This is a genomic window from Haematobacter massiliensis, from assembly GCF_000740795.1.
Taxonomy (GTDB): domain Bacteria; phylum Pseudomonadota; class Alphaproteobacteria; order Rhodobacterales; family Rhodobacteraceae; genus Haematobacter; species Haematobacter massiliensis.
In genome coordinates this window covers 395,826-452,864 of record NZ_JGYG01000001.1, presented here as the reverse complement: position 1 = coordinate 452,864, position 57,039 = coordinate 395,826, and the positions used below count along the sequence as shown (strand labels likewise).

51 protein-coding genes and 1 tRNA gene (1 of these 52 cut by a window edge) are annotated in these 57,039 nt (G+C 63.9%); 33 read left to right on the top strand and 19 right to left on the bottom strand.

Annotation, left to right across the window (positions count from 1 at the left end; genetic code table 11):
- Positions 1-569, bottom strand: partial view of an HpcH/HpaI aldolase family protein gene (locus tag CN97_RS02180; protein WP_035706339.1) — the 5' portion only. Its footprint begins 214 nt before the window's first position; the window shows 569 of its 783 coding nt (coding positions 1-569); the start codon lies at positions 567-569; the stop codon falls past the left edge of the window.
- Positions 570-623: 54 nt separating this feature from the next.
- On the bottom strand, positions 624-1,547 hold the full coding sequence (locus tag CN97_RS02175; RefSeq protein WP_051910902.1) for a LysR family transcriptional regulator: 924 nt from the start codon (positions 1,545-1,547) through the stop codon (positions 624-626).
- A gap of 200 nt (positions 1,548-1,747) precedes the next feature.
- On the opposite strand from CN97_RS02175, the gene CN97_RS02170 reads away from it, so the two are divergent.
- From CN97_RS02170 to CN97_RS02105, 14 genes are all read left to right on the top strand, one after another.
- Entirely contained in the window at positions 1,748-2,557 is an 810-nt protein-coding gene (locus CN97_RS02170; RefSeq protein WP_051910901.1) for an ABC transporter ATP-binding protein, read from the top strand.
- A complete protein-coding gene (locus tag CN97_RS02165) occupies positions 2,547-4,517 on the top strand; it encodes an AMP-dependent synthetase/ligase (RefSeq protein WP_051910900.1) in 1,971 nt (656 codons plus the stop codon). Before CN97_RS02170 ends, CN97_RS02165 begins: the two co-directional genes overlap by 11 nt.
- Entirely contained in the window at positions 4,517-5,395 is an 879-nt protein-coding gene (locus CN97_RS02160; protein WP_035706336.1) for a branched-chain amino acid ABC transporter permease, read from the top strand. Before CN97_RS02165 ends, CN97_RS02160 begins: the two co-directional genes overlap by 1 nt.
- 1 nt (position 5,396) lies before the next feature.
- Positions 5,397-6,470 carry a branched-chain amino acid ABC transporter permease gene (locus CN97_RS02155; RefSeq protein ID WP_035706333.1) on the top strand — a complete coding sequence of 358 codons (1,074 nt, stop codon included), beginning with the start codon at positions 5,397-5,399 and terminating at the stop codon, positions 6,468-6,470.
- A gap of 29 nt (positions 6,471-6,499) precedes the next feature.
- A complete protein-coding gene (locus CN97_RS02150; RefSeq protein ID WP_211253653.1) occupies positions 6,500-7,756 on the top strand; it encodes an ABC transporter substrate-binding protein in 1,257 nt (418 codons plus the stop codon).
- A gap of 3 nt (positions 7,757-7,759) precedes the next feature.
- Positions 7,760-8,548, top strand: coding sequence for an ABC transporter ATP-binding protein (locus CN97_RS02145; RefSeq protein ID WP_035706330.1), 789 nt, complete (start codon positions 7,760-7,762; stop codon positions 8,546-8,548).
- An 11-nt stretch (positions 8,549-8,559) separates the two neighbouring features.
- The gene (locus CN97_RS02140; protein ID WP_035706327.1) at positions 8,560-9,774 is read left to right on the top strand and encodes a phenylacetate--CoA ligase family protein; all 1,215 of its coding nucleotides are present in this window, start codon (positions 8,560-8,562) and stop codon (positions 9,772-9,774) included.
- 78 nt (positions 9,775-9,852) lie between these two features.
- Positions 9,853-9,927, top strand: a tRNA-Gly gene (locus CN97_RS02135).
- Between the two features lie 508 nt (positions 9,928-10,435).
- Positions 10,436-11,020, top strand: a complete 585-nt coding sequence (gene gfa, locus CN97_RS02130) for an S-(hydroxymethyl)glutathione synthase (protein WP_035706325.1) — start codon at positions 10,436-10,438, stop codon at positions 11,018-11,020.
- A gap of 87 nt (positions 11,021-11,107) precedes the next feature.
- Positions 11,108-12,235: a zinc-binding dehydrogenase gene (locus CN97_RS02125; protein ID WP_035706322.1), complete on the top strand. Its 1,128-nt coding sequence runs from the start codon at positions 11,108-11,110 to the stop codon at positions 12,233-12,235.
- A 170-nt stretch (positions 12,236-12,405) separates the two neighbouring features.
- Positions 12,406-12,807 (top strand): c-type cytochrome, encoded by a 402-nt coding sequence (locus CN97_RS02120; protein WP_035706320.1) that lies wholly within the window; start codon positions 12,406-12,408, stop codon positions 12,805-12,807.
- Positions 12,808-12,907: 100 nt separating this feature from the next.
- Positions 12,908-13,711: a M55 family metallopeptidase gene (locus CN97_RS02115; RefSeq protein ID WP_035706319.1), complete on the top strand. Its 804-nt coding sequence runs from the start codon at positions 12,908-12,910 to the stop codon at positions 13,709-13,711.
- A gap of 112 nt (positions 13,712-13,823) precedes the next feature.
- Positions 13,824-15,506: a Na/Pi cotransporter family protein gene (locus CN97_RS02110; protein ID WP_035706317.1), complete on the top strand. Its 1,683-nt coding sequence runs from the start codon at positions 13,824-13,826 to the stop codon at positions 15,504-15,506.
- A 67-nt stretch (positions 15,507-15,573) separates the two neighbouring features.
- The gene (locus CN97_RS02105; RefSeq protein WP_084683967.1) at positions 15,574-16,545 is read left to right on the top strand and encodes a collagen-binding domain-containing protein; all 972 of its coding nucleotides are present in this window, start codon (positions 15,574-15,576) and stop codon (positions 16,543-16,545) included.
- Between the two features lie 497 nt (positions 16,546-17,042).
- Here CN97_RS02105 and CN97_RS02100 read toward each other — a convergent pair whose 3' ends face one another.
- From CN97_RS02100 to ccmI, 3 genes are read right to left on the bottom strand one after another with little or no spacing between them, the layout of a single operon-like run.
- The gene (locus tag CN97_RS02100) at positions 17,043-17,246 is read right to left on the bottom strand and encodes a DUF1289 domain-containing protein (RefSeq protein WP_035706312.1); all 204 of its coding nucleotides are present in this window, start codon (positions 17,244-17,246) and stop codon (positions 17,043-17,045) included.
- A complete protein-coding gene (gene ruvX, locus CN97_RS02095; protein ID WP_035706309.1) occupies positions 17,236-17,724 on the bottom strand; it encodes a Holliday junction resolvase RuvX in 489 nt (162 codons plus the stop codon). Before ruvX ends, CN97_RS02100 begins: the two co-directional genes overlap by 11 nt.
- A gap of 6 nt (positions 17,725-17,730) precedes the next feature.
- Positions 17,731-18,942, bottom strand: a complete 1,212-nt coding sequence (ccmI, locus tag CN97_RS02090) for a c-type cytochrome biogenesis protein CcmI (RefSeq protein ID WP_035706306.1) — start codon at positions 18,940-18,942, stop codon at positions 17,731-17,733.
- 208 nt (positions 18,943-19,150) lie between these two features.
- On the opposite strand from ccmI, the gene CN97_RS02085 reads away from it, so the two are divergent.
- The 5 genes from CN97_RS02085 (at position 19,151) to CN97_RS02065 (ending at position 25,316) form a co-directional block, all read left to right on the top strand.
- Entirely contained in the window at positions 19,151-20,398 is a 1,248-nt protein-coding gene (locus CN97_RS02085) for a sarcosine oxidase subunit beta family protein (protein ID WP_035706302.1), read from the top strand.
- Positions 20,399-20,408: 10 nt separating this feature from the next.
- Positions 20,409-20,747 (top strand): sarcosine oxidase subunit delta, encoded by a 339-nt coding sequence (locus CN97_RS02080; RefSeq protein ID WP_035706299.1) that lies wholly within the window; start codon positions 20,409-20,411, stop codon positions 20,745-20,747.
- Positions 20,744-23,761, top strand: a complete 3,018-nt coding sequence (locus CN97_RS02075) for a sarcosine oxidase subunit alpha family protein (RefSeq protein WP_035706296.1) — start codon at positions 20,744-20,746, stop codon at positions 23,759-23,761. Before CN97_RS02080 ends, CN97_RS02075 begins: the two co-directional genes overlap by 4 nt.
- A complete protein-coding gene (locus CN97_RS02070) occupies positions 23,754-24,290 on the top strand; it encodes a sarcosine oxidase subunit gamma (protein WP_051910899.1) in 537 nt (178 codons plus the stop codon). The genes CN97_RS02075 and CN97_RS02070 overlap by 8 nt, the downstream gene beginning before the upstream one ends.
- 84 nt (positions 24,291-24,374) lie before the next feature.
- A complete protein-coding gene (locus CN97_RS02065) occupies positions 24,375-25,316 on the top strand; it encodes a nucleoside hydrolase (protein WP_035706290.1) in 942 nt (313 codons plus the stop codon).
- Positions 25,317-25,320: 4 nt separating this feature from the next.
- On the opposite strand, the gene CN97_RS02060 is transcribed toward CN97_RS02065, so the two are convergent.
- On the bottom strand, positions 25,321-26,619 hold the full coding sequence (locus CN97_RS02060) for a D-amino acid dehydrogenase (RefSeq protein ID WP_035706973.1): 1,299 nt from the start codon (positions 26,617-26,619) through the stop codon (positions 25,321-25,323).
- Between the two features lie 235 nt (positions 26,620-26,854).
- Here CN97_RS02060 and prfA point away from each other — a divergent pair, with 235 nt between their 5' ends.
- From prfA to CN97_RS02045, 3 genes are all read left to right on the top strand, one after another.
- Positions 26,855-27,910 carry a peptide chain release factor 1 gene (gene prfA / locus CN97_RS02055; protein ID WP_035706287.1) on the top strand — a complete coding sequence of 352 codons (1,056 nt, stop codon included), beginning with the start codon at positions 26,855-26,857 and terminating at the stop codon, positions 27,908-27,910.
- Positions 27,907-28,725, top strand: coding sequence for a peptide chain release factor N(5)-glutamine methyltransferase (gene prmC, locus CN97_RS02050; RefSeq protein ID WP_035706284.1), 819 nt, complete (start codon positions 27,907-27,909; stop codon positions 28,723-28,725). The genes prfA and prmC overlap by 4 nt, the downstream gene beginning before the upstream one ends.
- Positions 28,726-28,959: 234 nt before the next feature.
- Positions 28,960-29,757, top strand: coding sequence for a DUF4167 domain-containing protein (locus tag CN97_RS02045; protein ID WP_035706281.1), 798 nt, complete (start codon positions 28,960-28,962; stop codon positions 29,755-29,757).
- Between the two features lie 56 nt (positions 29,758-29,813).
- On the opposite strand, the gene rsmA is transcribed toward CN97_RS02045, so the two are convergent.
- The 6 genes from rsmA to lptF are packed head-to-tail and all read right to left on the bottom strand — an operon-like array spanning position 29,814 to position 37,268.
- The gene (rsmA, locus tag CN97_RS02040; RefSeq protein ID WP_035706278.1) at positions 29,814-30,650 is read right to left on the bottom strand and encodes a 16S rRNA (adenine(1518)-N(6)/adenine(1519)-N(6))-dimethyltransferase RsmA; all 837 of its coding nucleotides are present in this window, start codon (positions 30,648-30,650) and stop codon (positions 29,814-29,816) included.
- On the bottom strand, positions 30,647-31,630 hold the full coding sequence (pdxA, locus tag CN97_RS02035; RefSeq protein ID WP_035706275.1) for a 4-hydroxythreonine-4-phosphate dehydrogenase PdxA: 984 nt from the start codon (positions 31,628-31,630) through the stop codon (positions 30,647-30,649). Before pdxA ends, rsmA begins: the two co-directional genes overlap by 4 nt.
- Entirely contained in the window at positions 31,627-32,838 is a 1,212-nt protein-coding gene (locus CN97_RS02030; RefSeq protein WP_035706272.1) for a peptidylprolyl isomerase, read from the bottom strand. The genes pdxA and CN97_RS02030 overlap by 4 nt, the downstream gene beginning before the upstream one ends.
- Before the next feature lie 55 nt (positions 32,839-32,893).
- On the bottom strand, positions 32,894-35,059 hold the full coding sequence (locus tag CN97_RS02025) for an LPS-assembly protein LptD (protein WP_051910898.1): 2,166 nt from the start codon (positions 35,057-35,059) through the stop codon (positions 32,894-32,896).
- Complete coding sequence (gene lptG, locus CN97_RS02020) at positions 35,056-36,135, bottom strand: LPS export ABC transporter permease LptG (protein WP_035706269.1); 1,080 nt, start codon at positions 36,133-36,135, stop codon at positions 35,056-35,058. The genes CN97_RS02025 and lptG overlap by 4 nt, the downstream gene beginning before the upstream one ends.
- Complete coding sequence (lptF, locus tag CN97_RS02015) at positions 36,132-37,268, bottom strand: LPS export ABC transporter permease LptF (protein ID WP_035706265.1); 1,137 nt, start codon at positions 37,266-37,268, stop codon at positions 36,132-36,134. The genes lptG and lptF overlap by 4 nt, the downstream gene beginning before the upstream one ends.
- A 187-nt stretch (positions 37,269-37,455) precedes the next feature.
- Between lptF and CN97_RS02010 the strand changes: the two genes are divergently transcribed.
- Together CN97_RS02010 and CN97_RS02005 are read left to right on the top strand one after the other, a co-directional pair.
- Positions 37,456-38,925, top strand: coding sequence for a leucyl aminopeptidase (locus CN97_RS02010; protein ID WP_035706261.1), 1,470 nt, complete (start codon positions 37,456-37,458; stop codon positions 38,923-38,925).
- A 5-nt stretch (positions 38,926-38,930) separates the two neighbouring features.
- Entirely contained in the window at positions 38,931-39,383 is a 453-nt protein-coding gene (locus tag CN97_RS02005; protein WP_035706258.1) for a DNA polymerase III subunit chi, read from the top strand.
- A 149-nt stretch (positions 39,384-39,532) separates the two neighbouring features.
- Here the strand turns inward: CN97_RS02005 and CN97_RS02000 are convergent, their stop codons facing one another.
- Positions 39,533-40,906, bottom strand: a complete 1,374-nt coding sequence (locus tag CN97_RS02000; RefSeq protein ID WP_035706255.1) for a class II 3-deoxy-7-phosphoheptulonate synthase — start codon at positions 40,904-40,906, stop codon at positions 39,533-39,535.
- Positions 40,907-41,060: 154 nt separating this feature from the next.
- On the opposite strand from CN97_RS02000, the gene CN97_RS01995 reads away from it, so the two are divergent.
- Positions 41,061-42,143 carry a GlxA family transcriptional regulator gene (locus tag CN97_RS01995; RefSeq protein WP_084683943.1) on the top strand — a complete coding sequence of 361 codons (1,083 nt, stop codon included), beginning with the start codon at positions 41,061-41,063 and terminating at the stop codon, positions 42,141-42,143.
- 15 nt (positions 42,144-42,158) lie between these two features.
- Here CN97_RS01995 and CN97_RS01990 read toward each other — a convergent pair whose 3' ends face one another.
- Positions 42,159-43,970, bottom strand: coding sequence for an ABCB family ABC transporter ATP-binding protein/permease (locus tag CN97_RS01990; protein ID WP_035706248.1), 1,812 nt, complete (start codon positions 43,968-43,970; stop codon positions 42,159-42,161).
- A gap of 277 nt (positions 43,971-44,247) precedes the next feature.
- Here CN97_RS01990 and CN97_RS01985 point away from each other — a divergent pair, with 277 nt between their 5' ends.
- Positions 44,248-44,805 (top strand): LOG family protein, encoded by a 558-nt coding sequence (locus CN97_RS01985; RefSeq protein WP_035706246.1) that lies wholly within the window; start codon positions 44,248-44,250, stop codon positions 44,803-44,805.
- Here CN97_RS01985 and rarD read toward each other — a convergent pair.
- From rarD to CN97_RS01970, 3 genes are all read right to left on the bottom strand, one after another.
- Positions 44,745-45,665 (bottom strand): EamA family transporter RarD, encoded by a 921-nt coding sequence (gene rarD / locus CN97_RS01980; protein ID WP_035706244.1) that lies wholly within the window; start codon positions 45,663-45,665, stop codon positions 44,745-44,747. The two genes, CN97_RS01985 and rarD, sit on opposite strands and share 61 nt — an antisense overlap.
- Positions 45,666-45,777: 112 nt before the next feature.
- Positions 45,778-46,380, bottom strand: a complete 603-nt coding sequence (locus CN97_RS01975) for a superoxide dismutase (protein ID WP_035706241.1) — start codon at positions 46,378-46,380, stop codon at positions 45,778-45,780.
- A gap of 105 nt (positions 46,381-46,485) precedes the next feature.
- A complete protein-coding gene (locus CN97_RS01970) occupies positions 46,486-47,085 on the bottom strand; it encodes a PAS domain-containing protein (protein ID WP_084683942.1) in 600 nt (199 codons plus the stop codon).
- A gap of 187 nt (positions 47,086-47,272) precedes the next feature.
- Here CN97_RS01970 and gmk point away from each other — a divergent pair, with 187 nt between their 5' ends.
- Together gmk and CN97_RS01960 are read left to right on the top strand one after the other, a co-directional pair.
- Positions 47,273-47,917 carry a guanylate kinase gene (gmk, locus tag CN97_RS01965; protein ID WP_035706959.1) on the top strand — a complete coding sequence of 215 codons (645 nt, stop codon included), beginning with the start codon at positions 47,273-47,275 and terminating at the stop codon, positions 47,915-47,917.
- A 14-nt stretch (positions 47,918-47,931) separates the two neighbouring features.
- Complete coding sequence (locus CN97_RS01960) at positions 47,932-48,456, top strand: gamma carbonic anhydrase family protein (RefSeq protein WP_035706235.1); 525 nt, start codon at positions 47,932-47,934, stop codon at positions 48,454-48,456.
- Positions 48,457-48,599: 143 nt separating this feature from the next.
- On the opposite strand, the gene CN97_RS01955 is transcribed toward CN97_RS01960, so the two are convergent.
- Complete coding sequence (locus tag CN97_RS01955; protein WP_035706232.1) at positions 48,600-49,415, bottom strand: MurR/RpiR family transcriptional regulator; 816 nt, start codon at positions 49,413-49,415, stop codon at positions 48,600-48,602.
- 522 nt (positions 49,416-49,937) lie between these two features.
- Between CN97_RS01955 and ugpB the strand changes: the two genes are divergently transcribed.
- Genes ugpB through CN97_RS01930 form a run of 4 tightly spaced genes read left to right on the top strand, consistent with a single transcriptional unit; the run spans position 49,938 to position 54,099 of the window.
- The gene (ugpB, locus tag CN97_RS01945; protein ID WP_035706226.1) at positions 49,938-51,236 is read left to right on the top strand and encodes a sn-glycerol-3-phosphate ABC transporter substrate-binding protein UgpB; all 1,299 of its coding nucleotides are present in this window, start codon (positions 49,938-49,940) and stop codon (positions 51,234-51,236) included.
- Between the two features lie 55 nt (positions 51,237-51,291).
- Complete coding sequence (gene ugpA, locus CN97_RS01940) at positions 51,292-52,173, top strand: sn-glycerol-3-phosphate ABC transporter permease UgpA (RefSeq protein ID WP_035706223.1); 882 nt, start codon at positions 51,292-51,294, stop codon at positions 52,171-52,173.
- On the top strand, positions 52,166-53,026 hold the full coding sequence (gene ugpE, locus CN97_RS01935; protein WP_035706220.1) for a sn-glycerol-3-phosphate ABC transporter permease UgpE: 861 nt from the start codon (positions 52,166-52,168) through the stop codon (positions 53,024-53,026). Before ugpA ends, ugpE begins: the two co-directional genes overlap by 8 nt.
- Positions 53,026-54,099 carry a sn-glycerol-3-phosphate import ATP-binding protein UgpC gene (locus CN97_RS01930; protein ID WP_035706218.1) on the top strand — a complete coding sequence of 358 codons (1,074 nt, stop codon included), beginning with the start codon at positions 53,026-53,028 and terminating at the stop codon, positions 54,097-54,099. Before ugpE ends, CN97_RS01930 begins: the two co-directional genes overlap by 1 nt.
- A 17-nt stretch (positions 54,100-54,116) precedes the next feature.
- On the opposite strand, the gene CN97_RS01925 is transcribed toward CN97_RS01930, so the two are convergent.
- Positions 54,117-55,220 carry a lysine-2,3-aminomutase-like protein gene (locus CN97_RS01925; protein ID WP_051910895.1) on the bottom strand — a complete coding sequence of 368 codons (1,104 nt, stop codon included), beginning with the start codon at positions 55,218-55,220 and terminating at the stop codon, positions 54,117-54,119.
- Positions 55,221-55,406: 186 nt separating this feature from the next.
- On the opposite strand from CN97_RS01925, the gene CN97_RS01920 reads away from it, so the two are divergent.
- Positions 55,407-57,017, top strand: coding sequence for an acetolactate synthase large subunit (locus CN97_RS01920; protein WP_242685169.1), 1,611 nt, complete (start codon positions 55,407-55,409; stop codon positions 57,015-57,017).
- Positions 57,018-57,039: the final 22 nt, after the last annotated feature.

Below are 57,039 nucleotides of genomic sequence, written 5' to 3'. Positions count from 1 at the left end.
GGCTCGATAGTCCCGTTGGACAGCGCAATCGAAAGGTCGGCCGGGCCGACAAGGATGCCGTCAACACCGGGGACGGACAGGATATCGTCTAGTGCTGCCAAGGCTTCGCGCGTCTCGCACATGGCAATGGCGGCGGTCGAAGCGTTGGCCCCGGCGAAGTAATCGCCGGGGGTCATGCGATGGGCCTGAAGCGCCCGCCCTGGTCCCCAGCTTCTGCGGCCGAGTGGAGGATACTTGATTTCTGCAGCAAAGGCTGCGGCATCCCCGGCCGAGTTGATCATGGGAGCCACAATCCCGGCGGCGCCCAGATCGAGCGCCCGCGCCGCCATTGCCCAGTCTCGCACCGGAACCCTTACCAGGGCGGGCGTCTGTGCAAGCGTCGCCTCGGTGATGCTGTCGCGCATGCTGGCGATATCATGCTGGCCGTGTTGAAGGTCGATCAGTACCGCGTCATAACCCGAACGCGCCATCAGACCCACCACAGCAGGAGCCGCAATCTCCGACCAGCCCAGAAGGACAGCCCCCCGTTCTTCGGCAAGGAGGGGGAGGGAAGGGAGGGTCTGTGTCATTGCTTGCGCCTTCGTTGCTTCGGCTAAAGGCGTAGCGCGGGCATTGTCGTGGGTTCAAGCGGAAGTTCTGCCCGCTGATGCTCCCTCCTGTTCGGCCATCACCTCCGACATGGTGTCGATCAGCGCGCGCCCGAGGGGCCCGGGACGGTGCTCGACCGGCCAGGCTGCGACGATGGTGCGGGCCGGATGGAACTGTGCATCCGCACAGGTCAGCCGTCGGATGCGGCCCGAGCGGACCTCGTCTTCGAAGGTGCCGGAGGCCGCGAAACACCAGCCGAGGCCCAAAAGCACGATCTGCCGGATCTGTTCGACATCGTTCACTGTCCACACATCGGTGGAAAAGACCCGACCCACCCGTTCCATGTCGATTTCCGGCGCGCCGACATAATAGATCTGGCGCTCCCGGTCGAAGGCGCGGGCGGCGAGCGGCAAGGGAAGCGCCGCGAGCGGATGTGTCATCGCGCAGACGGGCGACAACGTCTCTATGGCGAAAGAGCGCGCTTCCATGTCGAGCGGAATGGCCGCGGCAAGGGAGAAGGCCATGTCGAACCGCCCCCCGCGAAGGTCGTCCCACAACGTGGCCAGCGATGAGTTGAAGAACTGAAAGGTCGCGCGGGGATGCAGATCGGCGAACCGGCCCAGCGCTTGTGTCAGCCGCGCACGGGGGAAAAGCACATCGACCGCCACCCTGATGCGCGTCTCCAGACCCTGTTCCAGAGAGGCGGCGTGCGAGGTAAACCGCCGTGCCCGCTCCACCACCGATTTCGCCTCCGCAAAAAGCGCGCGGCCCTGTTCAGTCAGCGTTGCGGGACGCCTGGCGCGCTCGATCAAGGGAAAGCCGCATTGCGTCTCCAGCTGAACGATCGAGTAGTTGATGGAGGACACAGGCCGTCGCAAGGCGCGGCCCGCCGCCGACTGGCTGCCTGTTTCTATCACGGCGATGAAAGCGGTCAGATGGTCCACCAGATTGGGATGCACTTTCGGATATCCTGAAAGATATTTACGATTATTTCCTTATTACCAGAAATCAGAATCATGCTAACCTCCTAATCGCCGGAAATTGCCTCAAGGCATGCCGGACCTGTTTTGGGAGGAACGGGAATGCGGGAGGATCGTCGGGCCGCGCTCTATGCGCAGCCGTCGTTGAATCATTTCACATTGCTGAACGGACCGTTCGCGTGACGGGAACGGCTTCATCCGCCGTTCTGACTGGAGAAGCGGTTCTGGTCTGCGACAACGTGAGCCGCCGCTTTGGCGGGGTGAAGGCGCTGACGGATGTCTCCGTCGCCGTTCGGCAGGGGGAAATCTTCGGGCTGGTCGGACCGAACGGCTCGGGCAAGACGACCCTCGTCAATGCCATCACCGGGTTCTATCCGCCGCAGGAGGGCAGGATCGCCCTTGAAGGCAGGCAGATAAACGGCCTGAAACCCTATCGTATTGCGGCTATGGGCGTAGCGCGGACCTTTCAGAATGTCGCCCTGTTCCATGGAATGAGCGTGCTCGACAACATCCTGATGGGCCGCCACATCTACATGAGGCCCAATCCGCTGGCCTCGTTCTTCTATCCGTGGTGGGCGCGCAAGGAAGAGGTCGCGCATCGCCGCAAGGTGGAGGAGGTCATCGACCTGCTGCAACTCGAAAGCGCGCGGGACGAGCATGTGGATGTCATCCCGCTTGGCCTTCAGAAGCGGGTAGAACTGGCGCGCGCGCTCTGCGCGGAGCCGCGGCTTCTGGTCTTGGACGAGCCCATGGCGGGCATGAACCAGGAGGAGAAGGAATACATGGTCCGGTTCATCCTTGACGCGCAGGAAGCGCTGGGCCTGACGGTTCTCATCATCGAGCACCATATGGACGTGATTACCGCGATCTGCGACCGGGTGCTGGTGCTGTCCAACGGCACCGAGATCGCCCAGGGACCGGCGCGGGAAGCGATCGCCGACCCGAAGGTGGTTGAGGCTTATATCGGAAAGGGACGCCATGCAGCTTGAGCCTGTCCGCGCCGCGTCCCCCTCCACCCCCGAAGCGCTGCATCCCGACTGGGTCGCCGACGACCACCTGATGAGCCTGCTGGCGCGGAATGCGCGCGATCATGGATCTGATGTGGCTTTGCGCGAGCGGGACCACGGCATCTGGCAGGAATACAGCTGGAAGGATTACCACGATGCCGTGCTTGCCTTCGCCGCCGGGCTGGAGGCGGAGGGTGTCGGGCAGGGCGACATCGTTCTGGTGATCGGGGACAATCGGCCGAACCTGTATTTCGGCATGCTGGGGGCTGTGGCGCTCCGTGCGATCCCATCGCCCGCCTATGCGGATGCTCCGGCGGAAGAACTGGCGCAGCAGATGAAACGCGAGGGCGTCCATGTCGCCATCGCGGAGGATCAGGAGCAGGTGGACAAGCTGCTCACCGCCCGCGAGACCCATCCCGGTCTCCGGCTCATCATCTATGACGATCCGCGGGGGCTGAAAGGCAAGGAGGCGCCGGGTGTCGTCGCCTTCAGCGAGATTTCCGAGCGGGGCCGGGCACGGCTCGCGGCGGAGCCGGGGCTGGCGGAGGATCTTCTCTCGCGGCCCTCCGTGCATGATGTGGCGATCCTTTTGCACTCCTCCGGCACCACAGGCGCGCCGAAAGGTATCCCCCTGAAGCATGGGCATGTGCTGGCCGGTGTGCGGAACGCTGCGGCAGCGGGTTATTTTCAGCAGGGAGAGGTCCATATGGCCTATCTCCCGATGGCCTGGGTGGGGGACTTCATATTTTCCGTGGGCGCGGCCATGGCGCTCCGCTTCACCGTGCACGTGCCGGAGGGGCAGGAAACCGCGCTGCACGACCTGAGGGAGATCGCGCCCACGCTCTACTTTGCAGCGCCGCGCGCCTGGTCGGCCATGCTGACGCGCATTCAGGTGGGCGTGGCGGAGACCACGGGTGTCAAGCGGCGGCTCCATGATGCCTTCATGCCCTTTGCGGTGGAGCTGGAGCGCAAGCGACTTTCCGGCCATGTGCCCACCACGACGGAGCGGCTGCGCCGTGCGATGGGGGAGGTGCTGATCTACGGCCCGATCCGCGATCATCTCGGCCTGAGCCGGGTGAAGCGGGCCTACACGGCGGGGGAGGCGATCGGGGAGGACGTGTTCCTCTACTTCCGCGCGCTCGGCCTGAACCTGCGGCAGTTTTATGGCCAGACGGAGAACTGCGCGCTCGCGGTCGCCCAGAAGCCGGAGGATATATCGCTCACCACCGTAGGGCGGCCTTTCCCCGGCGTGGAGATGCGGATCGCGCAGGACGGGGAGATCCTGCTCCGGGGCGACAACATCTTCGACGGCTATTTTCAGAATGACAAATCCACCGCCGAGACGCTCCGCGACGGCTGGTTGCACACGGGCGATGCCGGGCAGGTGGAGGAGGACGGCCAGTTGATCGTGCTGGGCCGGGTGTCGGAGGTCATGCACACTGCCGGCGGCACACGCTACATCCCGACCTATATCGAAAACCGGCTGAAATTCTCGCCGTTCATCAAGGATGCCTGCGTGATCGGCGCGGGGCGGGACTTTCTCTCGGCAATCATCTGCATCGATTTCGCGGCCGTGGGTCAATGGGCGCAGGAAAACCGTGTGGCCTATACGTCCTACGCCGAATTGTCGCAGAGACCGGAAATCTATGGATTGATCGGCGACGTCGTGGCCCAGGTGAATTCCGCAATGCCGGCGAACCTGAACGTCAGCCGTTTCGTCAATCTCCACAAGGAATTCGACCCCGACGACGGGGAGGTGACCCGCACCCGCAAGCTCCGCCGCAACCTGATCGACGAGCGCTATGCCGCGATCATCGACGCGATCTATGCCGGGCAGGACAGCGTCGATTACCGTGCGCAGATCACTTACGAGAACGGGCAGACCGGGATCATCGAGCGCCGCCTGTCTATCCGCGACGTCAAGGGCGGGGAGGGACGCTGATGGCCTATTTCTTGGAACTGGTGATCAACGGCGCGCTGACCGGCTTGATGTACAGCCTTGTCGCACTGGGCTTCGTGCTGATCTACAAATCCGCAGGCGTGCCGAACCTCGCGCAGGGCGCTTTGGTGATGACGGCGGGTTATGCGGTCTGGCTCCTGCTGTCCTTCGGTCTGCCGATGTGGGTGGCGGTGATCGGTGCCGCGCTGGCCATGTTCGCGCTGGGCTTGGTGGTGGAGCGGTTGCTGCTACGCCGCATGGTGGGTCAGCCGATCATTATGATCGTGATGCTCACGTTAGGGCTGGACATTCTGCTTCGCGGACTGGTTCCCGGTATCCTGGGCGCCACGCCGAAGCCGATCGACCTCGGCATCGGGTTTGCGCCGGTGATCGTGGGGGATGTGTTCATCAACCGCACCTACCTCATCGGCGGAGCGATCGGGGTGATCATGGTGGGGGCAGCGTTGCTGTTCTTTCGCACACGGCTCGGCACGAAGCTCCGCGCGGTGTCGGACGACCACATCTCTTCCTGGGCGGTTGGCATCTCCGTCGAACGCGCCATCGGTATCTCCTGGGGGCTGGCGGGGGTGACCGCAGTTGTCGCGGGGACGCTCTGGGGCTCCGCGCAGGGCGTGGACTGGACGCTTTCCACCCTGCTGTTCCCCGCGGTCGCGGTGGTGATCCTGGGCGGCCTCGACTCCATCGTCGGCGTGCTGGTGGGCGGCATCCTCGTCGGTGTGCTGGGGGCGGTGATCCCCGGCTATCTCGACAGTATCGTCGGCGGGGGCACGCGGGATGTCGTGACGTCGCTCATCATTCTCCTGACCATCATGATCCGCCCCTACGGTATCTTCGGGCGCGAGGACATCGAGAGGATCTGACATGTATTACCGTCTCTCCGGCGTCCATCACAGCCGCTACGAAAGTGCCCGCGCGCTCTGGCCCGTGCCTGCGGACAGGACCATCGTCATCCTTCTGCTGCTATTGGCGCTGGCGGCACCACTGTATCTGTCGGACCTGTACCTTGGCTCCTATATGCTGCCCTGGGTGATCTGGAGCGCGGCGGCACTCTCGCTCACGCTGTTGATGGGGCTGGCAGGGCAACTGCACTTCGGCTTTGCGGCGGTCATGGCGATCGGGGCCTATGCGGCGATCCACATCGTTCGGGCCGGAGTTCCGTTCGAGATCGCGCTGCTGGCCGCAGGGATTGTCGCCGCCGTGATCGGCACGGTGTTCGGGGCGGCAGCGCTGCGGGTGAAGGGGCTTTACCTCGTCATGGCGACGCTCGCGATGCAGTATCTGGTGGACTGGGTGATCGTGAACGTGCCCGCCATTTCCGGCGGCGCTCATGCCACGCTCCGCACGCCGGAGGTCCGCTTCCTGTTCATGCCCATCGAAAGCCTCGCCTCCCGCTACTGGCTTGCGCTCGGCTGGGTGGTCCTGATGACCCTGTTCTTCCTCAACGTGAAACGGACGAGCTTCGGGCGTGCATTGGTGGCGATCCGCGACAAGGATTTCGCGGCGGCCGTCATCGGAGTCGATCCCTTCCGCTACAAGCTGATGGCGTTCTTCACCTCCTCCTTCATGGGCGGGGTGACCGGGGCCATTCTGGCCTTCTGCTATTATCGCGCCGTGACCCCGGAACAGTTCGGCTTCAACGTTTCCATCCAGCTCGTCGCGATGGTGCTGGTCGGAGGTCTCGGCTCTGTCATCGGGTCGTATCTGGGGGCGGGTTTCGTGCTGCTTGCGCCCATCGTGCTGACGAATGCCATCGCCGCTCTGGCAGGGGCGGGGTGGGTTCCGGTCAGCCAGAACTTCATCTCGCATCTGCCGCTCATGATCTATGGCGCGATGATTATCGGATTTCTGCTGTTCGAGCCGCTGGGGCTGGCAAAGATCTACGACAACATCCGCAAGTATTTCCTGGTCTGGCCATTCCGCCACGCCAGGAGCTGACGAGTTGACCGGAAGGAGGAGCCGGGAAAATGGGAGGAAACATGGGACTGAAATGGATGCGCAGCGGCGCTATGACCGCCGTGGTTCTCGCGGGTCTGGCCATTGGCGGGCCGGCGCGGGCGGATGACGTGAAGATCGGCCTGCTTCAGGATTTCACCGCCGTCTACACCTTTGTCACCGGCCAGTACAATCAGGGGCAGCGCGATTACCTGACGCTGGTGAACGAGGAAGGCGGTCTCGACGGCACCAGGTTCGAGGCCATCATTCGCGATACCGGCAACCAGCCGCAAAGGGGCATCGAAGCCTACAACCGTGCGCGGGACGAAGGCGCGATCCTCTTCGATTTCCTGTCCACCCCGGTTTCCGCCGCGATGATCGACAGCGTGAACAAGGACAAGGTAGTGCTGATCACTCCGGTCCACGGCCGGGGCGATGCATCGGAAGGAACGGTCTTTCCCTACGTGTTCCCGATGATGGCAACCTACTGGTCCCAGGCGGCGAACCTTGTCGAGTACATGAAGTCGAACGGCGGGCTTGAGGGCAAGAAGATCGCTATCGTGCATATCGACAGCCCCTTCGGACGAGAGCCGTTGCCGATCCTGAACGATCTGGCCGAGAAGGAGAAGTTCGAGTTCAAGGCCTTCCCCTATGCCAGCCCGGGCAACGAACAGTCCGCCGCATGGTCTGAGGTGCGGCGCTACCGCCCGGATTACGTGATGATCTGGGGCGCCGGCGGGGGGCAGGCGGTCTCCGTCCGTACGGCGATCCAGAACGGCATCGATCCCAACAGCATCTATTCCGTCATCTGGCTGGCGGAGACGGATGCCGCCAATGTGGGCGCGGCTCAGATGAAGGGCGTCAAGCGGTTCGAGGCGACGGCTTCCGGCATGGACAACCCCATCCTGGAGCGCATTCAGGCCAAGGTGATCGATGCGGGCCACGGCGCGGGCGAGAAAGCCAACGTCGGCACCAGCTATTACAACCTCGGTGTCGCCACGATGGCTGTGGCGGTGGAGGCGGCGCGGCTGGCACTTGCCGATGGTGGTGGCCCGCTGACGGGTGAGAAGCTGAAAGCCGGGTTCGAGAAGATCGCCGATTTCGATGCCGAGGGGCTGATGCCGCCGATCACCATTACGGCGACCGATCATCAGGGCGGCGGTGCAGGCCGGGTTTCCGAATGGGACGGTTCCGCCTGGGTGCCGGTGTCCGACTGGCACGCCGCCTATCAGGATGTCGTGCGGGCGGAGATCGAGAGTTCGGCTGCCAAATACAAGGCGGGGAACTGATCCATGCCGGGGCTCGTCCTCGAGAATGTCGAGGTGATCTATGACAAGGTGTTCCTCGCCATCAAGGGCGTGTCCCTGGAAGTCGGGGAGGGCGAGGTGGTCGCCCTTCTCGGCTCCAACGGCGCGGGGAAGTCGACCACGCTGAAGGCAATCTCCGGCCTGCTCGGGCCGGAGCGCGGACTTGTCACACGCGGTACGATCCGCTTCGGGGAGCGGGATCTGCTGAAGATGGGGCCGCCAGAACGGGTGGCCGACGGCCTGGTGCATGTGCTGGAAGGGCGGCGAATCTTCGGCCATCTCACGCCGGACGAAAACCTGATCGCCGCCTATCGCGGCGGCAATTCCGCCCGTTACAACGAACTCCGCGAACAGGTCTACGAATATTTCCCCCGCCTGAAGGAGCGTATTCGGTCGAAGGCCGGATATCTTTCGGGCGGGGAGCAGCAGATGCTCGCCATTGGGCGCGCGCTCATGACGGAGCCGAAGCTCGTCATGCTGGATGAGCCTTCGCTCGGCCTCTCGCCGCTTCTGGTACAGGAGATCTTCGCCATCATCCGCAAGATCAATGAAGAGCAAGGGCTCTCCGTGCTGCTGGTGGAACAGAACGCGGCCGCGACGCTGGATGTGGTAGGTCGGGCCTATCTCATAGAGAACGGTCAGGTGGTGATGTCGGGTGCAGCGGAAGTGCTGAAAAGCAACCCGGACGTGCAGGACTTCTACCTCGGCGGGGCGGGCAAGGTCGATTATCGCAACGTGAAGCACTATCGCCGGCGCAAACGCTGGTTGGCTTGAAGGAGAGCGCCATGGGCGAACCCTACGACCAGGCGGAAACCCTGGACCCTTTCGCACGCGACAAGGTTCTGTTCACACGGCTGAATGCGGCGCTGGCCCGCGCGCGGGCGGAGCAGCCCTATTGGGCGGATCGCCTGAAGGACAGCCCCGAGCGGGTGGATGACTGGGCCGGTTTGTCAGCCCTCCCGGTTCTTCGGAAGTCCGACCTTTCTGCGATGCAGAAGGCCGCTCCCCCGTTTGGCGGTCTCACCGCAACCGAGCGGGGGCAGCTTCGGCGGCTTTTCATCTCTCCCGGTCCGATCTTCGACCCTGAGGGCAAGGGGCCGGACTGGTGGGGTGCCGCGCGGGCACTTCACGCGGCGGGGCTGCGGCAGGGCGACGTGGTGCTCAACACCTTCTCCTATCACCTGACACCCGCCGCCTTCATGTTCGAAAGCGGCGCCGAGGCGATCGGCTGCGCGGTGATCCCGACCGGCCCCGGCAACACCGCGGATCAACTCATCGCCATCGAGCAATTCCAGCCGAGCGGCTATGTGGGAACCCCGGATTTCCTCAAGATCATTCTCGACAAGGGAGCAGAGCAGGGGACCGATACGAGTTCGCTTCGCCTGGCGCTCGTCTCCGGCGCGGCGCTGCCCGAATCCCTTCGGCTGGAGCTTGCGGGGCGGGGCGTACAGGTGCGCCAATGTTACGGAACCGCCGACTTGGGGATCGTCGCCTATGAGGGCGATGGGCCGGGCATGGTGGTGAACGAAGGGGTGCTGCTGGAGATCGTGCGCCCCGGCACGGGAGAGCCTGTGCCGGACGGAGAGGTGGGCGAAGTGGTGGTGACCAGACTTTCCCCCGACTATCCGCTCTTCCGCTTTGCCACCGGTGATTTGTCTGCGATCCTGAGCGGTCCATCGGATGATGGCAGGACCAACCGGCGGATCCGTGGCTGGCTCGGTCGCGCGGATCAGGCGACAAAGGTGAAGGGCATGTTCGTCCGGCCGGAGCAGGTGGCTGCCGTCGCCCGCTCCGTGGCAGGAACAGGCAAGGTGCGGCTCGTGGTCAAACGGGAAGGCGAGCAGGACAGGATGGAATTGTGGGCAGAACATGCCGCCGCCGCCGCCGCTGATCCCTTGGGAGCGAAGCTCGCCGAAGTGACCAAGCTGAAGGGCGTGGTGCGCATCGTCCCCCCAGGAACGCTGCCGAATGACGGCAAGGTCATCGCTGATGAGAGGTGACGCGAACACCGCTTCCGGGGCCTAGGCCAGCCATCGCCCCTTGCGCAGCAAGGGGAGAGAATGTTACACGATCCGCGCGCGGGTGTAGTTCAGAGGTAGAACGTCAGCTTCCCAAGCTGAATGTCGTGGGTTCGATTCCCATCGCCCGCTCCAATTCATTGGAAATGCTTGGTATATCAAGACGCGGCGGCGCATTGCTCCTGCCGAGGGCCGCGCCGGTCTCACCCCTCAAGTGTGTTACAGGTTCTGGCCTCCTTAATTGCCAGCGGGTGCGGCAAATCACTGGTGGCGCCGAGGCGGTGCGAGCGAGATGATCCTGCTTTCCGATGTCCGTGCGGCGATATCGCCGTTTCCAGTGTCGCAAGGCGTCCACCGGGGTGAATGACAGCCGAGGGATCAGGCGGCATCATCTTCGCCATCCGCAAGCCACGGCCTGTGGTGGCGCGATGTTCCGGCAAGCGATGGGTCTCACAAGGCAATCTGCAACCGCCACCTCAATGCCCGGTGCTGAAAGAGGAAGTTTCCCTTCTGCCGGTTGCCCAGAGAAGGGTGTAACCGCTTCTCCACCCTTTTGCTGAATTGTTTCGCATGCGCCCTCTGCGCAGAGTCCCTGCGTGCTCGGTTGAGGCTTGCTGGCCGCCGAAGCAAGGGAGGGTATTCCATGGCTTACGAGAATGTAGAGATTCATCCGGCGGTGGATCGAGGCGTTCACCCTGGGAAAGCGGATTTTGCAGGCGGAACGCTGAAATGCCACTGCGCCACCAACCCTGTCGAGGTGAAGGTTTCGCATCAGACGGCGCATAACCATGTCTGCGGCTGCACAAAATGCTGGAAGCCGGACGGCGCGACCTTCGCTCAGATTGCGGTGGTCCCGCGGGAGCATGTGCAAGTAACGAAGAACGCGGACAAGCTGAAAATCGTCAATGAGCAGGCGCCCATCCAGCGTCATGCTTGCAAGGATTGCGGCGTGCATATGTACGGGCGGATCGAGTCGACCGATCATCCCTTCCACGGCCTGGACTTTGTTCATACCGAACTGTCCGCAGAGGAGGGCTGGGCCGCACCCGAATTCGCCGCCTTCGTCTCTTCGGTGATCGAATCCGGCGTCTCTCCCACCCGGATGGACGGTATCCGGGGCCGCCTGCGCGAACTGAAACTGGAGCCCTATGACTGCCTCTCGCCGCCGCTTATGGACGCGATCGCGACCGTTGTGGCCAAGAAAAGCGGGGTTCTTGCTGCCGCCTGATGACGGGTTTCAGGGCGTCGGCGCGGACATGTGCGCCGACGCCCCGCTGCGGGGCCTGCATTCCGGGCAGGCGAGATGGAGATTTCGATGCGCACGCGTGCTGCCGTCGCCCTGGAAGCCGGTAAGCCGCTTGAGGTGATGGACGTGAACCTCGAAGGCCCGACGACAGGTGAGGTTCTGGTGGAGATCAAGGCTAGCGGCGTCTCCCATAGCGACGAGTTCACCATATCAGCGGCTGATTCCGAGGGTCTCTTTCCGGTCATTCTCGGGCACGAGGGTGCCGGTGTCGTGCTGGAGGTCGGGCAAGGGGTGACGACGCTGAAACCGGGCGATCACGTCATTCCGCTCTATACGCCCGAATGCCGGCGATGTTCCTGTAGTCTCAGCCGGAAGGCGAACATCCAGAGGGCGATCCGCGTCACGCAAGAGCAAAAGGTGATGCCGGATAGGACGACCCGGTTCACCATGCGCAATGGGACGCCAATCCTGCACTGCATGGGCTGCTCGACCTTCGCCAACCATACTGTCCTGCCGGAGATGGCGCTGGCCAAGGTTCGTCAGGACGCGCCGTTTGAAAAAATCTGCCAGATCGGCTGCGTCACCACGGGAGTGGGTGCGGTGATCAATACGGCGAAAGTGGAGATCGGCTCCAAGGCGGTGGTGTTCGGGTTGGGAGGGATCGGCCTGAACGTCATTCAGGGGCTGAAGCTTGCGGGGGCCGAGATGATCATAGGCGTTGACCCCGACGACGACAGGCAACGCTGGGGAGAGCGCTTCGGTATGACGCATTTCGTCAATCCGCTGAACATCGAAGGCTCCCTGGTCCAGCATATCGTCAAGATGACCAAGACCCAGTTCGATCAGATTGGCGGGGCGGACTACTCCTTCGACTGTACCGGCGATGCCAAGGTGATGCGGGACGCACTCGAATGTACCCATCGGGGCTGGGGGGTGTGCGTCGTGACCGGCGTGGCTCCCGCCGGGGCGGAGACGCAGGCCCGTTCGTTTCAGCTGGTCGCCGGCAGAATGTGGAAAGGCTCCACCTTTGGAAGCACGCGGGGCCGCACAGATGTGCCGCGGATCGTCGAGTTGTACATGGAAGGCAGGATTCAGCTTGACCCGATGATCACCCATTACCTGACCCTTGACGAGATCAATGCCGGGTTCGATCTGATGAGGGCAGGTAAGTCTATACGTCCGGTCGTCCTCTATTGAGGTGTCTGGTGGGAGGCTCGGTCGAGAATGCAAAGATCGCTCCGGCGGTGGATTGGACCACTCCCGTTCCGCAGGCGGGTCGGCTATGGAGAAGCGGATGTGCTCTGGCAGGATTACCCGTCAGAACGCAGGCGCGAACTCGCCAAACTCTGGCTAATGGAGGAGAAGCCATGTTTCGTCTGACCAAATCCGTTCCCGCGTCGCTCGCCGCTGTTGTGCTCGCGGTGGGCACACTGCCCGCGCTTGCCGAGGGTGACCCCGCGAAGGGCGAAAAATCCTTTCGCAAATGCGCGATCTGCCACGCGGTAGAGGCGGGCGCGCCGAACAAGGCCGGCCCGAACCTTCATGACATTGTCGGGCGGAAGACCGCCTCGCTTGAGGGATTTACCTATTCCGATGCGATGAAGAAGCTGGGTGAAGAGGGCCACGTCTGGACGCCGGAGGAGATCGACCATTTCATCGCCGACCCAAAGGCAATGGTGGCGGGCACCAAGATGGCCTTCGCGGGCGTCAAGAAGCCCGAAGAGCGTGCGGATATCGTCGCCTATCTGCAGAGCCTCAGCGCCAACTGAGAGGGCCCACCGACCAGACCTCTTGACGCGCCTCATTCGGCATGGCTTCCCCTTGCGGCGGGGCCTCCGGATGACGGCGGCGCGGAACGGGAGAGGACGCATGAAGGTTTTCATCAGCGCGGACATGGAAGGCACCGCGGGGATCACCGCGTGGGACGAACTGGAACGCGCTCATCCCGACTATCGCCAGTTCCAGCACTACATGACAGCGGAGGTCGCTGCTGCCTGCGAAGGCGCGCGCGCCGCAGGAGCGACCGAGATCGTGGTGAAGGATGCGCATGAAAGCGCGCGCAACCTGATCCTCGACCAGCTGCCCGAGGGTATCCGCGTCATCAGGGGATGGAGCGGTCACCCCGACTCGATGATGTTCGGCATCGACAGCAGTTTCGATGCCGCGATCTACACCGGCTATCATGCGAAAGCGGGGAGCGACACGAACCCGCTGGCGCATACGATGAACGCACGCATCGGGCGTCTGCTCATCAACGGTGAGGTTGCGTCCGAATTCACGATGAACAGTCTTTGCGCCGCGCGTTATGGCGTTCCATCGGCCTTTCTGTCGGGAGATGCCGGCATCTGCTCCGATGCAGCGGGTCTGGTGCCCGGCATTGCGACGCTGACGACCGGGCAGGGCTACGGCAACGCGACGGTTTCACTCACCCCTGCGGAAGCGGTACGTCGTATCCGGGCGGGCGTGGAAAAGGTTCTTCGCGGTGATTTTCGTGCCGCCCTGCCTGCTCTCGCCGCGGATTATGAGATGGTCATCGAATTCTCCACCGCCGGCGATGCCTATCGCGGCAGCTGGTACCCCGGGGTTGAGCAGACGGGACCGCGCAGTATCCGTTTCATCGCGAAGGATTTTTTCGAAATACAGCGTGCGTTCCGCTTCGTCGGTAGTGCGTGATAGGGCTGAAGTGTCGTAAAACTGTTACAATCCTTGCAAGCTCCATGGAATGCTGCAACTCTGAGGGTCTGACACGGACCGTTGCAGGCCCGCTGACCGGGAGGCTTGCGCCATGGTGCCAACGTCTGATCCAACTGTTCAGCTCATCGACCTGATCGGCGCGGCGGCACTTCTGCTGCTTGGACTGCGCCTCATCAAGGTTGGTGTGCTTCGTGCCTTCGGAGCAACCTTGCGGCAGTGGATCGCGCGCGGCACACGCAACCGCGTGGCGGCCGCGTTCTGGGGGTTCCTTGCCACGCTGGGCCTGCAGTCCAGCACGGCGACGGCGGCCATGACGGGTTCCTTCGTCGCACGTGACATTCTGGACCCGCGGATGGCACAGGCGGTGATGCTGGGAGCAAATCTGGGCACTGCTGTCGTCGCGCTGATCCTCTCCCGCGATATTCACTGGCTGGGCAGTGCGCTGATCGCCGTGGGCGTAGTGCTTTCCACCCCTTCGCGCATCAGCAGGGTGCAGGCCATGGGCAGGAGCTTGCTCGGCCTTGGACTGATGCTGCTCGCACTCCGGCTGCTGGGAGAGGTGACGGAACCACTTCGCCATTCCGCGACCCTCACGGTCGTCATGGCATCGCTCGACGATGCTCCGGTCTTCGCGGTGCTGCTGGCTGCCGGGCTTGCCGTTCTGGGGTCGTCCAGCCTCGCGGTGGTATTTCTCGTCATGGCGCTGGCGGAGGCCGGAGCGATTTCACCATCGCTGGTTGTCTGTCTCGTGGCTGGTGCCAATCTCGGTGGTGCAATTCCCGCCTATCTGGCCGTCGCAGGCGACGGCGTAGCAGCGCGGCGCCTGGCATTGTCCAACCTGCTGGTTCGCGCCGCCGGAGCGGCAGCCGCCACGCTTTTTGCGGATGACATTGCCGCCTTGCTGGAGCCGCACCTGTCACAGGGAATGCTGGCGGTCGGTCTGCATGTGCTTTTCAATCTTACGTTGCTGCTCGTGTTTCTGCCGCTCATTGCTCCGATGGGGCGGTTGGCGGAACGGCTTCTCCCTGAGGGTGCAGGGACGGAGGGAGCGCCCAGCTATCTCGATGACAGTCTGCTCGCCACCCCGGGTCTGGCGCTTGCCGTCGCAGCCCGCGAAGCGCTGAGCCTCGGCGATCTGGTCGGTCAGATGCTCGACCGCTCCGAACAATCCCTCCGCACGGGCGACGAGATGGCGGTACAGGAGGTCGCGCGCCTCGAGCGGGAGGTGGACCGCCTGCATGAAGCGATCAAGCTCTATGTCTCCCGACTGGGTCAGCAGGAGATGGATGCAGCGGACAGCCATCGGGCGAGCGAGATCATTTCCTATGCCATCAATCTCGAACATGTGGGCGATATTGTCGAAAGCGGGTTGGCGGAGATCGCGGCCAAGCGCATCCGAAAGCGGCTGACACTCTCACCCGAAGGGCTCGACGAGCTTTCGCGCTTCTTTGCCCATACGCGAGAGAACTTGCGGCTCGCACAGGCGATCTTCCTGTCGCGAGACGCGGACCTTGCGCGCCAACTCATCAATGGCAAGGTGATGGCGCGCAAGATCGAGGCAGGCTCGGCTGAGCGCCATCTTGCGCGGCTTCGTGCGGGGCGTGTCGAAACGATCGAAACGAGCACGATCCACCTTGACCTGCTGCGTGATCTGAAGCGCGTGAATGCGCATCTTGCCTCTGTCGCTTATCCTATCCTGGAGGAAATCGGCGCCCTTGGGGAAAGCCGTTTGACACCGGTGAGCACGGCGACCGCATCGGTTAACCAATTGTAAACTTTTATAATTATATAAAACTGGTGATCCGCTATACCGGCGCATAGAGTCGGTAAAGGGTTTCATCATGTCAAGGATTTGCAGATTAACGGCGCTGGCGGTGCTGGTCTCCAGCCCGGTCGCCGCCGCGCCGTTGAACTTTCAGGACATCCTGCAGCAGTTCAATCTCGTCGTGCTTGGCGACGCGACCAACAGCAGTGAGGTCGAGGGGCGGACCTACGTTGGCGGCAATCTGAGCGGAACATCGAACTACTGGATCGGCGGTTCCCGTGCCCCGCAGGCCCCGTCGGACCATGCGGCGCTGACTGTGCGGGGAACGCTGACCGGCACCGTGCAGGTAAACAACGGTGGCAACGTCGTGGTCGGTGGCAATGCCTCGGGCATCAATCTGAACGGAGGCGGCACGGCCCGCATCGGGGGTGTCGCCACGCAGGTTCAAGGGGGTGCGGTCACATCGGGTGCTTCGGCAGCCCCGGGCTTCTCCGACCTGTTCCCGGCATTCATGGAACAGACGGTGGTCGACGCTTCGCTGTCTTTTGGCGCGCTTGGCGGCGATGCAGTCACCATCACCGGAAACACGGCGTATCTCGGCAGCGGCCTGGCGGGTCTGACCCTGTATGAAATGACGCTGGCTCAGGTATCTGCATTGGGACAGGTGGATTTCTCCCGGCTGGGCGTGGGGGAAAGCATCCTGATCAATGTGACGGGGACAGGGACCGGAAGTTTCCTCGCCAATCCGCTTGGTGGAACAGGGGCGGCTGAGCATGTGCTGTGGAATTTCACAGGCGCGACAGACCTGACCCTTCAGGGGATCGTGGGCTCCGTGCTGGCGCCCCTGACCCATGTCATCGTCACGAACCCGGTGGAAGGAACGCTGATCGCGGGCAGGGCGACGCTCAACAGCGAAATTCATCTGAGACCGGCGCAGGGAAGCTATCTCCCGCCAGATCCACCCGCGCCGGTACCGTTGCCCGCCGCACTCCCGCTACTGCTTGCGGGTATCGGCGCGATTTCCCTGACGGCAAGGCGGCGGCACTGACAACCATTCCGAGAGCGCTTATGGGGCTAGCTCCCGCCGGATGTATCGGCCATTCCGGCGGGCGACCCCCGCTCAGCAGTGATCTCATTGCGCCGGTGGTAGCAAGATTGATGGATCAGGCGCTAGATCGCCTCCCATCCACAGAATCGCTTGGGGCCCTCAGGCAGTGACTGAGTGAGTCCGGTTTCCGACAAGTCTGCTTGAATTCCGCGGTCGTCATCATCGAATGACGTGTTTCACGAGTATATGCCAAAGAGGCTTGCAGTTGCCACGAACGCCCCGAGGAAGGTTTACACACCGATCCGCTTGGTCGCGTTCAGCGTCCGGCGATTTCGACGGGAAGCTTCAAGTCGGCGTGAATTTGTTCGGTGGTGGTTATGCAGCTGCATCCCGTCGCGGCCGGCTTTATTGCCGTTCGATCAGGACCGATGACAGCGTAAATCCCACTGCGTGAGGTCGTCGTTGCGCGGTGGTGAGGAGGCAGCGCGGTGATCCGCTTAAGCGGAGCGACGGCCCCGGCGGCTGACCCGTCCAGCGCGGGAGGGGAGGTCTGCCATGATCTCCGCCCGTTCCTCGGCGCTCATGCGGGTCCACATGCCGATCTCCATCGTGGTGCGGAAGCATCCGGTGCAGATCCGCTCCTTCGGGTCGATCTGGCAGACCTTGACGCAGGGTGTTTCGATCCCCCGTTCAATCCGCATCCTTCCGCTCCTCCTTCATGTAGCGCATCCGGTCCAGCGCACCCTGAAGGATATAGGCAGCGGCGACGTTGTCGATAAGCTCCCCCCGCCGCTTACGTGACGTATCGGCCTCCAGGAGGGCCCGCTCCGCTGCGACGGTGGATAGACGCTCGTCCCAGAAGCCGATGGGCAGGTCCGTCAGGCGGGAAAGATTGCGGGCGAAGGCACGGGTGGATTGGGCGCGCGGGCCTTCGCTGCCGTCCATGTTCTTTGGCAGGCCAAGCAGGAAACCACCCAGCGAACGCCCCTTGGCGATGTCCAGCAGTCGAGCCGCGTCCGCGCTGAACTTCGACCGGCGGACCGTTTCAAGCGGCGTGGCGACACCCATCAGGATGTCGGATACCGCGACCCCGATGGTCTTCTCGCCGAGATCCAGCCCGGCGATGCCGCGCACCGGAGCGAGGGCAGCGGCAAAATCCGCAATGTCGTCGTAGACCATGGCGCCTCACAATTCGGTTACGCCCGCCTTTTCGGCCGCATCGCGGATGGGGGCAAGGGCGGAGTCGCGCCCTGCGAACACTTCCTGCGCTTCCGCCCAGACAGCGGCGGCTTTCTCGACTTCCCCGAGTACGCCGAGCGAGAAAATCAGCCGTGCCCAATCTTCCGGCGGCCCACCCTCGCGGGAGAGGCGGTCCGACAGACGGTCGACCATGCCGCGCACCATCGCGTCGCGATCCTGCGGCGTCATGTCGTCCCCCGCCGATATGTCTGCCGCGGAGGGCCCCGCGATAGGGGGCGCCGCTTCCGGGGGAAGAGTGTAGTCGACGCCGGCAAGCAGGGCGAGGCGCGGCAAGTCCTGCCGGATCGCCGGTATCCACGGACTGCCCGGAGGGCTGGTTTCCAGCAGATCGGCCCACAGGCGGAAAGCGAGGTCCGGACGTCCGGTCTGCGCCAGCAACAGCCCGCTGTAGAAACGCGCCTCGGCATTCTGTGGATCGCGGCGCAAGGTTTCCGTCAGCGCGGCTTCCGCTTCCGACGACACACCGCCGCCAGCAGCGAGGATCAGATAGTCGGCGAGATCGACATAGTCGGTTGCCGCCGCATCATTCCCTTTGAGAGCGACAACCTGCGACTGCGCGACGGCGGCGGCAGAAAACCGGCCGAGAGCAGCTTCGTTTTTCGCCAGAAGCTGCTGCCCGCGCAGATCATCGGGGTTGGCGTGAACGGCGGCGCGGAGTTTCTCCATCAGATCGAGAAAGGCCGCATCCTGCGCGCCGTCGAGAGTGAGCGGCGGGGCGGCGGCCTCCATCTGGGCCTGTGTCGGACGGTTCGCCTTCAACTCCGCCGCTGCAGCATAGCGGGAGGCAAGCGGCATATCGGGATAGTCCGGCGCACCGAGCTTCAGATAAAGCCCGAAGCCAGCCGCGAGGAGCAGGATCACCGCCAGTCCGGCAACCACCGGCGCGCCGCGCCCGGCGGGGAGTTCCTTTGCACGGTCCGCCTCCAGCAGCCGCCGTGAGATCTCCGTGCGCAGCCGCCCCGCTTCCGCCGCGGGCAGCGTGCCACGTTCGAGGTCACGCCCCACCTCGCGCAGTTGATCGCGATAGACGCGGACATTGGCGTGCTCCGTATCTTCCTCCCGGCGGGAGCGGAGGGAAAGCAGCAGAACGACCGCTATGGCCAGCGTGAGGGTCGCCGCGGCGATCCAGAAAGGCATGGCTCCTCCGATCTCATGACCTGCTCCATTTAGGCGCTCCAAAGCAGGCGAGAAAGTCACAATAAGTCGCAGACCCCAAAAGGCATGTCGCCGCCGAAGGGCGGATGTCGGAAATTTCCCGATTGTGCCGCTTTGCGGCGTGGCCGATAGTCCCGGACGGTGCACAAGCGCCCAAGGGGAAACCCCACCACAGGGAACCGACCGTTCGATGAAACGCTATTCCGTCTTCGCCCTCGCTAGGGAAGCGATGCGACACCAGAAGGGGTGGGAGCGCGCTTGGCGCTCTCCGCAGCCGAAACCGAGATATGACGTGGTCATCGTGGGCGCGGGGGGCCACGGCCTTGCCACCGCCTATTATCTGGGCCGGAACTTCGGGGTGCGGAATGTCGCGGTGATCGAGAAGGGTTGGCTCGGAGGCGGCAATTCCGGGCGGAATACCACGATCATCCGGTCCAACTACCTTCAGGATCCGTCCTCCGCCATCTTCGAGAAGGCGCGCAAGCTCTATGAGACGCTGAGCCAGGATCTGAACTACAATGTCATGTTCTCTCCCCGGGGCGTGATGATGCTGGCCCAGACCCCGCATGAGATGCGCGGTTACCTGCGGACCGTGCAGGCCAACCGCTTGCAGAGTGTGGAGACGGAATGGATCGGGCCCGAGCGGGTGAAGTCGCTGGTGCCCATCATGAATATCGAGGGGCCACGCTATCCGGTTCTCGGCGCGCTCTGGCAGCCAAGGGGTGGAACCGCACGGCATGATGCGGTGAACTGGGGCTATGCGCGCGCCTGCTCCGCCATGGGCATGGACATCATCCAGCAGTGTGAGGTGACGGCCATCCGCTCCGCCAACGGCCAGGTGACGGGGGTGGAGACGACGAAGGGCCGGATCGACTGTGGCAAACTCGGCATCGTCGTGGCCGGGCATTCCGGTGTGCTGGCGGAGATGGCGGGCTTCCGGCTTCCCATCGAGTCGCTGGCCTTGCAGGCGCTGGTGTCGGAGCCGATCAAGCCGGTTCTCGATACGGTCGTGATGGCCAATACGGTGCATGGCTACATCAGCCAGTCCGACAAGGGCGAACTGGTTATCGGCGGCGGCACCGACGGCTTCGTGAATTATGCGCAGCGCGGCTCCTTCCAGCATGTGGAGGAGACGGTTCGCGCGCTCATCGAAACCTTCCCGATCATCTCGCGGCTCAGGATGATGCGGCAATGGGCGGGGATCGTCGACATGACGGGCGACCGCTCGCCCATCCTGTCGGCCACGCCGCTTGGCAACTGCTTCGTCAACTGTGGCTGGGGCACGGGCGGGTTCAAGGCGATCCCCGGCTCGGGCTGGGCAATGGCAGAACTGATTCACAAGGGTGCGCCGGGACCGCTGGCCGCCGAATTCGGGCTCGACCGCTTCCGCGAGGGGCGGTTCATCGACGAAAGCGTCGCCGCTGGCGTCGCGCACTGAAAGACCGGCAATGCTGATCCTGACCTGCCCCTACTGCGGTCTCCGCGCGGATGAGACCGAGCTTCACCCCGGCGGAGAGGCGCATCTGAAGCGCCAGGGCCCCGCTTCCGAAGATGCCGTCTTCGAGGATTACCTGTTCAACAGGCGGAACCCGAGGGGTGTGCATTTCGAACGGTGGCGCCATGCCTATGGTTGCGGCAAGTGGTTCAATGCCGCGCGCGACACCCTGACGATGGAGGTATTCGGCACCTATCCGGCGCAGGTGCAGAGCCCCCCCGCCGATCTCATCGCGCGTATCAGGGAGCGCCGCCCGGACTGGATCTCCCCCTTTGCGGAGGCTGGGGCATGAGTGTGCGTCTCGCGACCGGCGGCCGGCTGATCGACCGGACACGGCCCATGACCTTCACTTTCAACGGGCGCGCGTTTGCCGGGTATGCAGGCGATACGCTGGCCTCTGCCTTGCTCGCGAACGGGCAGGTGCTGGTGGGGCGGAGCTTCAAGTATCACCGGCCCCGCGGCTTTGTCGCCTCGGGCGCGGAGGAGCCGAACGGGCTGTTCGGCATCGGGCGCGGTGGTCGTTTCGAGCCGAACCAGCGCGGCACGACGACGGAGCTTTTCGACGGAATGACCGCTGTCAGTCAGAATCACTGGCCGAGCCTCGCCTTCGACATCGGGGCGATCAATGGGCGGCTGTCGAAGTTCTTTCCGGCGGGCTTTTACTACAAGACCTTCATGCATCCCCGCCGCGCCTGGGAGAAACTGTTCGAGCCGCTGATCCGTCACACGGCGGGCCTGGGCAAACCGCCTGCAGAACCGGATGCGGATCGCTACGAACATGTTCACCGCCATGTGGATGTGTTGGTCGCGGGGGGAGGAATTGCGGGATTGCAGGCCGCGTTGGTCGCGGGGGAAGCCGGGGCGAGCGTGCTTCTGCTGGAGCAAAGCGCCACCTGGGGTGGCAGGGCGCCGGTGGATGGAGAAGAGATCGAGGGCCGCCCTGCAGCCGAATGGATCGCTGCGACGCTGTCGCGGCTCTCTGCCCTGCCGAATGTGAGCCTCCGCCTCCGCACCATGGCGGCGGGGCTTTACGATCACGGCTATCTGGTGGGGATGGAGCGGCTGGCAGACCATACGCCGGGCGATGGCCGGCCGCGGCAGCGGCTCTGGCGCATTCGCGCGGGTCAGGTGGTCATGGCGACAGGGGCGATCGAACGGCCCATCGCCTTTGCCGGCAATGACCTGCCGGGGGTGATGCTTGCCTCTGCCGGGCGGGATTTTCTGCTGAACTGGGGCGTGGCCGTGGGCCAGCGCGTGATCCTCGCGACGGCGAATGACGACGCCTATCGCAGTGCGATCGCGCTGGCGGAGGCAGGGGTGACGGTGGTGGCTGTCGTCGATGCCCGCCCTGCCGCCATCGGCCCGTTGCCGGACAGGGCGCGGGCGCTCGGCATTCCGGTGGAGACGGGGCGTGGTATCGTCCGCGCCCTGGGCGGCAAGCGGGTGGCTTCTGTAACGCTGGGCGTGATCGACGGCACCGGCGTGGAGGGGGAGCGTATCCCCTGCGATGCCGTGCTGATGTCTGGCGGCTGGTCGCCGGTCGTGCATCTGTGGAGCCAAGCGGGCGGCAAGCTCTTCTGGGATGGGCAGCTTGCGATGTTCCGCCCCGATGCCTTGCGTGCGCCCACGGGTGACCAGGGACAGATCGTCGCCATTGCCGCAGGCGCCGCGAATGGCGCACTCTCGGCTCAGACGACGCTGGCCGATGCGACGGCTGCCGGGCGGCGTGCTGCCATCGCGATGGGGCGCGAGGTCGGGGAACCTGATCTCCCGGTTGCCGCATCGCCGGAGGAGAAGCCGCTCCGCCCGCTCTGGCATATGCCGGAGGCCGCGGGCCCGGCCCTGCGGGAGAAGATGTTCCTCGACTTCCAGCATGACGTGAAGGTCTCCGACGTGGAGCTTGCCGCGCGGGAAGGCTATGAGAGTGTGGAGCACACCAAGCGCTATACGACGCTTGGCATGGCCACTGATCAGGGGAAGCTGTCGAATATCAACGGGCTTGCCATTCTGGCGGAGGCGCTGGCCGCGCCCATCCCCGCAGTCGGGACCACCACTTTCCGTCCCCCCTATACGCCGATTTCGTTCGGAGCCATCGCGGGCGAGGCGCGGGGTGAGCTGTTTCAGCCGCTGCGGCGCACGCCCATGGACGGCTGGCATGTAGAACATGGTGCCCATTGGGAGCCGGTCGGCCAATGGCGGCGCCCCTATACCTACCCGCGAAAGGGGGAGGATCATGCGGCCTCCGTCGCGCGGGAAATCCGGTCTACGCGGGAACGGGTCGGAGTGCTGGATGCCTCCACCCTCGGCAAGATCGTGGTGAGCGGGCCGGACGCCGGGCGGTTCCTCGACATGATCTATACCGGGTTGATGTCGTCGCTCGCGGTCGGAAAATGTCGCTACGGGCTGATCTGCAACGAAAACGGCTTTCTGATCGACGATGGCGTGGTGGCGCGCCTGTCGGAGGACAGCTTCCTCGTCCACACCACGACAGGCGGCGCGGATCGCATCCACGCACATATGGAAGAGTGGCTTCAGACGGAATGGTGGGACTGGCAGGTGTTCACCGCCAATGTGACCGAACAATTCGGCCAGATCGCCGTGGTCGGGCCGAAGGCGCGTGCGGTGCTGGAAGCCCTGGGCGGTATCGACGTCTCAAGGGAGGCTTTGCCCTTCATGGGCTGGGTGGAGGGAGAGTTGGCGGGTCACCCGGTGCGGGTCTACCGCATCTCCTTCTCGGGCGAGCTCTCCTTCGAAATCGCGGTTCCGGCAAACCGGGCGCGGGCGCTCTGGGATGCAGTTCTTGCGGCTGGCGCGGAGCACGGGATCACGCCCTATGGCACCGAGGCCCTGCATGTGATGCGGGCGGAGAAGGGCTTCATCATGATCGGCGATGAGACGGACGGCACGGTCATCCCTCAGGATCTGGGGCTGGGCTGGGCCATCTCGCGCAAGAAGGCCGATTACATCGGCAAGCGGGCGCAGCAGCGGAGCTTCATGGACAACCCGGACCGCTGGCAGCTTGTCGGGCTGGAGACGGTGGATGGCTCGGTGCTGCCGGAGGGGGCTCTCGCTCCGCTCGGGGCGGAGAATGCGAACCGGCAGCGACGGGTGCAGGGCAGGGTGACCTCCGCCTATTTCTCGCCCACGCTGGACCGGGGCATTGCGCTTGGCCTTGTCCATCGCGGCGAAGACCGGAGGGGAGAGGTGATCGTGTTTCAGGGTCCGACAGAGGATTCGCCCCTGGTCAGGACGCGTATCGTGAACCCGGTATTCCTCGATGTCGAAGGAGCGCGTCAGAATGTCTGAGCTGGGGAATCTGGCGTCCGAAGGCTACGTGAGCGTTGTGGACGCCCCGCCGCTCGGAATGGTGACGCTCCGTTGCCGGGACGATGCCGCATTGGCCGCGGCGCTGGAGGGGGTGGGCCTGACGCGCCCGGCTCCGCGTGGGCGGAGCGTGACGGAGCGGGGCGAAGTTCTGTGGATGTCTCCTGATGAGCTTTTGCTGCTCCTGCCTCCGGAGGAACTCGCGCGCACGATCGAGAGGTTGGGGGAGGCGCTCGACGGAGTGCCGGCCCTCCTCGTCGATGTCTCGGACGCGCGGGTCGTGTTCCGGCTGATCGGCGCTGGCGCCGGGGAGGTTCTGGCCAAGATCAGTCCCGCCCTTCCGCTCCTTCAGGGGGAGGTGCGGCGCAGCCGTATCGGCCAGATTGCCGCTGCCTTCTGGCAGTCCGGTGACGCGGAGATGACAGTCATCTGCTTCCGTTCGGTCGCCGGCTATGCGCGCGACCTGCTCTGCTATGCTGCGCGACGGGGAAGCCAGATCGAACCTGTCTGAAACCTAAGGGGCACTTGGCCCCACACCTCCTGTCCGGGGTCGCTGCCCTGATTGCCGCCCGCCCATCGCCCGAAGGGAAAGAGAATGACCCCACGCAAGATCATCATCGACACCGATCCCGGGCAGGACGATGCCGTCGCCATCCTGCTCGCGTTTGCCAGTCCCGAGGATGTGGAGGTCATTGGTATCACGGTTGTGGCCGGGAACGTGCCTTTGCCGCTGACACAGCGGAATGCCCGCATCATCTGTGAACTTGCCGGACGGCGTGATGTGAAGGTGTTTGCGGGTGAAGCGGCCCCGCTTTCCCGACCGCTCGTCACGGCAGAGCATGTTCACGGCAAGACGGGGCTGGATGGCCCGCAACTGCCGGAACCCACCATGCCCCTCGCGGGAGAGGATGCGGTTGGCTTCATCATCGACACGCTCCGCTCCGAACCAGCGGGGACCGTGACGCTCTGCCCGCTGGGGCCCCTCACCAATATCGCCACCGCTTTTCGCCGTGCGCCGGACATTGTGGAGCGGGTTCAGGAAATCGTTCTGATGGGGGGCGCATATTTTGAGGTCGGCAATATAACCCCCGCGGCTGAATTCAATATCTACGTCGACCCTGAAGCGGCGGATGAAGTCTTCAGATCTGGTGCGAAGATCGTCGTGCTTCCGCTTGATGTCACGCATAAAGCCATGACAAACAAACGTCGTGTCGATGCCTTTCGCGCGTTGGGGACGGAAGTCGGTGGCATGGTTGCAGCGTGGACGAATTTCTTCGAGCGCTTCGACAAGGAAAAATACGGTGGAGAAGGCGCGCCGTTGCACGACCCCTGCGTCATCGCATGGCTGATCCGGCCCGAGTTGTTTTCGGGCCGCTTCATCAACGTGATGATCGAAACCAAGGGAGAGTTCACCACCGGCATGACAGTCGCCGATTGGTGGGGGGTGAGCAGGAGAGAGCCCAATGCGCTGTTCCTCGGCGATGTGGACGCCGAGGGATTCTTTGAGCTGCTGACGGAGCGGCTCGCCCGCTACTGACCGCTCAGGCCGTGGCGGGTTTCAGCCCGCCGCGGGTGGCCGTCACGCCACGGCCATAGCGCGAGATGCCAAGGTCGGAGGCGTCGATTTCCGTGGGTCGGCGAGAAACGATATCGGACAGCACCTTAGCCGAGCCCATGGACATCGTCCAGCCGAGCGTACCGTGCCCGGTATTCAGAAACAGGTTCTGTACCGGCGTCCGACCGATCACCGGGGTGCCATCGGGCGTCATCGGCCGCAAGCCCGCCCAGAAGGTCGCGGCGGCCATGTCGCCGGCCCCTCCGAACAAATCTCCCACCGATTTCTCCAGCGTCGCGCGCCGGCGGTCGTTCAGGGACGTGTCGAACCCGGCAATCTCCGCCAGCCCGCCGACGCGAATCCGATCCCCGAGCCGCGTGATCGCGACCTTGTAGGTCTCATCCATCACCGTCGATTCCGGCGCCCTGGCCGCATCCATGATCGGAATGGTGAGCGAGTATCCCTTGAGGGGATAGACGGGCAGTTTCATCCCGAGCGATTTCACCAGCGCTGGGGAGAAGCTGCCCATCGCTACGACATAGGCATCCGCTACCATGGGGCCTTCGGAGGTCTGAATTCCAACGATCCGGTCACCCTGCTTATCCAGCCCCTTGACGGTCACGCCATGCCGAAAGGTCACGCCAAGCGCCTTCGCCATCTCCGCCAGCCGGTTGGTGAACTTGAAGCAGTCGCCGGTTTCATCTCCCGGGAGGCGCAAGCCACCGGCGATCAGATGTTTGGACCCGGCGAGGCCCGGTTCATGCAGCAGGCACTCCTCCGCGCTCAGGAGTTCGAAGGGAACCCCGTCCTCTCGCAGCACTTCGATATCCTTCTGAAGCCCGTCGAGCTGTTTCTGACTGCGCAGGAGCTGCAAGGTGCCCTGAGTCCGCTCATCATAGGAAATGCCGGTTTCCTGCCGCAATGCTGCAAGCCTGTCGCGGCTGTATTCAGCAACACGAACCATGCGACCCTTGTTGACGGCATATGCCTCGGAGGTGCAGTTGGACAGCATCTGCCCAAGCCAGCCCGCCGCCTTCAGGGACGCCAGCGGGTTCAATACCAGGGGCGCATGCCGCTGGAAGGCCCATTTCAGCGCCTTGAGCGGGATCCCCGGTGCCGCCCATGGCGTCGAGTAGCCCGGAGAAACCTCACCCGCGTTCGCAAAGCTCGTCTCCAGCGCGGGGCCGGCAGACCTGTCGATCACCGTTACCTCATGCCCGGCGCGCGCGAGTTCCCACGCTGATGTCACGCCAATCACGCCTGATCCGAGAACAATGACTTTCATGGTTGCGAACCCCTGTTGTGCTTGACCGACAATATGGGGCATCTGCCATGAAATTTCTCGGCAAAGACTCCTGTCGAACGGGCTCTATGGCGAAGTATCAACGATGATATCCAAAAATAATCGAATAATATTCGATCATCACTATTTATGGCGCAACTATCCTCCATCCAGTTTCCGGCCTGCGTGCCTTGCGGCTTGCGCTTGACCCGGTCGGTTGTTTGGCTAAACCGCTGACATGGTGCCTTTGGATAAGCTTGACCGGATCGAACGCCGCTTTCAGTTTCTGGAAGCGAGGTTGAACGATGGCGCCTCTCCGACGGAGATCGCGTCGCTTGCGCGCGAATACGCGGAGCTGAAGCCTGTCGTCGGCCGGATCGCCGATTATCGCCAGCTTTTACGCGATCTGGAGGAGGCGGAGATGATGCTCGCTGATCCGGAAATGCGGGCGCTTGCGGAGGATGAGATTCCTGCGCTCCGCGCGACACGTCCGGCGCTTGAGGAAGCATTGCGCATTGCCCTGTTGCCGAAGGACGCTGCGGATGCGCGCCCCGCAATGCTGGAGATACGTCCAGGCACGGGCGGCGAGGAGGCCGCGTTGTTCGCCGGCGATCTTCTGCGGATGTATCAACGCTATGCTGATCGGCAGGGTTGGCGCTTCGAGGTGCTCGATTTTCAGGAAACGGAGCTTGGCGGGGTCAAGGAGGTTGTGGCTTCCGTGCAGGGCGAGGGCGTATTCGCCCGGCTGAAATACGAAAGCGGTGTCCATCGCGTGCAGCGGGTGCCCGAGACGGAGTCCGGCGGACGGATCCACACCTCCGCCGCCACGGTTGCGGTGCTGCCGGAAGCAGAAGAGGTGGATATCGACATCCCGGCTACCGACATTCGCATAGATACCATGCGGGCATCTGGTGCCGGTGGACAACATGTGAACACGACCGATTCCGCCGTGCGGATCACGCATCTGCCGACGGGGATCATAGTAACTTCCTCCGAGAAGTCGCAGCATCAGAACCGGGCGATCGCGATGCAGGTTCTTCGCGCGCGGCTTTACGACCTTGAACGGACGCGTGCGGAGGAAGCGCGTGCCGCCGACCGCAAGGCGCAGGTCGGCTCGGGCGACCGGAGTGAGCGGATCCGCACCTACAACTTCCCTCAGGGGCGTATGACGGATCACCGCATCAACCTCACGCTATATCGCCTGGATCAGATCATGGATGGCGATCTGACAGAGGTCATCGATGCGCTGGTCGCCGCGGATCAGGCCGCCAAGCTCGCCGAGATGGAAGGGTGAGGGCGGCCGACCTGTTGCCGGCCGCGACGCATCGTCTTGCCGCCGCCGGGATCGCCGAGCCCGCACGTGACGCGCGGCGACTGCTGGCCTTTGCATTGGGTATCGCACCGGACAGGCTCATCCTTTACCTTCATGACGTCGTGGAATCTGATGTTATCGATAGATTTCATGCGGTGATAGAAGAGCGCTCCAAGCGTCGTCCGTTGTCTCAGATCACTGGCGAGCGCTTGTTCTGGGGCCGGAGCTTTCATGTCACGCGTGACGTTCTGGACCCCCGGCCCGAGACAGAAACCTTGGTGGAGCTTGCTCTCTCCGAACCCTTCGAGGCGGTTCTTGATCTTGGTACCGGATCGGGCGCGATTCTGCTGACCCTGTTGGCAGAGCGACCGGAGGCGAGAGGAGTGGGCGCGGACATCAGTCCTGCGGCCCTCGCGGTGGCGCGGGAAAATGCCTTGCGGCTGGGCATCAGCGTGGATTTCACGGTTTCGGACTGGTTTTCCGCTATAGGAGGTCAGTTTGATCTCATCGTCTCCAACCCGCCCTATATCGCGGCAGCGGAAATGGCCGCGCTTGAACCAGAGGTGCGGGACTGGGAACCGCAGCTGGCGCTTACGCCCGGCGGCGACGGGCTGGATGCCTATCGGCGGATCGCCTGCGAGGCTTCCGCTCATCTGGTGCCGGGCGGGCGTGTCATCGTGGAAATCGGCCCGACCCAGGGCGAGGCCGTGGTCCAGCTTTTTCGTGATGAGGGGTTTCAATCGGTAAAGATCACCCCAGATATGGATGGAAGGGACCGTGTCGTGATGGCGCGGTAACCCGTTAGGGTGCTAGATGCACCAATTCGCGGGTAACAGGCGGCAGAAAGTTGCACTGAAACCCAGAATTCACTTGTTTTGTCGATGTCACCGTGTTTATTCGGCCCTGCGCAGAGGAAACCCGTTTCGAGGTTGACCGGCGCGGATTAGCCAAAGAGCACGGACCGGGATCTTGCGGCGCGGCGCTGCCACGGTTCTGACGGACCCCAGATCAACGCTGGAAACACAGTACACATGAGATCATCCAAGTCACGTTCGCGTTCGAAGTCGAACCGCCCGCGCACGATGGGAAATATCGTGAACCGGGTCTTCGACAGCTCCGGGCCTGAGGGAAAGGTGCGGGGTACGCCCCAGCAGATTATCGAGAAATACCTTATCCTTGCGCGCGATGCCCAGTTGTCCAATGACAGGGTTGCGGCCGAAGCCTTTCTCCAACACGCGGAGCACTACACCCGTATGTTGGGCGAGGCGCAGCGCGAGCTTCAGCGGGAGGCAGACGCCCGCCGCGAGTATCAGGAAAACAATGGCCACCATAACCAGCAGGGTAACAACCAGCAGGGTAATGGCGGCAATCGCGATGGTCAGCGTGACTACCGCGATCATGGGCAGCAGCCTCGCCGTCACCGCGAGGATGAGGGCCGTTCGCAGGAGCAGCCCGCCTTCTACACACAAGCGGCTCAACGTCCTGCGACGGACTTTTCTGCCGACGTGATCGAGCTGGATGGTGAGGATGACAGCGGCCTCGTCGTAACGCCTGAGATGCAGACACCCGCAGCCGAGCGGCCGGAGCAGGCTGCCGAGCAGCCGCCCGCCGTGATAGCGCCGCGGGGAGATGCCGAAACCGTGGAGGCCGTGCAGGAGGCCCCCCTGGAGGCGCCTGCACCAGAGGTTGTCGAAGCCCGTCCGCGTCGCACACGCACGCCGAAGGCTGTGGAGCAGCCCGCAGAGGGAGGTGAGGCCAAACCGCGCCCGCGCCGCCGCTCTCCCGCCCGGAAGAAATCGGAAAGCAATGAGGCGCCTGCGGCCGAGTGACGGCGCAGGTTCTCTGGTACTTGCGAGAAAAAGCCGGGCGCTAAAGCCCGGCTTTTTCAGTTGAAAGTCCGGGAGAGGGCGCAGAACTGCTCCAGAGAGAGCTGTTCCGCCCGCTCCGTCGGTTTGATGCCGACGGAGAGCAGACGATCCTCTATATCCGGCGCGAGGCCCTTGAGGCTCGAGCGCAGCATCTTGCGACGCTGGTTGAATGCCGCGGCGACAACACGCGAGAGGATAGCCGGATCAGCAGGGTAGGCGGGCTCGGCCCGCGCGACGAGATGCACCACGGAAGACTGCACCTTCGGCGGCGGGGTGAAGGCCTCGGGCGGCAGTGTCATGACGATTCGCGCCTCCGTTCGCCACTGGGCGAGCAGGGCGAGGCGGCCATAGGCGGGGCTGCCAGGCTTGGCCACGATCCGCTCCGCCACCTCCTTCTGGAACATCAGGGTCAGGCTCTGCCAGAAAGGCGGCCATTCGGGCGGCGTAAGCCAGCGGACGAGCAGTTCAGTACCCACGTTGTAAGGCAGGTTGGCGACGATGCGGATGGGCGGGGTCAGCCGTCCCGTCAGGTCCACCGCAAGAGCATCCCCCTCCACGATGTCCAGACGGCCCGGATAATGCGCCGCGATCTCCTCCAGCGCAGGAATGCAGCGGGGATCCTTCTCGATGGCGAGCACGTGCCGCGCCCCTTCCGCCAGCAGCCCGCGCGTCAGCCCACCCGGACCGGGCCCGACCTCCAGCACATCCGCGCCGGTCAGATTGCCCGCGGCGCGCGCGATTTTCGCTGTCAGATTGAGATCGAGGAGGAAGTTCTGGCCCAGTTGCTTGCGCGCCGACAGGCCATATTCCGCGATCACTTCGCGGAGCGGCGGCAGGCCGTCAATCGCGCTCACGTCCGGCGCGTCCGACTAAGTTCCGCAGCCATTTCCAGCGCCGCGATGAGGCTCGCGGGATCGGCTACCCCTTTGCCTGCGATGTCGAAGGCGGTGCCATGGTCGGGCGAGGTGCGGATGAACGGCAGGCCCAGTGTCACATTCACGCCGTGGGCGAAATCGATTGTCTTGATCGGGATCAGAGCCTGATCGTGGTACATGCAGATCGCGGCGTCATATTTCGCCCGCGCCGCGGGGTGGAACATCGTATCCGCAGCAAGCGGCCCGGCGAGGGAATAGCCTTCACTGCGGAAGCTCTCGATCACCGGCAGGATCGTTTCGATCTCCTCACGCCCCATGGCCCCGCCTTCGCCGGCATGGGGGTTCAGCCCGGCGATGGCGATGCGGGGAGCGCCGATGCCAAAATCCTGCCGGAGGGCTTTGTGGGTGATCTGGATCGTCTCCGTCAGCAGGCGCCGCGTGAGCTGCTGTGGAACCTCGGCCAGCGGGATATGGATCGTTGCAGGCACGACGCGGAGATCAGGGCAGGCGAGCATCATCACCACACGGCTCACCCCGGCGAGATGCGCGAGATACTCCGTATGGCCGGGAAATGCGAAACCTGCCCCTTCCTGCAGAGCCTTCTTGCTGATCGGTGCAGTGCAGACAGCCCCGGCCTCCCCCGCCCGAACAAGCTGTACGGCACGGGAGATGACGTCGATCACGCTACGGGCGTTGCGGGGGTCGGGACTACCGGGGATCGCCGGACCCTCGAAGGGATGGGGTAGCACGGGAAGGCCATGCATGGCGGCCCGCTCTGCCTCCCGCGGATGGGTGATCTCCCGCAGGGGCGTGCCCTTCGGCAGATGCGAGGGGTCGCCGATCAGGAAAAAGGGCAGGCGGCTCCCGATCTCCTCCCAGGCGCGGGCGGCGATCTCCGGACCGATGCCGGCAGGCTCGCCGCATGTCAGTGCGATGGGGAGGATGTCAAAGCTGCTCATTGGCCACGGATGATCGCATCGGCACGAAGTTCGGCGAGATAGTTATCCGCGAGCTTGCCGGCCCGCTCGTTCAGCAGTTGCGTGCGGATCTGATCGCGGCTGGGGGGTTCGGCTTGGGTCAGGCTGCGGCTGCACAGCATCAGCACCCGCAGCGAGCCACCCTGGACGAGGCTCGTGGACATTTCGTTCTGGTCGAGGCGCGCAAGTTCCATCGCGACGTCAGAAGGCAACTGACCGGGGCTTGCACTGTGCCGCTGCACGGCGGCCGGAGCGCCCCTGAGCGCGGCGTAGAGGTCATCACAGGTATCGACACGGCCACGGAGCTTCGCCGCCTCCTCAACCGTTTCCGCTGCATTGCCGTTGGCCAGAAGCACCTCCGCATAGTCGAGCGTGGTGGCTGCGGGGGCCGGACGGGGCGTGTCCCGGCGTTCACGCAGGAAGAAGATGGCGATGGCATTCGGCACCTGCACCTCACGCGACATCTGGCCCGGACGCATGCTGTCTATGACCTCACGGATCTGCGGCGGCATGTTCGCCTCACGGATCCATTCGAGCCGCCCACCCTGTTCCCGCGATTGCGAGGCGGAGAACCGGCTCGCCGCTTCCGCGAAATCGTTGCTGTTACGCACGTTCTCACGGATCAGGTCTGCAATCTGGCGGCTTTGTTCCGTATAGGGCGCGACGGTGGGCAGGATGATTTCCGAAAGCAGGATTTCCCGCTCCGGCCGGATGGAATCGACCTGCAGGGCGCGATCAATATCGGCCTCCGTCACGGTGACGCGTCCTCCGAAACGTGTCCGCACCACTTCCCGCCAGATCAGGCCGGCGCGTACGAATTCCCGGAAGGTTTCTTCCGACACCCCCACGCCCGCAAGGCGTTGGGTGAGTTGTTCAAGCGTGAGCTGCCCGCGTTCGGCAAATTCGCGCATGCCCGTGCGAAGCTGATCTTCGGTGATGCTGACCTTCTGAATTTTGCCCGCGATGAGGTAGAGCCGATCATCGATCAGCGCATCCATCGCCTGCCTTTCCGTCAGGCCGCCAGCGCCGAGCTGCTGCATGAACAGCATCCGTTGCCGGAGTTCGAATTCGGTGATGGCAGTGCCGTTCACATAGGCACGCGCGGTAAACAACCCCTGCGCCACAGCGGGAGCGGGGGACATGGCGCCGAAGGTCAGGGCCAAAGCGGTTGCAAGCGGGATGAGGCGCATCGGTCGTCCGTTCTGCTCTTCCTCGCCGCGCGGGCGCGGCCGGTTCTCGCGCCGTTCAGCCGGCGCAGGTTCTTGTCACGGGCGGGCGTCGTCCGCCATTGCCGAAGCCCAGAAGCTCCACCGACAGATCGACCCGGGTGCTGGTCTCATCGCTGAGCGAACTCGTCAGGCGGTGGGAGACTTCCAGATCCACCTGAACGCATTCGTTGCGATAAACCACGCCGAGCGCTGCACGTGCGGCCCTGTGCTCCGAGAAGTCATAACGCCATTCCGAGGTCCCGGTCCAGCGGTCGTTGAAGTCATACTGGGCATCCCATGCCCAGATGGAGCGCGAAGTGTCGCGCAGCTCGCGCTTATCCGCATCCAGCCAGACAAAGCTCGTCGCGAGAGTCATCGGCCCCCGGTCGTAGCCCAGGCGGAACTCGTTCTTGGAAAAGTCCAGCAATCCTTCAAACAGAGACCGGTTGACGAGGCTGATCCCGTTGCCCCAGTCGAGCCGGACGGAGGTGAGCCAATCCGACCCTCTCCCGTCAAGGCCGCTTCCTGGGCTGAATTGTTCCTCGTTGCCGCTCCAGCGGAACACACGGCCCGCAGTCATGCCAAGTGTCCAGCCGGCCGGGTCGATGCGGGTCCATGTCGCGCCCAGATTTGCTCGCCAACCCTCCTCATAGGCATCCTGGCCGGGGAATCGGTCGAGGGCGAACAGATTGCCTTCGTCGAACTCCACGAGCAGGCTGTCTTCGTTCAGCGGGTTGCGACGACCCTCCGGACTCCAGACGACCTGGGCCATGGGGGTCAGCACCTCGCTGCCGCCGCCGGCGGTGCTGCGAACCAGGGGCCAACTCAGCTTGGTGCCGAAGGTGGGAACGACGCGGGTGAACTCGGGGTCGCTCTCGGGCGTGTTGGTGAACCAGAAGGCATCCGCCCGCACATCCCCCGTCGCCGTGACGATGAGACCGGGGTCCGTGACCCAGTCGCGCTGCCAGTTGCCGTAAAGGCTGAAGCGCCGCATGTCGCGACCGTCCGCCACGCCGTCGCCGTCCAGATCATAAAGCGAATCCGAGCGATTGTGATAAGTCATCATCTGCGCACCGAATGTCGCGATGCCGCCCGCCGTCGGCACGGGCATCCGCCGCTCCCATGTTCCGTCGAGCATGATGTTGGGCAGAACGGAGTTATCCTCAGCCTCGCTGAGAGAATGGTAGTGCAGTGCCTCCAGGCTGATGAGTTCATCCCGGCGGGCCCGGTAGACCTTCACACTGGATTCCAGACGGTCCTTGTCGTCCAGTTCGTAATCGTCGAGAAAATCGGAGTCGCTGATCGAATAGACGTCGAACTTCATGGTGAATTGTGCCGGAAACGCGACCTGACCCTCTCCGCGCAGATAGTGGCGGAGGGAGGAGCTGTCTTCGAGATCATCAATCGCTATCGCGCCGGTCCATTCCATCCAGCCGCCATTCAATGCCTGACGATAGGTGTTTTCGACCATGACAGCCCCATCCGTGGTCACTAGCGGGGCAATCGTCAGGTCGGCATGGTCGCCGAGCGGCAGGAAATAGGGCGCTTGCACGCCATAACCCAGATCGCTCTGGTGAAAGAACTTCAGCGGCAACAGGCCGGGGGCGCGGTCAACGCTCGGGTCCGGCATCCGCAGGCTGGGCAGATACATCACCGGAACGCCCATGATGCGGAAAGTGGCGTCCTTGAAGTACATCAGCCGGGTTTCCTCGTCGTGCAGCACCTCTGCCGACCGGATCTCCCACAGCGGCACTTGCCGCCCACCCGGGCAGACCTGACAGGAAGAGGCCACCACGCGGGTCATCTTGGTATAGCGCCCACCGGTCCGCGCAACTTCATTGGCCGCGATCTGCATCTGCTGGTCGAGCACGATGCGCGCGCTTTTGAGAACGCCGCGTGTCAGGTCGGAGGACAGCTCGGCGCTGGAGGCGAGGGCGATCTGATCCGGCCCCTCCACCAGCGTCATGGGGCCTTCGATCGTCACCTCATCCTGATTGCGGTCGTAGAAAATACGCCGGGCTTTCAGGGTGACCCCTTGCCAGAGCACCTCCACATTGCCTTCCGCCATCAGCCTCTCATCAGACAGGATGCGGACATCGTCGGCAACGAGCGTCGCCAACCCGTCCTGCGCGCTCGCGGGAGAGACGAGTGCCGTGGTGAGAGCAAGCGCCAGAAGGCGGGTGAGGGCGGGACGCGACTTCATCCGTCCTCCATGTGAAGCAGAAGTCCCGCCGAAAAGAGCAGCCCTGCGACGGGCGGGCCCCAGGCCGCGAGCAGGACGGGAATTTGGCCGTTGTTGCCGAGTATCTGCGCGAAATTCCGCAGAAAGAACAGAGCGAAACCTATGAGAACGGCGATCAGCACCTTCACGCCCGTTCTGCCGGCGCGGGCGGGCTGCATGGTGAAACCGGCTGCGATCTGGATCATCGCCACAATGAGAAAAGGGGTCGCCAGTTCCATATGGAACAGCACCTGATGACTGCGGGAGGAAAAGCCTGCACGCTCCAGCCGCTGGATCTGCTCGGGAAGCTGCCAGAAGGAAATCATCCCCGGCGCCTCGAAGCTGCTGCGGATCTCCTGCTGAGTCAGATTGGTGTTGAGGGCGAGCGTCTCATGCTGCTTTGCATCCCGTTCCGGATTGGCGGCTTCCATCGGCCAGTCCTTCACCCCCGTGAGCTCCCATGCGCCGCGACCCAGCACGGCATGCGCGGCCTCCACGCGCCGGACGGGGGTGCCTTCGGTATCCAGACCGATAAAGATGGCGTTGAACAGCTCCGTCCCATCCGGGGTGGCACGGTCCGCCCGGATCACCCATTGACCCGCCCGATCACCCTGGCGAAGCCAGATCGCCTCTCCGCTGACGGAAACGATGTTCTCCTCCCCGCCTTCAGGGGCTGCATCGGCCTTGCGGCTGGTGGCGGAGGCGATGGGATTGAGCACCGTCACTGCCAGAATTCCGACGATAAGCCCGCCGATCACGGCGGGCGACAGTGCCCCGAAAACCCAGACCCCCACGGCGCGGATCACCACGAGTTCGCTCGTCCTTGCGAGAGAAAGGAAGAGCGCAATCGCAGCCAGCAATACGACGAGGGGGAAAATCTCATACACGCCCTGGGGGCTGTGCAGGAACGCGATCCAGGCGGCGCCGGACAGCCCGCCCTCAGCCCCGCGCCGGACCTGCTCCACGAGATCTACAAGGAACATGATCCCGAAGAACACGAGAAAAACACCCGCAACGGTCAGCAGGAATTTCCGCCCGAGATAGAGCCAGAGCGTCATGCCGCCGCCTCGCTGCGTTTGGGATGTCGTCTGACGCGGCGGGAGCGTCCGGCCCAGGCCAGCATCGCCACCGAAATCAGCGCACCGATGAGGGGAGCGGCATAATAGGCAGGCCAGTAGGACGCCTTCTCCAGCGCAAGATTGGTGAAGGCGTTGTCCAGGAACTGCACCAGCACCAGCATGAGAATCGCGCCGAGCACCTGCCGCCACAGGCCGAACCGGCTGAAGGCGCCGAGGAGCAGGGTTGCGAAGCCGATCATCGCTGCCACCGGCGCCAGGAACGGCGCGGAAAGACGGCTCTGAAGTTCGCGGAACGGTGCTGAAGGATCAGGGTTCCGCAGGCTGGCAATGACCTCCGCCGATGGGTTGATGAGCATCGACGTCGGCAGGCTGCGGACATCGGTATAGATCCGCCTGTCATCCCGCATGAGCGCGCCGATATCATAGGTAAAATCCTCGAATCGCATCACGGAGAGCCGCTGGGTTGGCCCGTCGCGTGATTGCGCCATCCCGTCCAGCATGATGAGCAGCGGCCCCTGCGGCCCGCGGGCGAACAGCGCACGCTTGGCGGTGTAGAAGGTCAGCTCGTCAGGTTGCCGGTTGTCCGACAGGAAAACGTCTCGCAGCTCTCCGGTGGAAGAGATGTCGCGGATATAGAAGGTGATCCCGTCCGACGGATGCAGGAACTGCCCCTCCGTCAGGAATCGGGCGGAGACGCTTTCGGAAATCTCGGTACTGCGCTCGGAGAAGCGCTCCCGGCTGGCCGGGACAAGGTAATGCGCGAGCACCGACAGGATCGCCGCGACGATCAGCCCAAAGACCAGCACGGGCCGCGCGAGACGGAAAGGCGAAAAGCCCGTCGCCTGCATGACGACCAGTTCGCTTTCCGAAGCGAGGCGGTTGGTCACGAAAACCGTGGCTGCAAAGGCAGACAGCGGCAGGACGATTCGGATGACATTCGGGAGGCTCAGCGCGGAGAGCTCAAAGAACACCAGCGCCGTCTGACCCGAGCCTATGATCTGGTCGAACAGCGAAACAGCGCGGTTCACCCAATAGACCGCGACGAGAATGAGGGAGAAGAAGCCGAACACCGCCAGAAGCTGCGACAGCATGTATCTGTCGAATCTGGGCACGCCGGGAGAATCCTTCTCTGCTCGCCGCTCTGCTCGGCGGGTGTGGGGCGACGCTAGCTGAAAACGGGGGGGTGGAAAACTGCTATCTGGCCATTCCGGGGCGCGGGCACTAGCCTCGCGCGGACCGTTGCCGTCCTGCGTCGCTTTTTTGCGCGCCGGAGCGGCCAGTTTCAGATCGGAGACCGCCATGACCTCACCCGTCGCCATCCATTTTCGCGAGATGTCCTCCGAGGGGCTTGCCGCTTTTGAGGGGCGCATCGCCGTTCTGATCGACCCGTCGGGCAAGCCGGATAGCACGGTCAGGCCATTGAACCGGCTGGTGAAGGGAGCGATCGAACGCTTCGCCTCCTCCGAAGCCTTTGAGAAGATGAAGCCGGGCGACGCCGTTGATCTGGCTTGGCCCGCCGGGATCACGGCGGAGGCGGTTCAGGTGGTGAAGCTGCCCCGGAAGCCGGAAGCCGCACTCGCCCGGAAGGCAGGCGCCGCCATCGGGCGCGCCGTGGGACCGAAAGGGGTGACCGTGCTGGTCGGCGGCAATGGCGGTGCGGCGGAGCTTTCCTTCGGCCTCGCGCTGCGCGCCTATGATTTCGGCCTCTACAAATCCGAACCTGCGGCGGAGCGGGGTGTCGTCACCCTGATGGTCGCCGACCCGGAGAAGGTGGCCGCCACCGCGCAGCCCATGGCCGCGCTGGCAGAGGGCGTGTTCTTCACCCGTGATCTGGTCAATGAGCCGGCCAACGTCCTGACCACTACGGATTTCGCGGCGCGTCTGGCTGCGATGCAGGAAATCGGCCTCGACGTGGAGATATTGGAGGAGGCTGACCTCGCCGATCTGGGCATGCGTGCATTACTCGGCGTGGGGCAGGGATCGGAAAGCCCCTCTAAAGTCGTCGTCATGCATTGGCGGGGCGGGGAGGCAGGCACGTCGCCGCTTGCGCTTGTCGGCAAGGGGGTGGTCTTCGATACGGGCGGCATCTCCCTGAAGCCGGGCGCCGGCATGGAGGAGATGACCATGGATATGGGCGGCGCGGGCGTTGTGGCGGGCGTGATGCGCACGCTCGCACTGCGGAAGGCCAAGGCCAATGTCGTGGGCCTCGTCGGGCTGGTGGAGAACATGCCTGACGGCAAGGCTCAGCGCCCCGGCGATGTGGTGAAGTCGAAGCGCGGCGTCACCATCGAGGTGAACAATACGGATGCCGAGGGCCGTCTCGTGCTGGCCGATGTGCTCTGGTATGCGCAGGAACGGTTCCAGCCCTCCGGCATCATTGATCTCGCCACGCTGACAGGTGCGGTGATCGTGGCGCTCGGGCATGAGATGACGGGCGTCTTCTCCAATGACGATGACTTCTGCGAGGCCTTCCTCGCGGCGGCAAAGGCAGAGGGCGAGGGTGCTTGGCGGCTGCCGCTGGGCGAGGGTTACGACAGGCTCATCCGGTCCAATATCGCCGACATCAAGAACTCTGCCGGGCGGGAGGCAGGATCGGTCACTGCGGCGCAGTTCCTCCGGCGGTTCATCGCGGAAGGCACACCCTGGATCCATCTGGATATCGCCGGCACTGCCCATGTGAAGCGCGAGACGACCGTCGGGCCGAAGGGCGCGACCGGCTGGGGGGTGATGAGCCTCGACCGGCTGATCCGTGATCGCTACGAGTCGTAGGGCGCGTGGCTGCCCTTTTCTATCATCTGACGCGATCCCCGGCAGAAGCGCTTCTGCCGGTTCTCATCGATCGGTCGTTGAAGGCGGGATGGCGCGTCGCCGTGCGCGGAACGCGCCCGGACAGGCTGGCCTGGCTTGACGAGCGGCTTTGGCTGGAACCGGAAGACGGCTTCCTGCCCCATGGTCTTCTGGGGGGAGAGTGGGACGCGGCGCAGCCGGTTCTGCTGACGCCAGGGCCGGTGACCAACGGTGCGCGCTGCCTGATGTGCATCGACGGCGCGGAAGCCGAGGCTGAAGAGGCGGCGACACTTGATCGGGTGTGCATCCTTTTCGACGGAACAGATCCCGGAGCGGTGGAGGCGGCGCGGGGCCAATGGCGCCGTCTGACCAGCGCGGGCGTCAGCGCTCAGTACTGGAGTGAGGAAAGTGGTCGCTGGGAGAAGAAGGCGGAAAGCTGATCTTCCGCCGTTACTGTAACGACCCGGCATGACGTTGCCGGCCTGGCTTTTCCGTCAAAGACTTCCGCCTCTCCCGTCCCATCGGGAAGGAGGGCTATGCGCCGCCCGGCAGATCTGCTGCGGGCGGCGAAGGCCGTGGCTATGCGGGATCACGCGCCCGCAACGATCCGCTGCGACTCACGGCGGGTGGAAAGCTCCTCCGACACGAGGAAGGCGAGTTCCAGCGCCTGATTGGCATTCAGGCGCGGATCGCAGGCCGTATGGTATCGGGAGGACAGATCCTCATCCGTTACGGCCCGAACACCGCCCGTGCATTCGGTAACGTCCGCGCCGGTCATCTCGAAATGGACGCCGCCCGGGATCGTGCCCTCGGCATTGTGCACGTCGAAGAACTCCCGCACCTCGCGCAACACCGATTCGAAGGGCCGGGTCTTGTAGCCGGATGCGGATTTGATCGTGTTTCCATGCATGGGATCACAGGTCCAGACGACCTGCGCACCTTCCTCCTGCACCGCGCGGATAAGGCGGGGCAGGTTGTCGCCCACCTTACCTGCACCGAACCGGGCGATCAGCGTGAGCCGGCCCGCCTCGTTCGTGGGATTCAACTTGGCGATCAGGCGTTTGAGATCATCGCTGGAAAGCGACGGCCCGCATTTCAGCCCGAGGGGGTTCTGTACGCCGCGGCAGAATTCCACATGAGCGCCATCGACCTGCCGGGTGCGGTCCCCGATCCAGATCATGTGACCCGATCCGGCGACCGGCAGGCCGGTGGTCGAGTCGATCCGGCAGAGCGCCTCCTCATACTCCAGAAGCAGCGCCTCATGGCTGGTGTAGAAATCCACCTTTGCCAGCTCATGCGCCGTGTCTGCATTCACGCCTGCCGCGTTCATGAAATCGAGCGCATCCGAAATGCGGTTGGAAATCTCCCGATACCGCTCCGCCGCATCATGATCGGTAAAGCGGGAGGTGAACGCGTGGACGCGGTGGATATCAGCATAGCCCCCGGTCGAAAAGGCGCGCAGCAGGTTCAACGAGGCGGCGGCCTGAGTATAGGCCTGCAGCATCCTCCGGGGGTCGGGCGTCCGCGCCTCCGGTGTGAAGTCGAAACCGTTGATGATGTCGCCCTTGTAGGACGGAAGCTCGACGCCGTTCACGATTTCGTTCGGGGCGGACCGGGGCTTCGCGAACTGTCCTGCCATGCGGCCAACCTTGATGACCGGCACTTTGGCGCCCCAGGTCAGGACGACGGCCATCTGGAGCAGCACCTTGAATGTGTCGCGGATCGCATCGGCCGAGAAGCCGGAGAAACTCTCCGCGCAATCACCGCCCTGAAGCAGGAAGGCCTTGCCTTCCGCCACTTCTCCAAGGGCGCGTTTGAGCTTGCGGGCCTCCCCGGCAAACACGAGCGGCGGATAGTTCCCAAGCTGCGACTCCACCTCCGCGAGAATCGCGGGTTCGGGATAGTCGGGCATCTGCACCCGGGGGCGCGCACGCCAGTCCGACTTGCTCCAGCCTTTGCTCATGATGGCCTCCGCACAAAGTGGCTTGCCGTTATATGGGCGTTGCCCCCATCATGCAAACCCCAATCCAGCGTGATGTTCTAAAGACGTGACATCTTGCGCGGGCAGGAGAGACCTGCTTTTCTTGTCGCGAAAACGCCATGAAGGGTCGCAATCCATGCGCGACGCGAGACCCGACGGGCCGATCGTCTCTGGCCATTCCCCCGAAGGCCGCCCCCATGAAGACCGAGCAGCCCGCGTGGCTGGCAGAAGTGTCGTGAATGGCCGGGTGGGAGAGGTCCAGCCGCGTCGGTTCGTATTCCTCCTGCTCGACCGCTTCACGCTCATCGCGTTCGCAAGCGCCGTGGAGCCGTTGCGTATCGCCAACATGATGTCGGGGCAGACGGTCTATTCCTGGCAGTTGGCAGGAGAAAACGGGGTTCAGGCTGTTTGTTCCAACGGTTGCGCGTTCCGGGTGGATATGGGGCTCGACGTGCTCGACCGGGAGGAGACGCTCGTCATCTGCGGTGGGCTGGAGATCGAGGCGGCCTCCTCCAAGCGGGTGCTGGCCTGGCTCCGTCGGGAGGCGCGGCGCGGCGGGCGGATGGCGGGTATCTGCACCGGTGCCTGGACACTGGCGCGCGCGGGCTTGCTGGATGGGCGGCGCGCGACGATCCATTGGGAAAATCAGGACAGCTTCATTGAGGAGTTCGAGAACGTCCGGCTGTCGAAGGCGGTGTTCGTCACCGATGGCAACCGGCTGACGAGCGCGGGCGGCACCTCCGCCATAGACATGATGCTGAAGATCATTGCCGACGATCACGGAGAAGAATTGGCCAATGCGGTCGCCGATCAGATGGTCTATTCCTCCATCCGTACCGGGCAGGACACGCAGCGGCTCTCCATTCCCACCCGGATTGGCGTCCGTCACCCGAAGCTCAGCCAGGTCATCCAGATGATGGAGCGCAATATCGAGGAGCCGATCAGCCCCACCCAGCTGGCTGAAGATGTCGCGATGTCCACCCGCCAGCTCGAACGGCTGTTCCGGCGCTATCTCAACCGCAGTCCCAAGCGCTACTACATGGAGCTTCGGCTGCAGAAAGCGCGAAACCTGCTGATGCAGACCGACATGAGCGTCATCAACGTGGCCCTGGCCTGCGGCTTTGCCAGCCCGTCGCATTTCTCCAAATGCTACCGGGCGCATTACGCAACCACTCCCTACCGGGAGCGGGGGAGCCACGCGATGCGGTTGTCTTTCTAAGGCAGCGGCGCGGCGTCAGGCCGCATCCTCCTCCAGCGCCTGCCGGATCCAGAGGGCGGCATAACGGCCCTTCTGCGCCAGCAACTCCGCATGCGTGCCCGCTTCCTGCACGGTGCCGTTGTCGAGCACGAGGATCAGGTCCGCATCCACGATGGTCGAAAGGCGGTGCGCCACGGTAATCACCGTCCGGCCCCGGCCAAGCTCGGCCAGTGAATCACGGATACCGGCCTCCGTCTGGGTGTCGAGCGCCGAAGTCGCTTCGTCCAGCAGCAGAATCGGCGGGTTCTTCAGGAGGGTCCGGGCGATGCCGACGCGCTGCTTCTCCCCGCCAGAGAGTTTCAGGCCCCGTTCGCCCACCTGCGTATCGTAGCCTTCGGGCAGACTTTCGATGAAGTCATGGATACGGGCGGCTCGTGCGGCAGAGATCACATCCTCCCGCGTCGCCCCTTCGCGCCCATAGGCGATGTTGTAGAAGATCGAGTCGTTGAACAGGACGGTGTCCTGCGGCACCACACCGATGGCGGCATGCAGGCTCGACTGCGTGACATCGCGAAGATCCTGACCGTCGATGCGGATTGCGCCGCCCTGCACGTCATAGAAGCGGAAGAGCAGGCGACCGACGGTGGACTTGCCCGCACCCGACGGGCCGACAATCGCCACTGTCTCCCCCGGAGCGGCGCGGAAGGTCAATCCTTTCAGGATCGGGCGGGCCGGATCGTAACCGAAGTGCACATCGTCAAAGATCACCTCGCCGCCGGTGATGCGAAGCGGGTGGGCATCGGGCGCATCCACGACCTCGGTCGGTTGCTCCAGCAGGTCGAACATCGCGGCCATGTCCACCAGCGCCTGCCGTATCTCCCGATAAACGGTCCCGAGAAAGCCCAGCGGCAGGGTGATCTGGAGCATATAGGCGTTGACCATCACGAAATCGCCCACTGTCAGCGTCCCCGCCTGCACACCGCGCGCGGCCATGACCATGACGATCACCAGGCCTGAGGTGATGATGAGCGTCTGTCCCGCATTCAGGAAGGCCAGCGAATACGAGGTCTTCAGCGCCGCGCGCTGATACCCCGTCATGGCCACGTCATAGCGCGCGGCCTCACGCCCTTCGGCATTGAAATACTTGACGGTTTCGTAGTTGAGCAGGCTGTCCAGCGCCTTCTGGTTTGCCTCCTGATCCCGCTCGTTCATCTCCTTGCGCATACGGACACGCCATTCGGTGACGAGCGTGGTGAACAGGATGTAAAGGGCGATGACCACGCCGACGACCAGAGTGTAGGTCGGGTCGAAGACGAGTGCGAGGATGATGCCCACCAGCACCAGCTCAAGGATCAGCGGCCCGATGGAGAACAGCATGAAGCGCAGCAGGAAGTCGATGCTCTTCACCCCCCGCTCCATCACGCGGGAGAGGGCGCCGGTGCGCCGGGTGATGTGATAGCGCATGGACAGGCGGTGGATGTGCTCGAAGGTTTCCATGGCAAGGCCGTGAAGCGCCCGCATTCCGACCTTGGCGAAGATCGCGTCGCGCAATTCTTCAAAGCCATCCGACATGAGCCGCGCGACGCCGTAGGCGATCGTCAGCCCCACGGCACCCAGCCCGAGCGCGCCGAGCGGGCCCGTCACCTCGTGCGACAGGCTGTCAACCGCCGCCTTGTAGAAGAACGGCACCACCACCGAGATGAGCTTGGCCAGCACAAGGATCGCCATTGCGATGACGACGCGCCGCCTGACCCATGGCGTGCCTGTCGGCCAGAGATAGGGAGCCACGCGCCGGATCGTGCGCCATGCGCTGCGGCCTTCGCTCATCGTTTTTGGGGTGTCGGGCATAGGGGGTTTCCGTCTGGAAGGGCCGCGACACTAGCGGACGGTGTGCCGGAAGGCCAGAGCCGCCGCTGCGCCAGGCGCGCGATTGCCTCCGCGGATCAGGCGATTGCGCCATCCTCATCGGATCAGGCCATGTCGCGCGAAGACCGGGGTGCCCCTGAGGCGGCGACAACCTGCTCCGCAGGCGTGAGCGCATGTCCTGCCGAAGACCCCGGCCTTGCGAGCCGCGAGGGGACATCCTAGGAACAGCGGCGAATAGCCACCTTCACGGAGCGACATCATGGCCCGGCCCGAAAAATCCGTCTGCGTCTTCTGCGGCGCCCGTCCCGGAACGCGCGCGCCCTATGCGACGACCGCGGCCGAGATGGGCAGAATGCTGGCGGCGCAGAACTGGCGGCTCGTTTATGGTGCGGGTGACGTTGGCCTGATGGGAGAGGTGGCGCGGGCGGCGCAGATGGCGGGCGCGGAGACCTTCGGCGTCATCCCGGAGCATCTGGTGTCATGGGAGGTCGGCAAGCGCGACCTGTCGACCTATATCGTCACGTCGAACATGCATGAGCGCAAGACGGTGATGTATCAGAATTCGGATGCCGTCGTCGTCCTGCCGGGCGGCATCGGCACGCTTGACGAGTTCTTCGAGGTGCTGACATGGCGTTACCTCAAGCTTCATGAGAAGCCGATCTTCATCCTCAACGTCGAGGGTTTCTGGGATCCGCTGGCACGGCTTCTCGACCAGTTGATCGACGAAGGTTTCGCGGGCGCGGAAATCCGCGACTTCTACACCGTGGTGCCGGACGTGCCGAGGCTGGCCGCCAGCTTGCGGGCCGCGCTCGCCTGACGGCGTAGGGCCACGATGTAGATCAGCACGGCCAGCCAGATCATCGGGAAGGCCAGCGCGTGGGCGTGGGTGAACGGCTCCCCGAAGGCCAGCGTGGCGATGAGGAACTGGATAGTAGGGTTGATGTATTGCACGACGCCCAGCGTCGACATCGGGATGCGCCGGGAGGCATAGGTAAACAGCATCAGCGGGATGGCGGTGAGTGGCCCTGTCCCGATCAGGAGAAGCGTCGTCTGCCAGTCCGAGCCGAAATGTGCCGCACCCGGAACCTCTGCATGCGGGAGGATCAGCCAGACCAATGCCAGCGGCGTCAGGAACATCACCTCCGCCGTGACGGAGACCGTGGCATCAGCGGTGATCTTCTTCTTGGCGAGACCGTAGAGACCGAAGCTCACCGCGATGGCGAGTGAGAACCATGGCGCGACCCCGAGGCCGATGGTGAGCGTCACGACGCCCGTCGCCGCGAGCGCGACGGCGAGCCATTGAAGCCGCGACAGGCGTTCGTGGAACACCACTAGCCCGATTACGACCGCGACCATCGGGAAGATGTAATAGCCAAGGCTCGATTCGAGCGCATGGCCGATCTGGATCGACAGGATATAGACGAACCAGTTCACCCCCATCATGAGCGCGCCGAAAAGGATCAGCCCGCCCTCCCGCGATGTCATGGCGCGCCGGAGCGCGGGAAGCCGGCCCTGCACCGCAAGGACCGCGCCGAAGAACACGACCGACCAGAGCGTCCGGTGAGAGAGGATCTCCAGCGCCGGGACATGGGAGAGCAGCTTGTAGTAAAGTCCGAGTATCCCCCAGATCACGCTGCTGCAAATGACGGCGATAAGGCCGCGCTGGCTGTCCGGCATGGCCCGGCTCCTCACAGTGGAAAGCCCCCGCGCCTTGGAGCACGGGGGCCGATTTCTGGCTTGGTTGACGTCACGTCATAAGCAGCAACGCGATACAGGGCCGCCTCGGGCCTCAGAGGCGGGAGGCCACGTTTTCCCAGTTCACCAGCTTGTCGAGGAAGTTGGTCAGGTAGGCGGGCCGCTTGTTGCGGAAGTCGATGTAGTAGGAATGCTCCCAGACATCACAGCCGAGCAGCGCCGTCTGGCCGAAGCAGAGCGGGTTTACCCCGTTCTCGGTCTTGGTGATCTTCAGGCCGCCATCGGTATCCTTGACCAGCCAGGACCAGCCGGAACCGAATTGTCCGGCACCGGCCGCGGCGAATTCTTCCTTGAACTTGGCGACGGAGCCGAAGGCTTCCGTCAGCGCCTTTTCAAGCTCGCCCGGGATTTTCTTGTCCTCGCCCGGGCCCATGACTTCCCAGAACAGATTGTGGTTCCAGTGTTGCGAGGCGTTGTTGAAGATGCCCGACTGCGCGACGGCACCGGCCTGATAGGTGCCCTTCACGATGTCCTCGAGCGGTTTGGATTCCCACTCGGTGCCCGCGATCAGCTTGTTGCCGTTGTCGACATAGGCTTTGTGGTGGATATCGTGGTGAAACTCGAGCGTCTCCTTGGACATGCCGAGGGATGCGAGCGCATCATGGGCATAGGGAAGATCGGGAAGTGTGAAAGCCATCGAAGACTCCTCTCGCGCTTTGGTGATCGGCAGCAGGAATAAGGCGCGTGCCGCCGACAAGGTCAAGGACGAACAGCTTTCCTCCCGCCCGGGTTCCGAACGTGCTCACGAAGGGAAAGTGCGGAGGCGATCTTCCGCATGCGCGCGGGCGCCGGGACCCGGTCGCCCGAATGTCACCCGGATCACCTTGCTTTCCTCTGCCGGGATGAGGCGCACGGTGCCAAGGGTAAGGAGCGGGGCGTCATTCGCGGCGGTCCGCCGGCTCCCGGCATCGCTTCGCATCGCTCCGAGGATCAGCGGGCGGCCGGAAGCGTCCGGGGCAAGCGGCAGCAGTATCATGCGCCGCTCGTGCTCCCCTTCCAGGAGAGAGAGTTCGGCGCGTGCACGATCGCTCGTCACCGTTTCGAGGCAGGCGGCGACGCGCCCGCGCGTGCCCGGCTCAAAGATCGCGCCGAAGGGAACGCGTTCAGGTTCCTCGCCGGTAAGCGCAGACAAACTTCTCCCCGCGTAGCGAAACCGCCAACCCCAGGAGGCATCGCGGGTCAGCAGGAAACAGGCATGTAGCGCTCCGGCAATGGCAGCCCCCGCGAGAGCGGATCGGGGCGGCAATCCCCGAACGGGAAGTTCCCGGCAAGCCTTTTCCCAAGCCGTGCTAATAAGGTGGACGGGATCGCTCTCGACCCCGTCCATGCGGATGTTACTCATGACACTCGTACTCCAAACCGAGGAGCGTTGACCGGTTGGTTGTTGCCAAGCAGGGTCAGCGTCCTTACCGAAACTTTAATATAGCTGATGGCCGCAGGTCGGCAGCGAAAAGTGAACAAAAGGTTAACCCATGCCGTCTGAGCTACCAATGCAAGTTCCTCTCTCCGACGATCCGGGAGGGCGCGGCATTGCGCGTCGCGGCATCCTCCTCATCCTGTCTTCACCCTCTGGCGCGGGCAAATCGACCCTGTCGAAGCGATTGACAACCTGGGATCCGACCATCGGATTTTCCGTCTCCGCAACCACGCGCCGGCCCCGACCGGGGGAGGTCGAGGGGCGGGAATACTATTTCCGCACGCGGGAGGAATTCGAAGCGATGGTGGCCGCGGGCGAGATGCTTGAGCATGCGGAAGTCTTCGGGAACCTTTATGGTTCCCCGCGGGGACCGGTGGAGGCCGCACTTTCCGAAGGAAAAGACATGCTGTTCGACGTTGACTGGCAGGGCGGTCAGCAGATTCGCAATTCCGGCCTGGGGGAGGATGTCGTTTCCGTCTTCATCCTTCCGCCCTCCATCAAGGAGCTTGAGCAGCGTCTCCGCGGGCGCGGGCAGGATCCTGAGGAGGTGATCGCAGGGCGCATGGCACGCAGCCTGGATGAGATCAGCCGCTGGTCGGAATATGACTACGTGCTCATCAATCGTGATATCGACGCGGCGGAGCAGGAGCTGCGGGCGATCGTCACGGCGGAGCGTCTGGAACGGAAGCGGCGGCGGGGCCTCGTGGGCTTCGTACGTGGACTGAATGAAGAATTCGCCCATCGCAACAAGGGTTGAAGAGGGAGAGGAACATGATCTACGCGCTGGATGGCGTGGCGCCGCAGGTGCCGCCGAGCGGAGACTACTGGATCGCGCCGACGGCGGTGCTCATTGGGGATGTGCTGATCGAGGACGGAGGCTCCGTCTGGTTCGGCGCGGTCCTGCGTGGCGACAATGAGCGGATCACTGTGGGAGAGGGGTCCAACGTTCAGGAAAACGTGGTCTGCCACACCGACATCGGCTTTCCGCTGGTCATCGGGCGAAACTGCACCATCGGTCACAAGGCCATGCTGCACGGTTGCACGATCGGGAATTCCACACTCATCGGCATGGGCGCGACGGTCCTGAATGGAGCGCGCATCGGGCAGCACTGTCTCATCGGGGCGGGCGCGCTCATACCGGAGGGGAAGGAGATCCCGGACGGCAGCCTCGTGATGGGCGCTCCGGGCCGTGTCATCCGCCCATTGGATGAGGAGGCGCGCGCCCGGCTGGACAGAAGCGCGGAAAGCTATCAGGCAAACATGCGCCGCTTTCGGGCGGGTCTGTCGCCGGTCTGACGAACTGATGGTCCTGCACGCGAGAGAGCGGAGCGGCGGGCGGGACACGCGCAGCGTTTATTCTCTCGCGAAAGGCTACCGCGAAGTCGGCGTCAGGCCTGTCGGGAAAGCAGATCCTCCGCACATGCGATGTGCGGGCAGGCTCATTCGGTGATGCCCCGCCGCTCCGCCACCGCTGCCGTTATCGCGGTAGCGACGGCGATGCTGCCCGAGAGCAGCCGCAATCCCTCATGCTCCGCTTCCGTCAGCATGAGGGATACGCGCGCGAGGGAGGCGACCGGGCTGTCTGGCCCGTCTGTCAGCGCGATGACGGGCAGGCCGCGTTCCCGCAGGTTGCGGGTCTGATGCACCGCATCGCGCGAATAAGGCCAGAAGCTCACCACGAGCGCCGCGTCTCCGGGCCGGGCGAGGTCCAGCATTTCATCCTCGATCCCCTGAGCCGTCCCGATGAGCTGACAGCGGATTTTCATGCGACCGAAGGTATAGGCCATGCTGCTCGCGATCGGGAAGGCACGCCGGCGGGCGATGAGAAAGATGGTCTCCGCCTGCGCCAGCAGATCCACTGCGGTCTCGAACCGTTCCTCGGTAATGGATTGACGCGCCGATTCCACTGAGCGGGCGGCGGCATCCAGGAAGCCGCCAAGCGTGCCGGCGGCGGCGGGCGCCTGCGGCCTATGCAGATAGGGACGGCGGAAGATGGCCTGAAGGTCGCTGAAGCCGTCATATCCAAGCGTCTGCGCAAATCGCACCAGGGTGGAGGGCTGCACCCCCGCCGCCCGTGCGATCTCCGCCGTGGTGCCCAACGCCATTTCCTCCGGCCTTGTAAGCGCGAAGGCCGCCACCTCTCCCAAGCGACGGGGGAGGCGTGATTCTCTCGCCCGGAGATGCTCTCGGAGCGTGTCTATATCGCCGGGAGGGGCAAAGGCGGAAGCGGGCTTGGTATCTGTTTTCTTCGGCATGAACGGTAAATGTGAGCGGTATCAGGAAGTCTTTTGGAACATATATTCCATTTAACCAACTCTCGCCAGCCCGTATTTCCCGGAATTTAACCCGTTTCGACTCATTATCGCACAAATATTGGGCATATATGCGCTAAGCCGCTTTCTCTGTTGACATGATTGGAACGAGTTGTCATGTTCACCACAGAACAAACGTTCCACGCACCAGCCAGGGGAGGGATGGTTCGGGGCGTTGTTCGCCGGTTACGCGCGGTTGGGGAGGTCGCCGTAGCCGGTCTGCTTCCCCGGCACCGTCTGAGGTGTGGGCCAGTTGGCCCCCTCCGGTGCCGGGGTTCACTCCCTTGCGGGTGCCCTCTCTCGCAGATGATTGATCGGATACGCCCGGCATAGCAGAGCCGTGGCGCTTTCTGGTATCATCTTGTCCAATCCCCCTGAAAGATGCCGCTTGCTGGACGGGTTTCACACACCTGCCATGTCTTTTCCGTAAGCCCGCGTGTACCGAATCTCCAGGAGGTCCTCCGAATGACACTGAAGGCAATTCTCGCAGCGACGATCGCACTCGTCCCCCTGAGCGCCGAGGCCAAGACCCAGATCAGCTGGTGGCATGCGATGACAGGCGCGAACTCGGAAGTGGTCAACAAGATCGCCAGCGACTTCAATGCCTCACAGTCCGACTACGAGCTTCAGCCGGTATTCAAAGGGACCTATCCCGAAACGCTGAACGCCGGTATTGCCGCGTTCCGTGCCGGGCAGGCGCCCGATATCCTGCAGGTGTTTGACGTGGGCACCGGGGTCATGATGGCGGCAGAAGGTGCGATCAAACCGGTGGCGGATGTGCTGACGGATGCGGGCGCAGCGTTCGACAAATCGCAGTATCTGCCGGGGATCGTGGCCTATTACTCTCGGCCCGATGGAACGATGCTGTCCTTCCCCTACAACTCGTCCTCGCCCATCCTCTACTACAACAAGGATGTCTTCGAGAAAGCCGGGCTTGACCCCAACGCGCCCCCGAAGACCTGGAACGAAGTCTGGGACGCCGCGCGCAAGATCAAGTCCTCCGGCGCTGCGCCCTGCGGTTACACCTCGACGTGGCTCACCTGGATTCATACCGAGAATTTCGCAGCGTGGAACAACGTTCCCTTCGGCACCAATGAAAACGGGCTTGCCGGTTCGGATGTGGAACTCAAGATCAACGCGCCGATCTATGTGAACCACTTCCAGGCGATCGCCGATCTCGCGAAGGAAGGCGCATACCGCTATGGGGGCCGCACATCGGAAGCCAAGCAGATCTTCCTGTCCGGCGAATGCGGGATCCTGACCGAATCTTCGGGCGGCCTCGGGGATATCGTCAAATCGGGCATGAACTACGGCATCGGGCAACTGCCCTATGACAGCGACGCTCCGGGTGCACCGCAGAACACAACGCCGGGTGGGGCGAGCCTGTGGGTTATGGGTGGCAAGTCGGATGAGACGTATAAGGGCGTCGCGGCCTTCTTCCAGTATCTGTCGCAGACGGAGGTGCAGGAATACCTGCATCAGACTTCGGGCTACCTGCCGGTAACGCTCAAAGCCTATGAGGCGACAAAGGCCAGCGGCTTCTACGAAAAGAATCCCGGCCGGGAGACGCCGATCCTCCAGATGATGGGCAAGGCTCCGACGGAGAACTCCAAGGGCGTTCGGCTGGTCAACCTGCCGCAGGTCCGCGACATCGAGAACGAGGAGTTCGAGAAGATGCTCGCCGGTCAGCAGACTGCGCAACAGGCGCTCGACAATGCTGTAGAGCGGGGCGATGCCGCAATCCGTCAGGCGCTCGGCAACTGAGCACCTAAACGAAGCGGGTCCGCCCGGCAGCGGGCGGACCTTACCGGAGTCCTGAATGAACAGGGTCGTCTTTCCCCACCGGCTACTGCCTTTATTGCTGGTTCTCCCGCAACTCGTCATAACCGCGATCTTCTTCTACTGGCCGGCTGGACAGGCGCTCTGGCAGTCCATGCTGCGCGAGGATCCCTTCGGTCTGAAAACCACCTTCGTGGGTTTTGCGAATTTCCGCAGGGTGCTGTCCGATCCGGCCTATCTGAACAGCCTGCAGGTCACTGCGGTGTTCTCTGTAGCAACGGCAGTCCTGTCGATGGGCATCGCGCTGCTCCTTGCCGTCCAGGCGGAGAAGGTCGTGCGGGGGCGGGGCTTCTATCGCACCATGATGATCTGGCCCTATGCGGTCGCCCCGGCCATTGCCGGGATGCTGTGGCTTTTCATGTTCAATCCGTCCTTCGGAACGCTGGCCTGGCCGCTCCGGCAGATGGGTTTGCACTGGGATCCGCTGTTGAACGGCGGGCAGGCGATGACGCTTGTCGTCGCGGCGGCGAGCTGGAAGCAGATCAGCTACAATTTCCTGTTCTTTGTCGCCGGGCTTCAGGCGATCCCGCGCTCGCTGCTGGAGGCCGCATCCATCGACGGCGCGCGTCCGATCAGGCGGTTCTGGACGATCGTCTTTCCGCTGCTGGCGCCCACGACCTTCTTCCTGCTGGTGGTGAACACTGTCTATGCCCTGTTCGATACCTTCGGCATCATCCATGCCGTGACGGGCGGTGGTCCCGGCAAGGCGACAGAGACGCTGGTCTACAAGGTTTACAACGACGGTTTCGTCAACCTTCAGCTCGGCTCTTCGGCCGCGCAATCAGTGATCCTCATGGTGATCGTCATTGCGTTGACCGCCTTCCAGTTCCGCTACATCGAACGGAGGGTTCACTATGGTTGAGGAACCCGTAGGCTCCACGCCCCGATCCCGCGCCTGGGCGCATGTGTGGATGATCCTTGCCGTGGTGATTGTGGCCTTCCCGATCTATTATGTCTGGGTCGCCTCAACGCATTCCCTGATGACGATCCTCCGCCCGCCGCTACCGCTCGTTCCGGGGCCGGAGGCGGTGGAGAACTACCGCGATGCGCTGTCGGGTGGGGTTTCGCGGATAGGCGGGGTCAGCGTGGGCTGGCTGCTGTTCAACACCACTGTCGTGGCTTTGGGCATCGCGGTGGGCAAGATCGTGATCTCACTCGCCTCTGCCTATGCCATTGTCTTTTTTCGCTTTCCGCTGCGCATGGTGTGCTTCTGGGTGATTTTCATCACCCTGATGCTGCCGGTCGAGGTGCGCATCCTGCCCACCTACAAGGTGATGGTCGACCTCAAGTTGATCGACACCTATGCAGGGCTGATCTTGCCGCTTATCGCCTCCGCCACGGCGACGCTGCTATTCCGCCAGTTCTTCATGACCATTCCGAACGAGTTGCTGGAGGCCGCGCGCGTGGATGGTGCGGGGCCATGGCGCTTCTTCAAGGATATCCTGCTGCCGCTTTCCTATACCAATATCGCTGCACTGTTCGTCATCCTGTTCATCTACGGCTGGACCCAGTATCTCTGGCCGCTGCTGGTCACGAACTCGAACGACATGAACACCATCGTCATCGCGTTGAGGAAGATGATTTCCTTCGCCGATGCGGATACCCCCTGGCACCTTGTGATGGTGACCGCGGTCCTGGCCATGCTGCCGCCGATCCTCGTGGTCGTCCTGATGCAGCGTTGGTTCGTCAAGGGCCTCGTCGAGACGGAGAAATAATGGCCCGCATCACCCTTTCCGACCTGCGCAAATCCTACGGGCCGCAGGAGGTCATCCATGGTGTCTCGATCGACATCGCGGATGGTGAGTTCATCGTGATCGTCGGCCCTTCCGGCTGTGGCAAGTCCACGCTGCTGCGGATGGTCGCGGGGCTGGAAAAGATCACGGGGGGCACCGTTTCCATCGATGGCCGTGCCGTCAACGATCTGGAACCGCGGGAGCGGGACATCGCGATGGTGTTCCAGAACTACGCGCTCTATCCGCATATGAGCGTGCGGGACAATATGGCTTACGGCCTGAAGATCGCGGGGATGCCCAAGGTGGAGATTGCGCAGCGTGTAAACCGCGCCGCGGAGATGCTGGAATTGCAGCCCTATCTGGACCGCAAGCCGCGCCAGCTATCGGGTGGTCAACGGCAGCGTGTCGCGATGGGGCGGGCGCTTGTGCGCGATCCGGCGGCGTTTCTGCTGGACGAGCCGCTCTCCAACCTCGATGCAAAGCTGCGCGTTCAGATGCGACTGCAGATCAAGGAGTTGCAGCGCACCGTCAATACCACCACGCTCTACGTCACCCACGACCAGGTGGAGGCGATGACGCTGGCCGACCGGCTGATCGTGATGAACGCGGGTGTGGCCGAGCAGATTGATACCCCCATGGCGATCTATGACAGGCCCGCCACGGCTTTCGTCGCGGGGTTCATCGGCTCGCCCGCGATGAACCTCCTGCCCGCGACTGCTGCTGCCGATGGTGTGCAGCTTCCCGGCGGGGGTCTTCTCCCGCTGACCGATCCTGTGCCTGAAGGTCCGCTCACCTTCGGTCTCCGGCCCGAGCATGTGCGCGTGGTGGGGGAGGATGCGCCCGGCCTTGATGTCACGGCCTTCGCCGTCGAGACGCTGGGAGCGGATGCCTATGTCCACGCCCGTCTGCCGGGCGCGGGGCCCGAGGTGCCGGGTTTCGTCGTGCGGCTTCCCGGTCATGCCTCCGTGGCAGAAGGCGACAGGCTTCGCATCGCCGCCGCGCCGGGCGAAGCCCATTTCTTCGACAGCGAGACCGGACGCCGCCGCGAGGCATGATCCCTGTCACGGGGTGCTCAGCCGACAGGCTTCGGGCATTCGACTGCGGTCGGCTCCACCGGCCGCAGCGGATCGTGGTAGTCATGCCGGCCGCCCTTCGGATCCGTCACGACATGACTTCCCGGCTCCAAGCCTTCCGTGACATAGCCCGGTCCGATGGGCACCTTGCCGTAGCCGCCGGGGATGTCGAGCACATAGGTCGGCAGGCAGTGACCCGAGAGCCGCCCGCGCAGCTCCTCCATCAGGCTCTGCCCTTCTGCTATGGTCGTGCGGAAGTGGCCCGTGCCCCGTGCAAGGTCGCAATGGTGGAGGTAGTAGGGCTGCACCCGGTTGCGGACCAATCCGCGGAACAGTGCCTCCAGCGTATCGGCATCGTCGTTCACACCGCGGAGCAGAACGCTCTGTGACCGCAGGATGATGCCCGCGCCTGCAAGCCGAGAGAGCGCGCCCGCCGCTTCCGCGGTCATTTCCGCCGGGTGGTTGGTATGCACAACGACCATGACCTGCGGCCGGACGTTCAACGCGCCGAGCAGCGCGTCGTCGATCCGTTCCGGCGCCACCACGGGAACGCGGGTGTGGAAGCGGATGATTTCCACATGCGGGATCGCCGCGATGCGGGAGAGGATCTGCCCCATGCGCCGTGCGGAAAGGACCATCGGATCGCCGCCCGTCAGGATCACTTCCCAGATCGCCGGATGCGCGCCTACATAGGCCAGCGCCGCCTCAATCTCCGCCTCGCTCAATGTGCCGGCGCCGCCCACTGCCTCCCGCCGGAAACAGAAACGGCAATAGACCTCGCAGGTCTGGGTGATGTGCAGGATGACCCGGTCGGGGTAGCGGTGCGTAAGCCCCTTCACCGGGCTGTGCGCCGCATCTCCTATGGGATCGGCGAGTTCCTCCGGCAGGATGGTCAGCTCCGCCGTCGTGGGTACATATTGCAGCGCGACCCCCGGCTCGGTCGTCTCGCCCAACGATCGTTGCACGGCGGGCGTAAGACGTATGCGAAACGCCTCCGCGACCGGAGCCAGCGGCGCTTCGGCAGCTTCGGGGATCAGCGCTTCGCGACGGAGATCGGCGAGTGTGGTGAGCGCGCGGGCAGGGCGGGGCGGGCAGGAAGACATCGGTACGGACCTGTCTGGGAAGGGCAGAGCTTATCCTCCCCTCTGCCTCCAAAGGCAAGCATCGCGCGCGCTTGGGCAAAGCCCCGCCAACGCACGGTGGGCTATGGGATCTTTCACCCTCCCCGGTCTAGGATGCCTGCGACTCGCCGTCAGATTTGACGGCGACAAGGGGAGAAGGAGCAGGGAATGGACAGGCCAGAGATGAAGGATACCGCGCAGCGCCTTTCGACAGAGGGCAAACCCGGAAGCACCGGAGCGGATGCTCTCTGCGACACGCTCCTGGCGGCGGGGGTCGATACCTGCTTTGCCAATCCCGGCACATCGGAAATGCACTTCGTGGCCGCGCTTGACCGCAAACCGGCGATGCGCTGCGTGCTCGGGCTGTTTGAAGGCGTGGTGACGGGGGCTGCGGACGGGTATGCCCGCATGGCTGGCAAACCGGCCGCCACGTTGCTGCATACCGGCCCGGGGCTGGCGAACGGGCTGGCCAACCTGCACAACGCACGTCGGGCGCACACACCGATGATCAACGTCGTGGGAGATCATGCAGGCTATCACGTCGCCCTCGACGCGCCGCTGACCAGCGATATCGACAGTCTCGCGCGGCCTATGTCGAACTGGGTGCGCCGGGTCAGCCACGGCACCGTTTCACGCGACACCGCCGATGCGATTGCCGCCGCGCGGGGAGAGCCGGGCGGTATTGCCACGCTGATCCTGCCCGCGGATGTGGCCTGGGGACCGTCTGACGCAGCCCTTGTGACACCTGCCGCGCCGCGCCGCTCACGGGTTCCCGCCGCTGCGGTGGAGGCGGCGGCACGTGCCCTTCGCAGCGGAAGGAAGGCCCTCTTGCTCCTTGGCGATTCCGCGCTGCTGGCCGAGCCGCTGGAGGCCGCTGGCCGTATCGCGGAGGCGACCGGCGCGCGGCTGATGGCCGAGCAGTCGAACCGCCGCATCGCGCGCGGAGCGGGGCGGGTAGATATCCCGTGCAGGCCCTATCCGGTCGATCTCGCCCTGAAGGCCGTGGAAGGGGTGGAGGTGATGATCCTCGTCGGCGCGCGGGCGCCGGTCGCCTTCTTCGCCTATCCCGGCAAGCCGGGGAGCCTCGTGCCGCCGGGCTGCGAGGTGCTTACGCTCGCCGAACCCGGTCAGGACATGCAGGAAGCGCTGGAAGCTGTTTCGAGTGCCCTGTCGCTGCCGGCCTCCGCGCGGGCGAAGCTCTCACCGTTCGCGCCGCCTCCTCTGCCGCAGGACGACGGCGCCCTGACCCCAAGCACGATTGCACAGGCCGTCGGCGCGCTGCTGCCTGAAGGCGCAGTGATCATCAACGAGGCGATCACCTCCGGGGCGGAGATCGCTCCGCTGACAGCAACCGCCGCGCCGCATGACATGCTTGCGCTGACGGGCGGTGCGATCGGAGACGGTCTTCCGATGGCAACCGGTGCCGCCATCGGCGCGCCGGGGCGCAAGGTCATCGCCATGCAGGCAGATGGCAGCGGCATGTACACCGTTCAGGCTCTGTGGACACAGGCGCGGGAACGGCTGAACATCGTCAATATCATCTATGCCAATCGCGAATATGCCATTCTGCGGGGCGAACTCGCGAATGTCGGCGCGGGCGCGCCGGGCGTGAATGCCACGCGGATGCTCGATCTCGGAAATCCCGATATCGACTGGGTGAAGTTGGCGGCCGGCATGGGCGTGGAAGGTGTCCGCGTCGCGACGCCCAAGGCCTTCGGCGCCGCGCTTCGTGCCGCCCTTTCCCAGGAGGGGCCGTTCCTGATCGAGGCGGTGATCTGACCAGGTTCGGCAGACGGGTTGG

Bases quoted from the DNA above. Each gene is read 5' to 3' on its own strand.
- CN97_RS02110 (WP_035706317.1), top strand. From the start codon at position 13,824: ATGGTGCCAACGTCTGATCCAACTGTTCAGCTCATCGACCTGATCGGC.
- CN97_RS01990 (WP_035706248.1), bottom strand. From the start codon at position 43,970: ATGCCCGACACCCCAAAAACGATGAGCGAAGGCCGCAGCGCATGGCGC.
- CN97_RS01995 (WP_084683943.1), top strand. From the start codon at position 41,061: ATGCGCGACGCGAGACCCGACGGGCCGATCGTCTCTGGCCATTCCCCC.
- CN97_RS01930 (WP_035706218.1), top strand. From the start codon at position 53,026: ATGGCCCGCATCACCCTTTCCGACCTGCGCAAATCCTACGGGCCGCAG.
- CN97_RS02060 (WP_035706973.1), bottom strand. From the start codon at position 26,619: ATGAAAGTCATTGTTCTCGGATCAGGCGTGATTGGCGTGACATCAGCG.
- CN97_RS02065 (WP_035706290.1), top strand. From the start codon at position 24,375: ATGACCCCACGCAAGATCATCATCGACACCGATCCCGGGCAGGACGAT.
- ruvX (WP_035706309.1), bottom strand. From the start codon at position 17,724: ATGGTCTACGACGACATTGCGGATTTTGCCGCTGCCCTCGCTCCGGTG.
- CN97_RS02125 (WP_035706322.1), top strand. From the start codon at position 11,108: ATGCGCACGCGTGCTGCCGTCGCCCTGGAAGCCGGTAAGCCGCTTGAG.
- ugpB (WP_035706226.1), top strand. From the start codon at position 49,938: ATGACACTGAAGGCAATTCTCGCAGCGACGATCGCACTCGTCCCCCTG.
- CN97_RS01925 (WP_051910895.1), bottom strand. From the start codon at position 55,220: ATGTCTTCCTGCCCGCCCCGCCCTGCCCGCGCGCTCACCACACTCGCC.
- rarD (WP_035706244.1), bottom strand. From the start codon at position 45,665: ATGCCGGACAGCCAGCGCGGCCTTATCGCCGTCATTTGCAGCAGCGTG.
- CN97_RS02145 (WP_035706330.1), top strand. From the start codon at position 7,760: ATGCCGGGGCTCGTCCTCGAGAATGTCGAGGTGATCTATGACAAGGTG.
- CN97_RS02070 (WP_051910899.1), top strand. From the start codon at position 23,754: ATGTCTGAGCTGGGGAATCTGGCGTCCGAAGGCTACGTGAGCGTTGTG.
- CN97_RS01955 (WP_035706232.1), bottom strand. From the start codon at position 49,415: ATGCCGAAGAAAACAGATACCAAGCCCGCTTCCGCCTTTGCCCCTCCC.
- CN97_RS02155 (WP_035706333.1), top strand. From the start codon at position 5,397: ATGTATTACCGTCTCTCCGGCGTCCATCACAGCCGCTACGAAAGTGCC.
- CN97_RS01985 (WP_035706246.1), top strand. From the start codon at position 44,248: ATGGCCCGGCCCGAAAAATCCGTCTGCGTCTTCTGCGGCGCCCGTCCC.
- CN97_RS02165 (WP_051910900.1), top strand. From the start codon at position 2,547: ATGCAGCTTGAGCCTGTCCGCGCCGCGTCCCCCTCCACCCCCGAAGCG.
- CN97_RS01975 (WP_035706241.1), bottom strand. From the start codon at position 46,380: ATGGCTTTCACACTTCCCGATCTTCCCTATGCCCATGATGCGCTCGCA.
- CN97_RS02085 (WP_035706302.1), top strand. From the start codon at position 19,151: ATGAAACGCTATTCCGTCTTCGCCCTCGCTAGGGAAGCGATGCGACAC.
- CN97_RS01970 (WP_084683942.1), bottom strand. From the start codon at position 47,085: ATGAGTAACATCCGCATGGACGGGGTCGAGAGCGATCCCGTCCACCTT.
- CN97_RS02010 (WP_035706261.1), top strand. From the start codon at position 37,456: ATGACCTCACCCGTCGCCATCCATTTTCGCGAGATGTCCTCCGAGGGG.
- CN97_RS02030 (WP_035706272.1), bottom strand. From the start codon at position 32,838: ATGCGCCTCATCCCGCTTGCAACCGCTTTGGCCCTGACCTTCGGCGCC.
- ccmI (WP_035706306.1), bottom strand. From the start codon at position 18,942: ATGCCTTTCTGGATCGCCGCGGCGACCCTCACGCTGGCCATAGCGGTC.
- CN97_RS01960 (WP_035706235.1), top strand. From the start codon at position 47,932: ATGATCTACGCGCTGGATGGCGTGGCGCCGCAGGTGCCGCCGAGCGGA.
- CN97_RS02140 (WP_035706327.1), top strand. From the start codon at position 8,560: ATGGGCGAACCCTACGACCAGGCGGAAACCCTGGACCCTTTCGCACGC.
- pdxA (WP_035706275.1), bottom strand. From the start codon at position 31,630: ATGAGCAGCTTTGACATCCTCCCCATCGCACTGACATGCGGCGAGCCT.
- CN97_RS02150 (WP_211253653.1), top strand. From the start codon at position 6,500: ATGGGAGGAAACATGGGACTGAAATGGATGCGCAGCGGCGCTATGACC.
- CN97_RS02045 (WP_035706281.1), top strand. From the start codon at position 28,960: ATGAGATCATCCAAGTCACGTTCGCGTTCGAAGTCGAACCGCCCGCGC.
- gfa (WP_035706325.1), top strand. From the start codon at position 10,436: ATGGCTTACGAGAATGTAGAGATTCATCCGGCGGTGGATCGAGGCGTT.
- CN97_RS02080 (WP_035706299.1), top strand. From the start codon at position 20,409: ATGCTGATCCTGACCTGCCCCTACTGCGGTCTCCGCGCGGATGAGACC.
- CN97_RS02160 (WP_035706336.1), top strand. From the start codon at position 4,517: ATGGCCTATTTCTTGGAACTGGTGATCAACGGCGCGCTGACCGGCTTG.
- CN97_RS02115 (WP_035706319.1), top strand. From the start codon at position 12,908: ATGAAGGTTTTCATCAGCGCGGACATGGAAGGCACCGCGGGGATCACC.
- ugpE (WP_035706220.1), top strand. From the start codon at position 52,166: ATGGTTGAGGAACCCGTAGGCTCCACGCCCCGATCCCGCGCCTGGGCG.
- lptG (WP_035706269.1), bottom strand. From the start codon at position 36,135: ATGACGCTCTGGCTCTATCTCGGGCGGAAATTCCTGCTGACCGTTGCG.
- CN97_RS02075 (WP_035706296.1), top strand. From the start codon at position 20,744: ATGAGTGTGCGTCTCGCGACCGGCGGCCGGCTGATCGACCGGACACGG.
- CN97_RS02100 (WP_035706312.1), bottom strand. From the start codon at position 17,246: ATGCGGATTGAACGGGGGATCGAAACACCCTGCGTCAAGGTCTGCCAG.
- CN97_RS02025 (WP_051910898.1), bottom strand. From the start codon at position 35,059: ATGAAGTCGCGTCCCGCCCTCACCCGCCTTCTGGCGCTTGCTCTCACC.
- CN97_RS02000 (WP_035706255.1), bottom strand. From the start codon at position 40,906: ATGAGCAAAGGCTGGAGCAAGTCGGACTGGCGTGCGCGCCCCCGGGTG.
- CN97_RS02105 (WP_084683967.1), top strand. From the start codon at position 15,574: ATGTCAAGGATTTGCAGATTAACGGCGCTGGCGGTGCTGGTCTCCAGC.
- CN97_RS01920 (WP_242685169.1), top strand. From the start codon at position 55,407: ATGGACAGGCCAGAGATGAAGGATACCGCGCAGCGCCTTTCGACAGAG.
- prfA (WP_035706287.1), top strand. From the start codon at position 26,855: ATGGTGCCTTTGGATAAGCTTGACCGGATCGAACGCCGCTTTCAGTTT.
- ugpA (WP_035706223.1), top strand. From the start codon at position 51,292: ATGAACAGGGTCGTCTTTCCCCACCGGCTACTGCCTTTATTGCTGGTT.
- CN97_RS02120 (WP_035706320.1), top strand. From the start codon at position 12,406: ATGTTTCGTCTGACCAAATCCGTTCCCGCGTCGCTCGCCGCTGTTGTG.